Origin of the sequence: Pseudonocardia aurantiaca (genome assembly GCF_039526725.1) — a bacterium.
Classification (GTDB): Bacteria; Actinomycetota; Actinomycetes; order Mycobacteriales; family Pseudonocardiaceae; genus Pseudonocardia; species Pseudonocardia aurantiaca.
Genome location: NZ_BAAAJG010000005.1, coordinates 1 through 56268, shown reverse-complemented (window position 1 = coordinate 56268; position 56268 = coordinate 1). Strand labels below are relative to the sequence as shown.

The window sequence follows — 56268 nt, the reverse complement described above, 5'->3', positions numbered from 1 at the left end:
GTGCTCGGGTTCCTTCGCGGTGTGGACCCGTCCCTCGGAGCGGTACCGCCCCTCCGCATCGCGGTATTCGAGAACGGCGCGGCCACCCGGCTTTGGCTCGAGGACGCAGTCGGTGACCGTCATCGACGGCGGAGCCCACCAGGACGCGAGCAGGTCCGCGTCGACCCACTGGCGCCAGACGACGGCACGGGGCGCGGCCAGCACGCGCTCGAAGGAGAAGGTGCGCCCGTCCGCCCACCGTTCCCGGTCCGCGATCGCGGATTCCGCTTCGATGGCAGCGCGGTACCGCGCGATGACGTCTCGCTCGTCTGCGTGCGCCTCGATGGTCTCGACCAGTTCTCGCAGCCGACGCTCGAGAGCTGCCAGGGGAGCCGTCTCGACCGCATAGACGCGACGTTGCCCGAGCGGGGAGACGGTGACGAGGCCGGCGCGGGAGAGGGTCTGGAGGTGCTTGGTGGTCTGCGGCTGACGTAACCCGGTCAGCTCAGCCAGCTCACCGACAGACCGGGGCCGCTCGGCGAGGAGTTCCACGATGCGCCACCGCGCGCCGTCTCCAAGTGCTGAGGCGATCCAGTTCATGGACCGAAGTATTCATCCATACGAATATTCGTGTCAAGGAATATCTCGGATCGAGCTCGGACCCGCTGCAGCACGAGCAGCGGCGCGGTGCGCGCCCGCCGCGGTCAAGCTCAGAACGTCGCAGAACCAGCCCAGCCCCGTGCCCGGATGCAATCCGCGAGAGATCAAGAACTTCTCCAGCTCGGCGAGCGCAGGTGCGCGGCTGGGCGAACGTCGTCGCCATCCAGGTCGAGTACTCCCTGCTACAGCGCACCGTGGAGGGCGAGCTGTTCGGCGTCGCACGGGAACTCGGCCTCGGCGTCACCCCGTAGGCCCCGCTAGCCAGCGGCGTGCTGACCGGCAAGTACACCCGCGAGAACACCTCGCCCGAAGGCTCGGGACTGGGTTGGCACGCCACTGTGGATACCGGCTGGCGCGGTCGGAGCGCAGTCACCCGACGCCTGAACGAGGACACCTTCGTCCTCCTGGACGTGTTGCGGCGGGTTAGCGATGAGATGGGGGCATCCATGGCCGCAATCAACGGAGTCGAATCCCCTGAATTCCGCCGCTGACACCGACGCTCTACCCGACAGCGGGTCCTTCTCGCTCTTTAGTAGTCGGGTCGCCCGGGGGAATCTCACCCCCGGGCTCCGGCGTGGGCCCAGTCCAGCACCGCGACGCCGAGATCGACCGCAGCCAGCCGGCCTCGGGGAGATCCTCGGCGCGACTCTCACAGCATGCCCTGACCCCGGGCAACGCGATCCGTCACGACACGGCGTGGCCCTTTCGGGTGGTCGCCCGGGGGAGCGCCATCGCGGCCATGAGGCCGATGAGTCCGAGTGCCGCCAGCACGATCATCGCGAGGACGTATCCCTGATACGGGTTGTGGAGGCCGACGACGAGGATCGTGCCTGCGATCGCCGTGCCGAGCGACGAGCCTAGGTTCGATACGCAGCGCGACAGCCCGGAGATTTCGCCCTGCTGGTCCTCGGGAAAGGCGGACTGCACGACGTTGACCGACGGTGTCAGCATCGTTCCGAGCCCCAGCCCGATGAGCAGGAGTCCGGGGGCGAAGGCCCAGGCGCTCCGCGAGGTGTTCAACAGGGCGATCAATACCCCGATCCCGGCGATCATGATAAGGAACCCAGCCAGGATCAGCGTCCGCTGTGCGCGCTTTCTGGCCAGCCGTTCGGCAGCCAGCGACGAGACGAGGATGCCGGCCGTCGCGGACGTGAAGATCACGCCCGTCTGGATCGCGTTGTAGCCGCGGACGACCTGGAGGAAGGCCGAAACGACGAACGCGATGCCCATGAGCAGCAGCCATTGGACGTTCTGCGTGACGAGCGCGAGGTTCGACGTGCGGTTACGGAAGAGGCTGATGGACAGCAATGGCTCCTTCCCGGCTCGCTCCCGGGCCCGGACGTGGAGGACGAACCAGACGAGGAAGAGCGCGCCGATCGCGAGCAGGCCCGCCATCAGCACGGTGTTGCTCCCCGCCTGCAGGATCCCCATCACGAGGCACACCAGGCCGGCAGCCGAGAGGACCGCACCGAGGGTGTCGAAGGGCCTGGTCGGGTCCGGCTCCACCGGATCGACGATTCGGCGGCCGAGGGCGACGACGATCGCGACGATCAGGGCCTGGAAGACGAACGCGGCCCGCCAGCTGATCCCGGTGGTGATGAGACCTCCGATCAGCGGCCCTGCCGCGCCGCCGATGCCGGCCATCCCCGTGATCACGCCGAATGCCCGTGCCCGCGACGGCAGGTCGGTGAACAGCATCGTCGTGAGGATGTAGACGGGCGGGATCAGCAAGGCCGTCCCGACGCCTTCAAGGATCGAATAGCCCAGGATGAGGATGCCGAGGCCGGGCGCGACCGCGCTCATCAGGGCGCCGAGCCCGTAGATGGTGAGGCCGAGCACGAAGCAACGCTTGCGGCCCCAACGGTCCGTCAGCTTGCCGCCGGGAATCATGAGTGCGGCCATGACCAGCAAGAACGCCGTGATCGCGAGCTGTACGCCCTGAACCGTGGTGTTCAGATCGACGCTGAGGTCGTTGATCATCACGTTCATGTTCGAGCCCGCGAAGCTGCAGATGAACTGAGCGAGGGCGAGCGGGACAAGCATCCTCCGCAGGGACGCGGACGGCCGTGGGGGGCTGGTGCTCTCCGCCATGTCGCGCCCCGCCCGCCTAATCGCCGGCGCCCGGACGGGCGAGGTCGTGGAACAGCGGTCGAGCACGTAGGCAGATCCGCCGGCCCGGCCGCGTCCCGTTCATCGCTCCATCCTCCTCCGGTGCGGGGTCGCGCGTCCTGCCCGCATCGAGTCAGCTTGCAACGCGACCGGCTGCGGGCGCCTCGCCTACGTCGGGTGAACGGCCGAATGGGTCTTACGGGCGGGCGTTGCGGACCTCGTTCGTCCGATCCGGGTGGGGCCGTGGACGCAGGGACGGGGAACGTGCGTCTTGGGCTGACCGCCGCGCAGCTCGTCGTCTGCGACCCGAGCGTCGTCCGGACGACCACCTGAGCCGGGAGGTCCGCCACCTACGACCGGCCGAGCCGGAACCGCGAACGGCGGGACCATGATCGTTCGTGACGTTGCGCTCACCCTTTCCGGACGAGGCCGGTACCGCGTCTGGCGGAGCACGCTCTCGGTCGTCGTATCAGGGACGAGGACCGGTGGCTTGGGGGCGTCCGATCGGGGAGGGCCGGCTGACGATGACCGACAAGCGAGCCAAGCGAATTGCGAGGCTCATCGATCCGTTGCGCGTGGACCCGGGCGCGAAGGTGGACCTGGCGAACGACTTCGACCCCGGTTACCGATCCGACTTCCTCCGGAAGAAGGACGGCGTCGAGCTGCTCGACACGGGTATCGCGCTGTTGGCGGACTATCAAGCGCGCCTTGCCGCTGAGGGCACCCACGGCGTGCTCATGTGCCTGCAGGCCCTGGATGCGGGAGGCAAGGACGGGACGATTCGTCACGTCATGAGCGGGGTGAACCCGCAGGGCGTGCATGTCAGCGGCTTCAAGGTCCCGTCGGCGGAGGAGCTCGATCACGACTATCTGTGGCGTTACGCTTGCCGCTTGCCGGCCCGGGGGGAGATCGGGATATTCAACCGATCACATTACGAGGAGGTCCTCGTGGTGCGGGTTCACCCTGAGAATCTTGATCGCCAGAAGCTGCCGAAGGCGTCCAAGGGCAAGAACGTGTGGGACCGGCGATACGGGGAGATCAACGACTGGGAGCGCTACCTGTCGCACAACGGATTCAAGGTGGTGAAGATCTTCCTGAACCTGTCCAAGGAGGAGCAGCGGACCCGCTTCCTCAGGCGGATCGACGTTCCGGAGCGCAACTGGAAGTTCTCCGCGGCCGACGTCCGGGAGCGTCGGCGGTGGGGCGACTACCAGAAGGCGTTCTCGGAGATGCTGTCCGCGACCAGCACGAAGTGGGCGCCTTGGTACGTCGTCCCGGCCGACCGCAAGTGGTTTGCGCGCATCTGCGTTGGGGCGGTCCTAGCGCACACGCTGATCGAGATAGACCCCCGGTACCCGACGGTGAGTGACGAGGCCCGGCACAACCTGGGCGTGGTCAAGCGCGAGCTCGAGGCCGAGGCGCCCGAAGGGGCCGCCCCCGACCCGTACATCGCGGGCCGCAACGGGCACCAGCGACGGGGTTCGGGAAAGAAGGCGAAGAAGGCGCGGGTATAGCCGGGTCGGTTCGATCCAGATCGGAGAATGCGGTGCACGCCGGGCAATCGTCGCAGGTCGCGGCAACGACAGGTGAGGAATGGCACGCGCGCTCGCCGGATGAGGTGGCCGAGGCACTCGGCGTCGACCCCGCCGTCGGCCTGCCCTCGGCGACGGCGGCGGAACGGCTGCGCGCGAACGGGCCGAACGCGCTGCCCGAGGAACGACCGAAACCGGGTTGGCGACGCTTCCTGGACCAGTACCGCAGCTACATGCAGATCATCCTGCTCGCCGCCGCAGTGGTGTCGGTCCTGATCGGTGAATGGGGCACCGCCGTCCTCCTGCTGGGGTTGACCGTGCTGAACGCGGTCGTCGGGCTCCGGCAGGAGGGCAAGGCCGAAAGCGCGATGAACGCCCTCAAGTCGCTGATGAAGGCGACGGCCAGAACGCGGCGAGACGGGGACGCGGCGGATCTTCCCGCCGAACAACTGGTCGTCGGCGACGTCGTGCTCGTCTCCGCCGGGGACCAGGTCCCGGCGGACGGGCGCATCATCGAGGCCAGCGCCCTGCAGATCGACGAGTCGGCGCTCACCGGCGAGAGCGTGCCGGCAGCAAAGGACGCGCGCACCCTCGGCGGCGGCCGGTTCGGTCCGGGTGACCAGACGAACATGGCATTCATGAACACCCCGGTCACGCACGGCAGCGGAGTCTTGATCGTCACCGGAACAGGGGAGAACACCCAGCTCGGGAAGATCTCGGCGATGCTCTCGGCCACCGCCAGGGAGAAGTCACCACTCACCACAGAGCTCGACCGGCTGACCCTGTGGATCGCGGCGGCGGCCGGCCTCACGATGGTCGTGATGTTCGTTCTGGGCCGCAGCCGCGGCGAGGCTTGGGACGTGCTGTTCGTCAGCGCGGTCGCCCTCGCGATCGCGGCCATCCCCGAGGCGCTGCCCACCGTGACCCAGATGATCCTCTCCCTCGGTGGCGTGGACCTTGCCAAGCGCAACGCCATCGTGAAGGAACTCCCGTCGGTCGAGACGCTCGCGTTCACGTCGGCGATCAACTCCGACAAGACCGGCACGCTGACGATGAACCAGATGACGGCGGTGGAGGTCGTGACCGCGGGGAATCGCTTCACCGTCTCCGGCACCGGCTACGGCCTGGAAGGCAAGATCCACCACGCGGCGGGGACCTCGCCGTTGATCGAGGCCGCGATCCTGCCGTATCTCGTCGCGAGCGACGCCCAACTGGTCGACGGCCGAGTTGTCGGCGACCCAACGGAAGGCGCCCTGCTGGTGCTCGGGTACAAGGCCGGCCTCGACATCGAGGACACGCGCGAGAGCCTGCCCCGGCTCGCCACGTTGCCGTTCGACCCCACCTACAAGCTGATGGCCACGTTCAACGCCGCCACCGACGTGGACGGCCGACCGATCGTCCGATGCTTCGTGAAGGGCGCCGCACCGGCGGTGATGGGCCGCGCGGCCGCCGCGCTGTCCGCCGAGGGCCGGATCCCGTGGGACGCCGACCTCAAGGCGCGGGCGAACGCTCACATGGAACGCATGGAGCAGGCCGGGCGACGGGTGATGGCGGCAGCCGTGCGGGATCTCGACCCGGCCGAGTTCGACGGCGAGGGCGACCTGCTCGGGTACGTCGTCGACCTCGAGGTGACGAGCCTGGTCGGGATGGTCGATCCGCCTCGCGCCGAGTCGAAGGCGGCCGTGGCGAACGCGCAGGCCGCCAACATCCGGGTCCGGATGGTCACCGGCGACGACGTCACGACCGGGGTCGCCGTCGCCCAGCAGCTCGGGATTCCCGGCGAAGCCATCCTGGGCACCGACTTCGCCGCGTTGCCGGAACAGGTGCGGCTCGCTCGCATCGACGAGATCGGCGTCGTCGGCCGGGTCGCCCCGGAACACAAGGTCCTTCTCGTCGACACGCTGAAGAAGAATGGCGATGTCGTCGCGATGACCGGGGACGGCGTCAACGACGCACCGGCGATCAAGGCGGCGGACATCGGGATTGCCATGGGCTCTGGCACCGACGTGGCCAAGAACGCCGGCCGGATGATCCTCTCCGACGACAACTTCGCCACGATCGTCTTCGCGGTCGAACAGGGTCGGAAGATCTACGACAACCTGACGAAGTACATCCGCTTCGTGCTGATCCTGCTCGTCGTGTTCGTCCTGACGTTCCTCGGGGCCAGCCTGTTCAACATCGCCGCGGGTGAACCGTTCACCCCCGCTCAGGTCCTCTGGATCCACTTCTTCGTCAACGCGGCGTTCGGATTCGCGCTCGGCTTCGACCGGGAGACCCCCGGGCTGATGCGGCTGCGACCACGCCCGCGCGGTCAGTCGGTGCTGACGCCCGGCACGATCATCACCGTGGGTCTCACCGGCCTGTTCATCAGCATCAGCCTGCTCGCGCTGATCGTCATCGGTTCGACGCTCTTCGGTGACCTCGAGATCGGCCGGTCCATCGCGTTCACGTCCTTCGCGCTCTGTTTGATCGTCGCCGCGCTCGAATGCCGCAGCGCGACCGAGAGCGTGCTGACCACGACCACGTTCGACAGCAAGCAGATGAACATCGCGGTGCTCGTCGAGTTCGCACTCGCGGTGTTGGTCACGCAGATGGACGTCTTCCGGCGCCTCCTGGGCACGACGGAGATCAACCTGCGGCAGTTCATGTTGGCTCTCGTGCCTGCCGCGGGGCTCCTGATCCTCTGGGAGCTGGGGAAGCTGATCGCGCGACGCCTCGGTGAGCGAGAGGGCCGCACACCAGCCGATCGCGTCGCGAATGCCCGCACGGCCGGCTCGATCTCGGGGAAATGACCGGGGAACGGTCGCGAAGGGGCCGCGACCTTCCCGAGCCGTGGTTGCTAAGGACTCGGCGGTGCTTCCGTCGCGGAACAGGTTCTTGGTCGCGGCCACGTATCCGCGCCCTCAGGACTCTGTACTGCGACGTCTCGCTGATTCGGGTCTGACGAGTAGTCTGCCATGGTGAACCTGCACCAAGCAGGCGCGGCGGAGCCTCCGATGCGGCGCGGCGGATTCGTGCATTCCTTTGCTCCGGGACTGGCGACGCTGTTCTCCTACCGGGCCCGATGGCTCCCCAAAGACCTGGTAGCCGGGCTGGTCCTGACCGCCCTTCTGGTGCCACAGGGAATGGCCTACGCGGAGCTCGCCGGCCTGCCTGCGATCACCGGTCTGTATACGTCAATCCTTTGCCTCGTGGGCTACGCGCTGTTCGGCCCCTCCAGAATCCTCGTGCTGGGACCGGACTCGTCGCTCGGGCCCATGATCGCCGCCACGATCCTCCCGTTGGTCGTAGCGAATGGGGACCCGCAGCGCGCAATCGCGCTCGCGTCCGTGCTCGCGCTCATGACGGGAACGATCACGGTGCTCGCCGGCGTCGGCCGGCTCGGCTTCGTCGCGGACTTGATCTCGAAGCCGACGATGATCGGCTACATGAACGGCCTGGCCCTCACGATCCTGGTGGGGCAACTCCCCAAGCTCTTCGGCTTCTCAGCGGAGGGGGAAGGTTTCGTCGGCGAGGTCGTCGGGTTCGTGCACGGCGTTGCGATCGGCGAGACCGTCCCGGCTGCACTGGCGATCGGCGCCGGCGGGCTGATCCTGATCGTGACGTTCCAGCGAGTGCTCCCGAAGGTCCCCGCTGTGCTGGTCGTGGTGGTGCTGTCAATCGTCGCGGTGGGACTGTTCGACCTCGGGGAGCGCGGTGTCGCGCTGGTGGGCGTGTTACCGCAGGGGTTCCCGCCACTCACCATCCCGGACGTCGAGCTCTCCGACCTGGCGCTGCTGCTGGCAGGCGCCCTCGGCATCGCACTCGTGTCGCTCGCCGACACGATCTCGACCGCCTCCGCGTTCGCGGCCCGCACCGGACAGGTGGTCGACGGCAGCAAGGAGATGATCGGGATCGGGGCTGCGAACATCGCAGCTGGCCTCTTCCAGGGGTTTCCGGTCAGTACGAGCGGTTCACGGACCGCCGTGGCGGAGCAGTCCGGCGCAAAGTCCCAGGTCACAGGATTGGTCGGAGCGATTGCGATCACCCTGATCCTGCTGCTGGCCCCTGGGCTGCTTCGGAACCTGCCGCAACCGACCCTGGCGGCGGTGGTGATCGCCGCGTCGATCTCGCTGGCCGACATCCCGGGCACGCTGCGGCTCTACCGTGTTCGCCGGACCGAGTTCTCGCTGTCGGTCGCGGCTTTCGTCGGGGTCGTCGTGCTCGGTGTGCTGCCCGGCATCCTCGTGGCCGTTGCGCTCTCGATCGGCAACGTCTTCCGTCGGGCGTGGTGGCCGTATCAGACCGTTCTTGGCCGGGTTCCGGGAATTTCCGGGTTCCACGATGTGCGCAGCTACCCGAACGCCGAACGACTTCGCGGGTGCGTGATTTTCCGGTTCGATGGCCCGGTGTTCTTCGCGAACGCGCGAACGTTCCGCGAACAGATTCAGGAGCTCGCGCGGTCCGAGCCATCTCCGAAATGGATCGTCGTCGCGGCCGAGCCGATCACGGACGTCGACACCACCGCCGCGGACATGCTCCATGATCTCGACCTGGACCTCAATGCGAACGGTGTCAGCCTCGTGTTCGCGGAGATGAAGGACCCCGTGCGGCACAAGATCGATCGGTATGGGTTGACCCGGACGATTGATCCATCGCATTTCTTCCCCACGCTCGAGGTCGCGGTTGCGGCGTTCCTGAAGGAAACGGGCGCCGAGTGGGGCCAAGGTGCGGCCAAAGAGACGGACTGAAGATCTGTGGTCTTAAGAAGTGGATCGGGTCCAGGCCTGATCCATCGACCATGCCGGCCACCGAGTCTCGGCGCACCTCCCCGTGGGGCTGCGGTGGGTGGCGGTCAGTCCGCGGCGGTGCTCGGTCCAGGACGTGCTGCTGGACAGCGTCGTCCGCTACGACCGGCGCGACGAACGCGGGGTTGCGGGAACTGCTGGCCTGTGGAGTCGCTCACCGTGGAATCACCCGCTGCGGATGGGCCAGCGCGCTGCGCCCGGGGTCAGCCTGCACATGCGTTTCACGACGACGGGAGGGACCCCCGATGACCACGCGCCCCACGACCCCCACGACCCCCGCGGCCCCCGCGGCCCCGGCAAAGTGGCTGACCGGCTTCGCCATGTTCGCCGGCGTCCTGATGATGGTGGGCGGTGTGTGGGGCGTCCTGGCCGGCCTCTCGGCGATCCTGCACGACGAGGTTTACCTCAGTACGCCGCAATACCTCTACTCCTTCGACCTCACGAGCTGGGGCTGGGTGCACTTGATCCTCGGCGCGCTCGTCGCGGTCGCGGGTGTCGGAGTCCTGCAGGGTGTCACCTGGGCGCGGGTCGTCGGCGTCGTCGTCGCCGCGCTCAGCATGTTCGCGAACTTTGCGTTCATCCCCTACTTCCCGATCTGGTCGATCCTGCTCATCCTGGTCGACGCGATCGTCATCTGGGCGCTCATCACCTACCAGCGCGAGCCGCGGACCGAGTGACGGAGTCCGCTTCGCCTGCGTCGTACGCCGGACGCGGGTGAGGCCGCGGGCGGGAGGACGGGGGCCGTGAAGGCGCGCGGAACCCCCGCTCCGCACCGCACCGCACCGCACCGCACCGAATCTCATGGGAGATCGACATGGTGTTGGCGCGAGCGGAAAGTGGATACCCGCTCTTCGGCCTGATCTGGACGATGGTCGTCTTCTTCGGCTTCGTCCTCTGGTTCTGGCTTCTGTTCGTCGTGCTCTCCGACCTCAATGGCGCGCGATAACACTGCTGCGTCCGTGAGCGGGCTCCATCGAGGCGAAGGGAGGGGGATATATGGCCAAGGAGGATCTATATGTCAACATTGATCAGGACAGCGGTCATCGCGTTCGTCGGCGGGCTCATGCTCACCGCGACCTCCCCGGTAATCGTCCACAAAAGAGTAGTTGCCGCCGCGGCGATCGAGCTCGCCGACTGCCACCCGCGCACGTCGGGCCTCGGCGCGGTGGAGGACTATGTGCGCGCCGTGGCTGAATTCCTCGGCTGCCGGTTCGACGTTCGGACGATGCACGGTGTGGGGGGACGGGCGGGCCCCTCCGACCACCCGGATGGCCTGGCCGTCGACTTCATGGTCGATCCCGACACCGGTGATGACCTCGCCTCCTGCGCACTGGACAACATCGAGGATCTCGCCGTCAAATACGTGATCTGGGAGCAACGGATCAACCACGGCGACGAGTGGGAGCCGATGGAGGACCGCGGTGGGATCACTGTCAATCACTTCGATCACGTGCACATCTCCTTCGAGAGCGATGCCCCGGAGGATGTATCGATTGAGGACCTCTGCTCCTGAAGGAGATTCACACCCGTGGCCGGTGCTGCTGCCTCGTGATCCGGGCCGCATAGCCGCGGACGGGAGCCGGACCCGGTCCGCGTCCGTCATCGACTCCGATTGTCCCCCCGGGTTCTCAGTCGCGAGTTCGGTCGCTCGACGTCTTCGTCACCGCGCCTGCTCGGCCGCGGGCATCCCGAGCGCCTTCCGCTTCAGGGTCTCGTACTCGTCGCGGGTGATGTCGCCGTCGTCCAGGAGCTTCTTCGCCGTGGCGATCTGGTCGGCGGGGCCGGTCCGGCCGTCCGCGGCGATCGCGCGGACGTCGCTCTCGAAGCTCGCGCGGGCCGCCGCGGCTCCGTCCCGCCTGCGCTCGCCCATCCCTACGCCCTGCGCGATCAGGTAGGCGAGGGACTGCCAGCGCTGCGAACACGATCGTCAGGTGCGCCTCGATGGACTCGCGTTTGTGGTGGTAGATCGGCCGCGCGGCGAGGTCGTGTTAGGACACCGCGGTCGCCCCGGACGCGGTCTGCACCGTGCGCACGTACGCCACGATCCCCGACCCCTACGAGCCAGGCTTAGTGCACCAAACCGCGCACACCACGCACCGAACCTGCAGGTCAGCACGCTACCCCGGTTCGAGATCACAAAGGTTGGCAAGAGTCAGGACGGCGTCGCCTGCGCGCCTCCTCAGGGTCGCTGTAGCGGCGCAGCGCGGTTCGCACCCGCAACCCAGCCGCTACCGATTCGGTTGGTCGTCGTCCCTGAGTACGCAGATCGCGCACCGATTAGGTTTCCGCGCCGCGCCCGTCTGTACGTGTGAGATCGACTCACGGGAGGCTGGCACGATGCGGAAACTGATCTTCGGCATGAACGTGACCCTGGACGGCTACATCGCCGCGACCGGCGACGACATCGGCTGGGGCGGGCCGCCGAGCGACGAACTGTTCCAGTGGTGGCTCGACCAGGACCGGGCGAGCGGCCTGGCGCTGTACGGGCGCAAGCTGTGGGAGACGATGAGCTCCTACTGGCCCACCGGCGACCAGCTGCCCAACGCCACCCCGGCGGAGATCGAGTTCGCGCGGAACTGGCGGGACACGCCGAAGGTGGTGTTCTCCTCGACGATCGACAAGGTCGACTGGAATACCCGCCTGGTCACCGGCGACGCGGTCGCCGAGATCACCCGGCTCAAGGCCGAGGACGGCGGCCCGATGAGCATCGGCGGCGCAACTCTCGCCGGGGCTGCCATGCGGGCCGGGCTGATCGACGAGTACGCCCTGGCCACCTACCCGGTCCTGGGCGGCGGCGGCACGCCGTTCTTCACCGCGCTGGACAGCTGGGTGAACCTGAACCTGCTGGAGACGCGGACGTTTCCCGGCGGCGTGGTACTGACCCGATACGAGACGAGGCGATGAGCACGGGGCACATGCTCGGCTCGTGAGGCCCAGGTCGAAATCCTTCCTGACGCGCCCCGCCGGCAACGCCGGCGGGGCGGTGGTGTTCGCGTTGTTGCCTGATCCCGTTGTTGTTTGATCACAGTGTCGGGGGCAGGCCCAGCCATGGTTTGTCGGTGGCGGGGAATCCGGTGAGCTCGGCGACCTTCCCGTCGACGATGTGCAGAACATCGATGGCGAACAGCCGGTACACGGGGTGGTCGGGCGTGCGCAGGTACTCCACGACCGCAGGCATGCGGTTGACGGTCGTGACGATGCAGCGCCAGTCGTCGTATCCGGGCCCGCCGAACCCACCCGAGACCCAGGCGTCCATCGCGGACTTTGCGGTGACCCAGACGCCGGGGTCCGGAGGCATCGCGAAGCGCAGGTCCTCGCGCATGAGGGACAGGAGCCCATCGAGGTCGTTGCGCTCGTGGGCGTCCACCCACGCCTTCACCGTGGCACGTTCGTCGTCCGACAGCTCGTGCGTAGCGGGGGTGCGCCAGTCGAGTCGGCGGTCGGGCAACTGCTCGCGCATCGTCACGCGCGCCCGCTGCAGGGCGCTGGTCACGGATGCGACGCTGAGTTCGAGCGCATCGGCGGTCGTCGCCGCCGGCCAGCCGAGGACGTCACGAAGGATCAGCACCGCCCGCTGGCGCGGCGGCAGGTGCTGGACGGCGACGATGAACGCCAACTCGATCGTCTCCCGCGCCACCGCCGACTCATGCGGGTCCTCGGGAAGCATCCGGTCCGGGTAGGGCTGCAGGTACCGCACCTCCGAGCCACCGCCCGGCAGCCCGGCAGGCAGGGGCGTGCGATGGTTGCGCTTCTCCAGGAAGTCGAGGCAGGCGTTCGTCGCGATCCGATACAGCCAGGTCCGCAACGCAGCGCGTCCATCGAACGACTCCCGCTTGTTCCACGCTCGCAGGAACGTCTCCTGTGTCAGGTCCTGGGAGTCTTCGTAGTTCGCGAGCATCCGGTAGCAGTGCACCTGCAGCGCACGCCGATGGCGCTCGGTCAGGAGCGCGAACCGCGCGGTGTCCTCCGCGCGGACCGCCGCGATGAACGTGGCCTCGTCGGCGCCCTGCAGTCTGGCGTCGGTCATGGTCGTCAATCCTTCCACCGGTGCGAGGGGCTACCAGAACTGACGACGTGGCGGAGGATTTCTGATCGGTGAAGCCGCTGACACCGGGCCGTTCGTCAGGCCGGTGGGTCGGGTCGATCCAGGGGACGTGCTCCGGGTCGGGCACCCCCTCGATGTCTGAGGTGGGGTCCCGACTGGCGGGCTCGCGTGTTCAACTGTCGCGAGTTCGCCCCGTGAGGATGGCTCCATCCGCGGGGCCACGTGACCCTCCATGTACGAGAAAATCGCGTTGGCGAGACCATCACGTCTCTCCCACATTCCTCGGTCCAGAACTTCGAGTTGCAGAGTTGCCCAGAACGATTCGATCATTGCGTCGTAACGATCACCGACCGTGCCCCACGGCGGATGGTCGCACATGCCGAGGGGGTCGATGACCAGGTCGGCGCACATTTGGATTCGATCGACACCGGCCACTGTTCGACACCCTCGTCCTACTCGCCAGGGGCAACCCCAATCCCTGGATACCGAAGCCGTCTGAGGATGATCTCGAGGATTGGCTAGTTACTTATCAGCAAGCAACAAGTTATTGTGACGTTTGCGCTTATTGTCGCCGTTTGAGTTATTGTTTTGGGCCGTTTGCCTCTAGAACCCGGACATAACCCTACTATCGTGTGTTCGGCGCTACTGACGTTTCCGTGCGCCAGTTCATGATCGTTGCGGCCGCACGCCGTGCCCTGTCCAGGGTTCCGGGCTACCACATCTCGGAATGACCATGACGGGGATGACGAGGTATGGCGAAAGGTGCTCGGGGTCGAGCACACGGTGATCGAGTCGGTGGAGTTGGCGCCCGGGGCCGCGGCGGGGAGGTGCTGATCGCGGTGGTCCGCCCGAAAGCCGGCATTGGCCGGCGGTGCGCACGGTGCCGGCGTCGCTGTCCGGGCTATGACACCAGCCCGGCTGCCCGCCGGTGGCGAGCCTTTGATCTTGGGTCGACGCAGGTGCACCTGCAGGCCACGACCCAGCGGGTGTCGTGCGCTGAGCACGGGGTTGTGGTCGCCGCGGTGCCCTGGGCGCGGCCCGCGGGTCGAGGTTCACCAAATCTGCTGGTGGTGACCTGCCACGACACCGGCCGGCCGGCGCTGGGCCCATCAGCCGAAGAACGGAGCTGAAATCACCGACGAGCTGAAGCCGACAAGCCGACAGGTACAACTACGGATACTCCACCACGGAATCAACGAACGAATTGCAGGAGCCCGGATATGGTAACGCACAGCAAGGAAACCAAGCAATCGAAGCCGCTCCCGGCCCCGAATAGCGACTTCTACGACGTCAGGTCGACATTGAGCGCTGACGAACAAGACATTGTCAGACAGGTACGTGAGTTCGCGGAGACCAAGGTCGCGCCGGTCATCTCGAAGTACTGGCTCGAGGACACCTTTCCCTTTGAGCTGCTGCCGGAGTTGCAAAAGCTGAACGTGGGTGGTGTCGCGATCGAGGGTTACGGCGGCCGCGGTGGAAGCGTTGCGCTTTTCGGCTTCATCGCGATGGAGCTCGCGCGCGTCGACCCGTCGTTCGCGACCTTCTTCGGCGTCCACAACGGACTTGCGATGGGCAGCATCTATCTCGGCGGATCGGAGGAGCAGAAGCAGAAGTGGCTCCCGCCGATGATCCGCCTTGAAAAGATCGGCTGCTTCGGACTCACGGAGCCGCAGGTGGGTTCGGGTGCCTCCGGCGGACTGTTGACGACTGCGAAGCGCGAGGGTGACACCTGGGTCTTGAACGGTGAGAAGAAGTGGATCGGCAATTCGCCCTGGTGCGACATTTCGATCATCTGGGCGCGCGACGTCGAGGACAACCAGGTGAAGGGCTTCATCGTCGAGAACAAGACGACACCCGGCTTCAGCGTCGAAAAGATCACCGACAAGATGGCGCTAAAGGTCGTCCAGAACGGTCACATCACGCTGGCCGGCTGCCGTGTGCCGGAAGCCAACCGCCTCCAGCTGGACAGGTCGTTCCGCGACACGGCGCGAGTATTGAGGGTAACGCGCTACGGCGTTGCGTGGATGTCGACCGGCGCCCAGATGGGGGCGTACGAGCACGCGCTCAAGTACGCGCAGGAGCGGATGCAGTTCGGCAGGCCGATCGCCTCGTTCCAGATGATTCAGGACCTCCTCGCCAAGATGATCGAGAACATTACGGCCTGCCAGTGCCTGGCAACGCGCATGGCTCAATTGCACGATGAAGGCAAGCTGACGGACGCTCACGCGTCTGTCGCCAAGGCGTTTTGCACGGCCAGAAGCCGCGAGACGGTGGCGTGGGCCAGGGAGATCTGCGGCGGCAACGGCATCTCGGTTGACTACGGCGTCGGACGCTTCTTCGCAGACGTAGAAGCTCTCTACACCTACGAAGGCACCTACCAGATGCAGAACCTGATTGTCGGCAGAGCTGTCACGGGTTTGAGCGCTTTCGTGCATTAACGAACGCATGTCGGGACTGCTGGCCACCTTACGCACGCAGCACGGAAAGGAAAGAGATACACTCATGAACTCGCCAAGAACAGCACTAACGCTTGAAAATGTGCTGTACGAGAAGAGGGGCGCCATCGCTTATGTAACGGTCAACCGTCCCAAGGTGCTCAACGCCCTCGATCAACGGACGTGGCAGGACCTGAGAGCGGCTTTTGCGGATGCGCAGGATGACGCCGACGTGCGCGGTGTCATCCTGACCGGAGCAGGCGATAAAGCGTTCATCGCCGGAGCCGACGTTGGCGAACTCGCTCAGGCCACCGCTATAGAAGCGGAAGGGTCCAGCGCGTACGGACAAGAAGTCCTTAATCTCGTCGAGAATCTCGGCAAGCCGGTGATCGCAGCCGTCAACGGCTTTGCGCTTGGCGGCGGTTGCGAAACGGCGATGGCTTGCACCATTCGAATTGCCGCCCAGGACGCAAAGTTTGGCCAACCAGAAGTAAAACTGGGGGTCATTCCCGGCGGGGGCGGGACCCAACGTCTTCCCCGGCTGGTGGGACGGGGCCGCGCGCTGCAGCTCATTCTTTCCGGCGAGATGATCAGCGCCCAAGAGGCCTATCGCATCGGACTGGTGAATGAAGTCGTACCAGCCGCGGAGTTGATCGCGCGGGCTGAAGGAATTCTGAACCAGGTTCTTTCCAACGCTCCGCTCGCAGTGCAGTACGCACTTGCGGCGGTAACCAAGGGATCGGCGACAAGTCAGGCCGAAGGCTTGTCACTCGAAGCCGCGCTCTTCGGCCTCTGTGCTGGAACCGAAGATAAATACGAGGGTACGCAGGCCTTCCTGCAGAAGCGTCCCGCCCAGTTCCACGCACGCTGAACCTCGAAGCGCGAACAGGAGAACGAGGAACCACCTATGGCAACTGAAAACACAACAGATAACATCTTCTCGGGATTGCAGGTGGTGGACTTCGCGAGCTTCATCGCGGCGCCCAGCGCCGCGGTGATCTTGTCCGATTTCGGCGCGAAAGTCATCAAAGTGGAACCGCCATCCGGCGATCTCTGGAGACACGGGAACGAGATCCCCCCGCAGCCGCAGTCGGAGATTCCCTATCAGTTCCATCTGGCCAATCGCAACAAGCGCGGCATGGTGCTTGATCTGAAATCCCCGAGCTCTCAGCTGGTTCTCGAACGGCTCGTCAAATGGGCCGATGTGCTCATCGTCAATACGCCGCATCCGGCCCGCAGGAGATTGCAGCTCGAATACGACGACGTGGCACAGTGGAATCCGCGCCTGATCTATGCTGATGTCACAGGCTTCGGCGAAAAAGGGCCGGACGCCGCTCTGCCCGGCTTCGACATCACGGCATACTGGGCGCGCAGCGGTTTGCTGTCGATGACGCGCCAGGCCGGCGAGCCGCCGACCTGGCCGGTGGCCGGTAGCGGTGACCATGCGACCGCGGTCGGCCTCTATTCCGCGATCGTCACCGCGCTTTATCGTCGCGAGCGCACCGGCCAGGGAGCGTATGTCTCAACCTCGCTGCTAGCTGAAGGTATCTGGTCCGCGAGTGTTTCAATCCAGGCCGCGCTGACCGGGGCGAAGTTCTACGGACCTTTCGATCGAAAGAACCCGGCAAATGCGGCTTTGAACGTGTACCAGGCTTCCGACGGCACCTGGTTCGTTCTCATCATCACGCCGGACAAGTTGGCGGCCGTGGCGGCGGCCATCGGCCGCACCGACCTCTTGACGGATCCGCGATTCTCCGATCCGGCGAAGCTGATGGCGAACATGTCCCAGCTGACGGCCATTCTCGACGAAGTCTTCGGCGCGCAGCCGATGGCGCATTGGCACGACGTTTTCAGTGGCGTCCACGTCACGTTCGGCGCTGTGCGCGGGCCGGAAGACGTGATCAACGATCCGCAGCTGCGAGCGAATGACATCGTCGTTCCGCTGGATGGCGCTGGCGACCACTTACAATCCACGATCAGCAGTCCGATGCAGGTGCATGATGTCGAGAAGGTGCCGGCCAGGCGTGCCCCAGAACTTGGCGAACACAACGAAGAGATTCTCCAGGAGCTAGGCTTCGACTCGAAACAGATCGACGGCCTCCTCGCGAGCGGCGCCGTATCTGGGCATCGCTAAGAGCTAGGAGCGGGTCAGGCACCGCATACACGGCACCCGTCTGGGGAGGACTCCAACGTCACTTGGGCCAGCACGGGACTCTCTGACCAAGAAGGGACTCGTCCACGCCCCCGAGCATGGACGAGTCCCGTGCACAGTGCCGCGCATGGCGGACTTCATCAGCCGCCGGCCAAGCGATTGACGAGGGGTGTCAGTCGAGGGACAGCCCTGCGGCCGGGGTCACCCGGGCGGCCCGGCGGGCCGGGAGAACAGCGGCGAGGAGTCCGGCCAGGGCGGCGATGAGGACGACGGCGGCGAGTGATGGCCAGGGAATGTGCATGGTGGCGCGGGTGAGGGCCCGCTTCACGAATGTCTCGTAGCCGACCCAGGCGAACCCGACGCCGATCGTGGTGCCGAGCAGGGTGGCCACCACCGACAGCAGCGCCGCCTCGGCCGCCAGCATCCGCCGCAGTTGCCTGCGGGTGAGCCCGAGCGCGCGCAGCATCGCGTGTTCGCGGGCGCGTTCGAGGACGGACAGCCCCAGGGTGTTCGCGATCCCGATCAGGGCGATCGCCACGGAGATGCCGAGCAGGCCGAGCACCGACCACGTGAGGATGTCCAGCTCCCGGTTCCCCGCCGCCCGGGCCTGCAGCGCGTCCTCGACCTCCGCGCCGGCCGCATCGGCCAACCCGTCCAGATCGTCGACGAGCTGCAGCGAATCCACGCCGGGGGCGGCGCGGACCCAGATGACATGCGGTTCGGGGGTATCGGTGAGCTGTGCCAGGGTCTCGGGCGCGACCACGCCCGTCTGGCCCGAGCCGAGGGAGATGACCCGCAGCTGGGCTTGGCGGTCGCCGACGCTCACCGTGACCCGGTCACCGGGCCGGATGCTCGGGTCCACGAAGGATCCCAGGTCGAGCCTGATCGTCCCCGGCTCTACCCCCTGGGCGAACGCCCCGCCGTCGCGGGCCACCTGCGCCGCATCCGGCGCGGTGAGGACCGGGATCGGGTTGTCGAACCCGGTGACCCGGGCCACGGCGCCGTTCACGGCGATGGCCTGCTCGACACCGGGAGTGCGACGTACCTGGTCGAGGAGATCGGTGGTGAGCGGCTCGTCGAGCGAGATGAGCGCGGCATCGATGGGGAGGTGCCGGTCGCTTACCTCGTCCATCGCCGCACGCCAGGTGGCCATCCCGGTGAGCACGGCGGTCGTCAGGGTGACGCCGACCAGCAGGGCGGCGGTGGTGGTGGCGGTCCGGCGCGGGTTGCGCACGGCGTTCTCGGTCGCGAGTCTTCCCCCGGGCCCGAGCAGCGCACCGGTGACCCGGACCAGGCGGGGCACGAGCACCGGCCCGAACAGCAGGACGCCGGTGAACACCGATGCGCCGCCGGCCAGCATGACCACCGTGCTGTCGCCGATCATCGCCATCCCGAGCAGGGCCAGCCCGGCGACCAACAGCAGCGCGGCGAGCGCCAGCCGCGCCCGGCCGGTGGCCGTGTGCACGTCGACCGCGGCCTCCGGGCGCAGCGCCGCCAGCGGGCTCACCCGCACCACCCGCCGGGTCGGCAGCCAGGACGCGACCATGGTGACCAGCAGGCCGACGGCCAACCCGCCCAGCAGCCAGGGCACGGGCAGTGCGGGGACACCCATCGGGGTGGTGGGCGCGAGGGTGTTGATCAGGGGGAGCAGCCCGTAGCCGAGTCCGACGCCGACCAGTGTCCCGGTCAGCGACGCGAGCACCCCGACCGCGGCCGCCTCCCGGCGGACCGAACCCAGCACCTGCCGCCGGGTCGCGCCGACGCAGCGCAGCAGAGCGAAATCGCGCAGGCGTTGCGCGAACAGGATGGAGAACGTGTTCGCGACGACCAGAACCGAGACCACGAGCGCGACACCGGCGAACAGCAGCAGCATCAACGCGAACGCGTCCACATCGTTGTTGAGCCCGGCCAGGCCTTCCGAAACGTACTCCGCCACCGGCTGCACCGTCATGCCTTCCGGGAGCTGACCCACGTCCCCGCGCACCGCCACACTCCCCACGTGCCAGGTGGGGCTGTCGCGCCACTGCAGGTACTGCGGCCAGGTGACGTACACCGCGGCCTGGGTCCAGGTCGTGGGTGACTCCACGAGGCCGACCACTTCCAGGTCTGTCGCGGTGGCGCCCTCGCCGACCCGGATCCGGTCACCGACCGCGACCTCTTGGGCCTGGGCGTCCCACACGTGCATCACCGCCTCGCCCGTGCGTGCCGGGAAGCGGCCCGAGACGAGCTTCTGCCAGCGCAGGTCCTCCGCGGCGGCGATCGGCCCCACGGTCGTCTCGCCCCGGAAGTCGCCCGAGCCAAGTGGGGCGCCGCCTTCTCGGTGCGCCGGCAGGTCGACCCGGCCCAACCCGGATGCGTTCTCGCCGAGGCGCTCGACGAGCGCGATCGCGTCGGACGTGTCCAGGGTTCCGGGGCAACAGGACGGGCCCCGCTGAGGTCCGTCCACGGGGGCGTCGACCACGTAGTCGGCACCGCGGTACGGCGCCCCGGATTTCTCCATGAGTCCGGCGCGTGCCCCGGACGTGAGCACGCCGATCACGACGACGAAGGCGACCGAGGCGATCACCACGATCGCCGCCGCGACATACCTACGGGCATGGATGCGCAGCGACGCGCGGAGCACGGTGCGCATCAGGCGATCCGCCCGTCCTGCATAGTGACCACGTCGTCGGCGTAGGCCGCGGCGTTCCGGTCGTGGGTGACCATCACGACGGTCTGGCCCAGCTCGCGCACCGAGCGGCGCAGGTGCTCCAGCACCTCCGCCGACGTGGTGCTGTCCAGGTTCCCGGTGGGCTCGTCGGCGAACAGCAGGTCCGGGCTCGTGATCAGGGCCCGGGCGATCGCGACGCGCTGCTGCTGGCCGCCGGACAGCTCCGCGGGCCGGTGCCCGAGCCGGTCGGCCACGCCGAGGACATCGGCGAGCGTGTGCGCGCGCTCCCGTACCGCGTCGTCGACCCGGCGACCGCCCAGCTCGAGCGGGAGCACGATGTTCTGGAACGCGGTGAGCATCGGCAGCAGGTTGAACGACTGGAACACGAAGCCGACGTGCTCGCGGCGGAAGGTCGTGAGCGTGTCGTCGTCGAGTGATCCGAGGTCGGTGCCGGCCACGGTGACGGTGCCGCCGCTGGCCTGGTCGAGCCCGGCCAGGCAGTGCATCAGGGTGGACTTGCCCGACCCGCTCGGCCCCATGATCGCGGTGAACCGCCCGCGGGGCAGGTCGAGGTCGATGCCGCGCAGGGCGTGCACCTCGGTGTCGCCCCGGCCGTAGGTCTTGGTCAGCCCGCGTGCGCTGGCGGCCAGGATTTCCCGAGTGGCGTCCTGAGAGTTGCCGAGCATTCTGGTCACTGTTGCATCCTTGGATCGTGCGTGGGGTCGGCGTACATGGGCGGGCAACCGTCATTGACGGCGTCGGGGCGCAGTTCGTAGTGCCAGGGTTCGTTGCGGAAGATCTGGCACAGCCCGTACTCGGCGCCGTGCTTGGACAGCCACGCCGCGGCAGCGGTGGGCCCGATGTCGACCGCGTCTCCTGACACGTGCGGAGACGTGTCCGCGGTCGCCACCCATCGGGCGGCCTCCTCTTCCGAGCCGTACTTGGAGATGGCCTCGCGAAGAAGCTGATTCTGGTATTCCGGGGAACGCCAACCGCTGTTGACGGAGAACTCGACCCCATCGTCTGCGGCATCCGTTGCGGCCTGGCGGAGGGCCTTCAGTAGACCCGGATCGAGGTTGGCCACGGCCGGAATATCGTCGTCGAAGACCGTCACGCCGTCAGGGACGACACCGTCAGCCTCGCCAACAGCACCATTGCGGTCGCTGTCACGAACGTCGCCGCCTGGTGGAGGGTGCCGCCGCGGGACGTCATCTGCCTGCAGGGCCGCCGTTTCTGGCGTTTCCGAACCCGTTGCGGGAGCGGATCGCGCGGGGGCATCGGGTGCCGCCGAAGGGGACCAGGCCGCCCACGACTGGAGACCGAGGGCTCCGGTCACCGCGGCGATGCCCACCGCCGCAACGATGAGGATCGTCGATCGTGCAGGGCGGGCTGCTTTTCGTGCTGGTTCGCGGTGGGACACGCGTCCAGCTGAGGCAGGGTGGTGTTGCCAGGACGGAGGTGGTTCTCGGTACGCCGGCGACATGCGTCGGCTGGTGGCATCGGTAGCACGCATGTGCCGGCCGTCGAGGACGAGCCCTACCTGGTGGCGGCCGACCGCTATGGGTTGTGTCGGGAAGCGATCGCCGAACGCATCGTCGTTGCCGGTTGCGGCGACCAGGTCGGCGGCTCCGGCCGGCGCCCAGGTCGTCCGATTCACCGGCCCCGGCCCTCGGGCAGCAGGTCGTCGCACTTCTCGCTCGCGGACTTACGCTCGGCGGGATTGGGAGTGGCTCCCGCGGGGGCGTTCTGATCGCCACCGCTGCCGGTCTCGGCGAGTGCGTTCGAACAGCCCGTGCCGATCAGGGCGATGGCGGCCACACTGGGGGCCGAGGAGGACGAGGACGCCAGAGACCGGGCTGCTGTTCGTGCTGGTCCGCTGTAGGTCATGCCCGCAGTCAAGGCAGCGTGGTGTTGCCAGCACGTATGCGGTTTTTGATATGCCGACGATATGCGCCGGCTCGTAGCATCGAGAACTTGTGCGTGTGCTGATTGTCGAGGACGAGCCCTACCTGGCAGAGGCCATCCGCGACGGGCTGCGCCTGGAAGCGATCATCGCCACCGTGCCCGGCGTCGGCTACCGCATCGACACCGAGCGGAGCTTGTCGGAGCGAGCAGACGACACCGAGCGGAGCCTGTCGGAGCGAGCAGACGACACAACACCCGACACCGGGTGTCAGGGAGGAGACCGTGGATAGGGCGCACGGTTTGAGCGTTCGACTCAAACTCACCCTCAGCTATGCCGGGTTCCTCATGCTCGCCGGCGCCTTACTACTCGCAGCCGTGTGGGTGTTCCTTCTACGAGGCAGGCCCGGCGGTTCATTCGATCCCAACCTCTCCGACTTCCTGCGCGCCTTCGACCCACGCAACTTCGGCCCACGCGTCTTCGGCGCAGCGGCAGCCGCAGTGTTGGCGTTCCTTCTGGTGTTCGGTCTCGTGGGAGGATGGATCCTCGCCGGCCGCATGCTCGCCCCCCTGACCCGCATCACCGACGCCACCCGCATGGCCACGAACGGATCGCTCTCCCACCGGATCCGGCTACCGGGCCGCAACGACGAGTTCCGCGAACTCGCCGACGCCTTCGACACCATGCTCGCACGGCTCGAAACACACGTCGCCGAACAGCGGAGATTCGCCGCCAACGCCTCCCACGAACTGCGCACCCCACTCGCGATCACACAGACACTCCTCGACGTGGCCCGCACCGATCCCAACCACGACACCAGCGAACTCCTCGACCGCCTCCACACCGTCAACACCCGAGCGATCGACCTCACCGAAGCACTGCTCCTGCTCAGCCGCGCCGACCAGCGCTCCTTCACCCGAGAACCCGTCGACCTGTCCCTCATCGCGGAAGAAGCCACCGAAACACTCCTCCCCCTCGCAGAAAAGCGCGGCGTCACCATCGCAACCTCCGCCGACATCACCCCCACCATCGGCTCCCGAGCGCTCCTGCTGCAGCTGGCCACGAACCTCATACACAACGCGATCGTCCACAACCAGCCTGAACAGGGCACCGTGTGGGTCAGCACCAGCACCCACCCCAAGGGTGTGTTGCTCACCGTCGAAAACACCGGCGAAAAGCTCACACAGGAATTGGTTTCCACGCTCACCGAGCCGTTCCAGCGCGGCACCGAACGCATACGCACCGACCACGCAGGTGTCGGCCTCGGCCTGGCAATCGCCACAAGCATCACCCACGCACACGACGGAAACCTCACCCTCACCCCCCGCTCCGCTGGAGGGCTCTGCGTCACGGTTCAACTACCCGCCGCGCCACCGCACACCGGCAGATGACGATCAGGGCACGCGCCACATCTGTTCCGAGGCGTCAACATCGGCCTCGCTTCACTGCGGGCGCTCCACGCTGACATGTGGAAGACTGTTCGGCCCAACATCTCTGGGAATCCGAGTGCTTCGCTGGAGGCGATGAACATGGTGGTGAACGACCTTGCCGATCTCAAGGGGATCGGCCCCAAGTATGCGGCGATCCTCAAGGAGATCGGCGTAGATTCGATCAAGGAGCTGCGGCACCGCAACGCCGCCAACCTCAAGGAAATGATCGAGTCCAGGCACGGAGCAGTCGTCGGCCTGTCCGAGACGGAATGCCAGACGTGGATCGACGAGGCCAAAGCGGTCGAGCCTTGATTGCCTAATCCGGATCTTTCGCGAGGTGGCGGTTGCTGATCGTGACAGGTGCGCCGGCGGGTTGAAGGCTCCTGGCCGCCGCACGTATACGGCGCCGACACGGTCGAGTTCCGGCGAACCGGCGGGGCCGCGGAGCAGGCCGGCTCAGCGCGCTATCGAGCTGACGGCCTATCGCTCGACCGGACAGCGCTGAGGCAGCGCTAAGGCCGTGCAGCGCTCCGAGTCAGCCGTGCCGCCAGGCCGTCCAGGTGGCGGGCCAAGGCGTGAGTCAGAAGGCCGTCCAGGTCCTGCGCCCCCTCGCGGTGGACCGCGGCCAGTCGGGGGAAGCGGCCGGAGCTTATGAGGGCACGCATCTCGCCGTCGAGCGTGTCCCACCACTGGTCGTAGGCCACCCCGGTCTCCCGCTCGGCCCGCATCTCCGCTGCTGCGCTGATGGCGAGGCCGTGGACGAGGGCGGGCAGGGTGAGCGCCTCCCGCGTCTTCTCGATCGAGGTCAGGGGCAGCCCGTCCAGCGCCCGCAGCGTCCACTCGGTGTGGACCATCGTCTCCGGGGCGAGCAGCGGCCTGGTCAAGGAGACCAGCTCGGGCAGCCACGGGTGTCCACGAAAGGCCCGCCACTGCACCCGGCTCACCAGCTCCAGCTTCGCCCGCCAACCGGGCGGTCCGGGCTCGGGCAGCGAATGCGCCCGGAACACCGCCCGCACGAGCAGGTGCTCCAGCTCCTCGCGCCCGGACAGGTGCCGGTACAGCGACATCGGGCCGACGCCCAGCTCCGCGGCGAGCCGGCGCATCGACACCGCGTCCAGGCCCTCCGCGTCGGCGACCGCAATGCCGGCGGCCACGATCCGCTCGGTCGTGAGCGCCCGATTTCCGCCGATCTCCGCTTCGCGCGCTGCCGACGAACCGCGCTATCGCCAGCTGCCGTTGGCACCTGGAGACGAGGGGCAGGCATGGCCCAATCGGGCGCCGGGCCCCTCGTCTCTGGGTCACCGCCGCGGCCTGCGCTTCTTGAAGTCCTCCGCGATGCCGTCGAAGGTCGACCAGCGGACGCCCTCGTGCGTGTTGATGTGCTGGATGAGGCGCTCGAGCATCAGCAGCACCTGCGGTCGTCCCGAGACGTCTGGGTGGAGCGTGATCGCAAAGACCGCGTAGTCCAACTTGCGGTAGACCCAGTCGAACTGGTCGCGCCACAGCTCTTCAATGTGGCGAGGGTTCACGAACCCGTGACTGTTGGGGCTCGACTTGATGAACATCATCGGCGGCAGGTCGTCCAGGTACCAGCTCGCCGGGATCTCGATGAGATCGGTCTCCGCGCCCCGGACGAACGGCTTCATCCACTCCTGGGCGTCCTTGGAGTAGTCGATCTTCGTCCACGTATCGCCGACCCGCACGTAGTACGGCTCGAAATCGCGGTGCATCAACGAGTGGTCGTATTTGATACCGCGCTCGAGCAGCAGTTCGTTGGTCACCGGGGAGAACTCCCACCATGGTGCCACATAGCCGGTCGGCCGCTTTCCGGTGCGGTTCTCGATCAGCTCGATGCAGTAGTCGAGAATGGTCAACTCCTGCTCGCGCGTCATGGCGATCGGGTTCTCGTGGCTGTAGCCGTGCACGCCGATCTCATGGCCGGCGGCGATCACCTGGTCGAACTGCTCGGGAAACGTCTCGATCGAGTGGCCGGGCCAGAACCAGGTCGCCGGCAGGTTGTACTCCGCGAGCAGGTCGTTCAGGCGGGGCACGCCGACCTCACCGGCGAAGACGCCCCGCGAAATATCGTCCGGGGAGTTCTCGCCGCCGTAGGAGCCCAGCCATCCACCGACGGCGTCGACGTCGATTCCGAACGCAACGAAGATTTCCTTTGCCACAGCGCATCCTCCTCAGAGAGTGACGGACAATTTCGGGTCAGACATAGGGAGCGAGCGTGTCCTGCGTTACGGCGACGCCTGCGGACAGAAGCAGGGCCAGCAGGAGCCGCGCGTGGAACAGCGGCAGGTTCCCGAGGCACAACGCGCCGGCACCGACGAGGTCGGCACCGCCCCCGTTTCCATAAGTGGGAACCACCGGTCCTTCGGCGACGCGAGTGGACAGCCCGACCACCGTTCCTGCCCGTACGGCCTCGGAGACCCACTGCAGGATCGCCCGATTCGCGTTACCCACTCCGCTGCCGGCCAGGACGACGGCCTCGGCGTTCGCGTGCACCGCGGCCTGGGCAAGAGCCGCGTCGGCGCCCGGATGACAGGTGACGACGTCCACGCGGGTGGTGTCGAAGCGCGGCACCGGCCGCTGAAGGCGCACCGGACGCACCGGCCGGGCGGTGAACTGCACGCCTCGGGTGCCCACTCTCCCGAGCGCACCGCCGTCAAGGGCCTTGAACGGCTCCGCCGCGACGGTGTGGTACTTCCGGGTCCGCTGAGGGGAGAACAGCCGACCGGCGAACGAGATGAGGGCGCCGCAGTTCCTGGCCTCATCCGACGCTGCCACCGCGATCGCTTCGCGCAGGTTCTGCGGGCCGTCCGTATCGGGACGATCGGCCGGTCGCTGGGCGCCGGTGAGGACAACGGGCTTGTCGCTGTCGTGCACGAGGTCCAGGAGGAACGCCGTCTCCTCGAGCGTGTCCGTGCCGTGGGTCACCACGACTCCGGTCACGTGCGGGCGGGACAGCTCCTCGGCCACGGACTCCGCGACCATCCGCAGCTCACGGTGGCCGAGCAGGTAGGAACCGATGTTGAACAGGTCGCGGCCTGCCACCTCGACGTCGCCGTAGCCATGATCTCCCAAGATCTCGCCAATGCTTCGCTGCGCCACGGCTGTGCCGGAGGGATCGCTGGCCGAGGCGATGGTTCCTCCGGTCCCGAGGACGACGACGTGGGCCATTCAGCCGCCCGTCCACGCTGGGAATGTGCGGGTCGTCATGGCATCACGTCCCCGCTGTTGGGCCCGAGCGTCTGGCCGACATAGAGATCGCCATCGGGCGAGGACGCCAGCAGCAGCGCCGTCGGAGCCACCTCCTCGGGCCTACCGAACCGGCCCAGCGGCAACTCGGCGGCCTTGTTCTCCTTCCACTCGGGGGACAGGCCCTCGATGAGCGGCGTCACGATCGGGCCGGGGGCGATCGCGTTGACCAGGACGCCGCGCGGTGCGAGCTCCAGCGCAAGTGCCTTCGTCAGACCGATGACGCCGGCCTTGGCGGCGACGTAGTGAGCCAGGTTTGTGCCGCCCTTGATACCCAGCTGGGACGCGATTTTGATGATGCGGCCCTTGCCCGCCTCCACCATGTAGGGAGCGGCCCAGCGCGCAGCCAGGAACACGCCTCTGAGGTCGACCGCGAGGGTCTTGTCGAATCGTTCGGGCGTCAGCTCCAGGAACGGCGCCTCGTCGAGGATGCCGGCCGCGCTGACCAGGATGTCCAACTGACCGTGCCGACCCGCGACGGCGGCCATCGCGTCCTTGACCGAGTCGGAGTCGGTCACGTCCACGGCGTGGGTGCTGACCGTGTCCAGCGCTGCAAGGTCGGCGGGGATCGGGGCGACGTCCAGCAGTGCCAGCGTCGCCCCTTCCTTCGCGAAGGACCTCGCGATGGCCGCGCCGATCCCACTCGACGCCCCAGTGATGACGGCGACCTGACCGTCCAGCCTGCTCAACTCGATGACCTCCTCAGCTCGGCCAACGGACCGTGAGGCCGCCGTCGACGACAAGGCTCTGCCCGGTGACGTATCCGGCATCGTCGGAGGTGAGGAACCGGATCGCACGCGCTGCCTCGTCCACCGTGCCCACACGGCCGGCGGGAATGATCTTTCCCGCCTCCCGCAGCCCTTCCGGTCCGAGGGAGTTCACGCTGTCGAGCGACTGGGGGCTCTCGATGAGCCCCGGGATCATCGCATTGACCCGGATGTCCCGTGGCGCCAGTTCGACGGCGAGAGACCGGCAGAGCCCGAGGACACCGGCCTTGGCCGCGGCATAGTGGCTGTGGTCTTCCCAGCCGTAGACCCCGCCGGCAATGGACGAGGTTGCCACCATGGCCCCGCCGCGAGCCATCCTCGTGACACAGGACCGGAACACCCGCATCACGCCGCTCAGGTCAACGGCGAGCATGTCGTCCCAGGCCGAGTCGGTCATATCGTCGATGGACTGACGTCGCAGGATGCCTGCGGCGGCCACGACGATGTCGAGCCGGCCGAATGTGTCCAAAGCGACCTGTGCGATCCGCTCGGTCTCCTCGAAAGCGCCGCGACTCGACCGGACGCGCCTGAGGCTGTTCGACGAGACGCTACAGCGCAGCGACCCCGGTCCGGCGCCACCGACTGCTGCCGCGACGCATGGTGCTGCGCTTCGGGCAGCATTCGCTTGCCCGCCGACCGCCCTCATGCAAGGCGCTACTAGGGCGTGTCCGGCGGATCTTCGTCCGCGATAGCCGCGCCCAGGCGGCCCCTGTCGACACCGCCGGATCGCCCGGATACGCCCGGTATGAGGGCGATCCGGCGGCGCCGCCAGGAACCACCTGCATCACGGCTCTCATCGAACAAGATCCACCGGACACGCCCTAGGCAGGTTAGCAATCGGTACCGTATCGTTTGCTAAGTGATCGACACAGTACTCATCTCAGGAGCTGGCCCCACCGGGCTGGCGCTGGCCATCCATCTGGCCCTGCACGACATCCCCGTCCGAGTCATCGACGCCGCCGACGGCCCTGCCACCACGTCACGAGCGCTCGGCCTGCAACCGCGCGGCGTGGAGGTGTTGGAACGGATCGGCGCACTCGGGGACCTGCCGGAACGCTCGCAGTCGTTGCTGACCATGAACTACAACGAGGGGCCGCGCACCGTGCTGCGGCTCCAGGTGGGCCGGGCCGCGGCGGCCATGCCGAAACAGGCGTTGCTGATCTCGCAGGCCGAGGTGGAAGGTGCCCTGCGGCAACGGTTCCGCGAAGTCGGCGGCGAGGTCGAATGGTCCACGCGGCTGGTCGAAGCGCGACAGACCGCCGACCGCGTCACCGCCACGGTCCGCACCGCAGACAACACCGACCAGCGCCTGGAGACCGACTGGTTGATCGGCTCCGACGGCGCGCACAGCACGGTCCGCAAGATCGCCGGAATCGGCTTTCCCGGCCGCAAACTCATCGAACGTCTGCTGATGGTCGACGTGCACGCGCAGTGGCCGTACGACAAGAACGGCAGCACAACCTGGATGGACGCCGGCCGCATGCTGTCGGTGACCGCGTTGCCGGGCGACGTGTGGCGGGTGTTCAGTCAACCACCAGTCGGCATACCCGACGAACTGTCCGAACGCGAGATCATCGACCGGGTGCTGGGCGAGTTCGGCCGCCGCAGCGGACTGGACCTGGAAACGGTCACCGACGTCCGCTGGGCCTCGGAGTTCCGGATCCACCGTCGGCTCGCGGACACCTACCGCAGCGGCCGGATCCTGCTGGCCGGCGACGCCGCCCATATCCAAAGCCCGACCGGCGGGCAAGGCCAGAACACCGGCCTGGGCGACGCGGAGAACCTCGGCTGGAAACTGGTGCTAGTGGCCAGCGGCCGAGCCGACCAGCGGCTGCTGGACACCTATGAGGGCGAGCGGCGCCCGCTGGCGCGCACCGTGCTCACCGCGACCAGCACCGCAGTGGACATCATGCTGCCCGACAATCGCTGGAAACGACTCGTGCGCGACTGGCTGGTCATGCCAGCCGTACGCCTGCCCGCCGTGCAGCGTCGCCTGTGGCTGGTCGCATCCCAACTGGGCATCACCTACCGCGGCGGACCCCTGGCCCCCACATCGCACCGGTGGACCACCCGCCCGCGCCCCGGTGACCGGGTGCCGGACATGACGTGCCGACAGCCCGACGGGACCGAGGTCACGCTGCATGCGGCGATATCCGGATCCTGGGTGGTGCTCGCCGACGACAAGCACGAGGCCGCCCGGCACGCCGAGGTCGCTATCGCACGGCTCGGCGCCGACCTGGTCAGCACGCTCGTGCCGGTGCGGACGAAACTCCGTGACGTACTGCTGATCCGCCCCGACGGGCACCTTGCTTGGCGTGGCCACGCGGCACCGGAGAAGCTGTCGGCATGGCTGAACCAGGCGCTATGTCCCGCGTAGACCGCGGCGGCCGCCCACGCGACCCCGCCAACGACGCTTCGATCCTGGACGCCGCGCTGGACCTGCTGATCGAGCGCGGCGCCGCCGGCGCCAGCATCGAAGCGATCGCCCGACGTGCCGGCGTGGCCAAGCTGACCGTCTACCGGCGCTGGCAGTCCAAAGAAGACCTCCTGATGGCAGCACTCGAACACGCCCGGAGTACCGACACCGACACGCCCAAGACCGCACGCTCCATCGACGAACTGGTCGAGCTCATCGCCGAACTGCTGAGCCGACCCCGATTCCAGGCACTGATGGCACGAGTCATCGGCGCCTCGGTGGACTACCCGAAACTGGTGAACGCCTACACCACGCGATACCTCCAGCCGCGGCTTAGCGCACTTGCCGACACCGCCCAGCAGGCCATCGACGACGGCCGATTCCCACCGGACACCGACCCCAACGCGATCCAGGACATCCTCGCCAGCTCGATCGGAATCGTCCTTCTCCGAGGCGAAGACATGACCGCGGAACAGATCGAACACCGGCTGCGGACCCTTTTGCGCCAGATGGGGTACCGCTGACCCACCGCTCGAGGCTGCTCAGGGCGTCGAAGGAGAGAGTTCCCAGACAACTTGTCGGCTCAAGGGCCCGAAGACAGGCATTCAGAAGGTTCCAATATCTGACGTCACCATTTTGCTGTCACTGCCCGCCCAGTTGGCCCGCCACGCCCGCCAGATCCTGCTCCGCCTACCCGCGCACGTCCAGGGCGAAACAGAAACGAATGCGATCGGCACGGTGCGGCTCACGCGCGAAGTCCGGATGGTTGAAGTCCTCGCTCTCTCAGCGGCGCAGGCCGGACGAGGCTTCCCATCGGGCGCCGCCAACAGCGCCGGAGTGATGAGGCGACCGCAGATTGCCGGCAGCACACCGTTGTCGGCGCGAGCGGCATGCCCATCGGCCACATGGTGGGTCAGCTGGTCCGCGAACTGATCGGTGACCGGCGTCGTCCAGTGCCGACTCATCGTCTGGCAGGCCGGACATCGGCTGCTTCGCGTCCCAGCCTGAACGGCTGACGCTCGCGAGCCTTACGGGCGAGGACGCACCGAGCACGGCCACCGCGACCGGCCCGCCAGCTACCGGCCGATGTCTGGTGATCCGGAAACGGGCCCGGAGGAACCCCTGGCGGTGCGACGGTTTCTGCGAGACCGTGGGGGTGGCGGAGCCTCGCCGATAGTGCCGGCGGGCCTGGAAAGCGGGCCTGACAGCGGCGACGCATACCCAGGGTGGAACGTTCACCTCGCGGGAAGGCGGATTGTGATGAGCGATTCAGGTACGGGCGCCACGGGGTCGAGCCTGGGCGAGATGGCCCAACTCTCGGCGATCACGTTGAATGTGAACGATCAGGCGCGGCGTCTCGAAGTGGATCCGCGGACCTCGCTGCTCGACGCGCTGCGCGAACATCTGCACCTGATCGGGACCAAGAAGGGGTGTGATCACGGGCAGTGCGGCGCCTGCACCGTGCTGATCAACGGCCGGCGCGTCAACTCCTGTTTGACGCTCGCCGTGATGCACGAGGGCGACGACGTGGTGACGATCGAGGGGCTGGGCGATCCCGATGGCCTGCATCCTATGCAACGCGCCTTCGTTGAGCGTGACGGCTTCCAGTGTGGCTATTGCACACCCGGCCAGATCTGTTCGGCCGTCGGCATGCTCGCCGAGGTGGAGGCGGGTTGGCCCAGCCACGCTACAGCTGACGTGGCTTCGCCGCGGGTCGCATTGACCGATGAGGAGATCCGCGAGCGGATGAGCGGCAACATCTGTCGGTGCGCCGCCTATCCGAACATCGTCGCGGCCGTTCGGAGCGTGGCGGGAGGAGACCCGGGATGAGGCCTTTCACCTACGAACGCGCGACGGACGCACGCACCGCCGTGGGGGCGGTCTCCCGGCCCGGCGCGAAGTTCATCAGCGGCGGCACCAATCTGCTCGACCTCATGAAGCTCGACATCGAGCGGCCCGGCCATCTGGTCGACATCAGCCGGCTTCCGCTGCGGGACATCGAGGAGCTCCCGGACGGCGGACTGCGCATCGGCGCCCAGGCGGCGAATTCTGACGTGGCCGCTGATGCCCGCGTGCGCACCCGCTATCCGGTGCTGTCGCAAGCGCTGCTGTCCGGCGCCTCGGGCCAGCTGCGCAACAAGGCGTCCACCGGCGGGAACCTGTTGCAGCGCACGCGCTGCCCCTACTTCTACGACACGGCCGCGGGCTGCAACAAGCGGAATCCCGGATCCGGATGTTCGGCGATCGGCGGGTTCAACCGGATACACGCCATCCTCGGCGTCAGCGACTCCTGCATCGCTACCCACCCCTCGGACATGGCCGTCGCGATGACCGCGCTGGAGGCGGAGATCGAGCTGCTCGGCGCCGAGGGTTCGCTACGCCGCGTCGCCATCACGGACTTCTACCGGCTGCCCGGCGACACGCCGCACATCGAGACCGTGCTGCGGCCACGCGAGATGATCACGGGCGTCGACCTACCGCCGCCCCCGCCGGGCCGGCAGCTCTACCGGAAGGTGCGCGACCGGGCGTCCTATGAGTTCGCGCTGGTCTCCGTGGCTGCGATCGTCTCGACCGATCAGGGAACGATCAATCAGGCGCGGGTGGCGTTCGGTGGTGTGGCGCACAAGCCCTGGCGGTCCATTGAGGCGGAGGCCGCATTGACCGGCCGTCCCGCCACCATGGCGACCTATCGTGCCGCCGCTGTGGAGGCGATGCGCGACGCCGTGGGGCAGGGGCACAACAACTTCAAGATCGAGCTGGCCAAGCGCACGCTGTGCCGCACGCTGGCGCAACTGGCCCGGGAGAGTTGAGGAGGCGAGATGATCGGGCAAGCTTTGAACCGTGTTGACGGCCCGTTGAAGGTCGCCGGCCTGGCCCCCTACGCCTATGAGCACTGGGAGGCCGGCCAACCGCTCTACGGATTCATCGTCGGCGCGACCATCGGCAAAGGTCGCATCACCCGGATCGACACCGAGGACGCCGAACACGCACCCGGCGTTCGCATGGTGATGACCCATCACAATGCCCCGGCGCAAGGCATCCGCGATGAGTCCATCCCCTTCGAATACTGGCGCGCTCAGCCGGTGCTGACCAGCCCCGACATTCACCATTACGGTGAGCCCGTCGCGCTGGTCGTCGCCGAGACCTTCGAGCAGGCCCGAGGGGCGGCCAATCTCGTCGACGTGGAATACGCACGCGGGCCGGGACGCTTCGACTTTGCCGCGTTTGAGGACGAGGCGTACGTCCCGAAGGTAGTCAACGCCGGCCTCCCCACCGACACTGCAGTCGGTGATTTCGATACCGGGTTCAACACCGCCGCGGTGAAAGTCGACGAGCGCTACACCACGCCGTACGAGTTCTCCATGCCGATGGAACCGAACGCGTGCCTGGTGGTACCGCGTGGCGAGGACCTCACCGTCTACGTCAGCTCCCAGATCGTCGACGCGGCGCATGCTTCGATCGCCAACACGCTTCGGATCGACCCAGCGCGGATTCATATCATCGCCCCCTATGTCGGCGGGGGATTCGGCTCCAAGCTCGGTATCCATGCCGAAACGATCCTGGCGGCGCTCGCCGCCCGCGCGTTGAGCCAACCGGTCAAGGTCGCGCTGACCCGGCAGCAGATCTTCCAGATGGTCGGCATGCGCACCACATCAAGCCAGCGGGTTCGGCTGGGCGCGGGGCGGGACGGACGGCTGGCGGCGATTGCACATGACGTCACCATGCATACGAACCCCGACATGGAGTACGCCGAGCAGACCGCCGCGACCACCCGCAGCCTCTACGCCGCGCCCCACCGGTTGACGAGCCACCGGCTGACGCCGCTCGATCTGCCGCGCGGGGAAGACGTCCGCGCGCCGGGCGAAGCGCCGGGCATGCTGGCGGTGGAGTCGGCGATGGATCAGCTGGCCGATGAGCTCGGGATGGATCCGGTCGAGCTGCGGATCCGTAACGAACCCACCGTCGATCCCGAGCGAGGCGTGCCGTACAGCGACCGGCACCTGGTCGACTGCATGCGCGAAGGCGCGCGCCGGTTCGGCTGGGAGCGCCGCCCCGCCACGCCTGCAAGTGTGCGCGAGGGGCAGTGGTTGGTCGGCTACGGCATGGCCGCGGCCATCCGCGGACACTTCCAAGCACCGACAACGGTGCGGGTGCGGGTGGCGGCGGACGGCACCGCCGTCGTCCAGACGGACATGACCGACATCGGGACGGGCACCTACACCATCCTGACCCAGGTCGCGGCCGAGGGGCTCGGACTGCCGCCCGATCGGGTGCGGATCGAGCTCGGGCGGTCCGAACTTCCCGTCAGCTGGGGGTCCGGCGGCTCCTGGGGCGCCGCCAACTCGAGCACTGCCGTGCATCGGGCGTGCGCGTCGCTGCGGGAGAAGCTACTGGACGCGGCGGGCAGCGACACCCGCTCCCCGCTGCGCGGCCTGGACCTGGCAGACGCGGTGTTCTCCGACGGCAACGTGCGCGTCGATGGCGCGTCCGAGGCGCTGAGCGAGATCGTCGAACGTCATTATCCCGACGGCGTGGAGGCGGAGGGCGAGACCCGCTTCATGGGCGATGATCCGAACTACACGGACTATTCGATCCACACCTACGGGGCCCATTTCGCCGAAGTGGGGGTCGACGCCGACACCGCCGAGATCCGTCTGCGGAGGATGCTGGGCGTGTTCTCGGTGGGCCGCGTGCTCAACCCGAAGACGGCCCGCTCGCAGCTGATCGGCGGCATGATCTGGGGAGCCAGCGCGGCCCTCGAAGAGGAGGCCGTTGTCGACCCGCGATCCGGTGCCTTCGTCACCCGGGACCTCGCGCATTACCTGGTGCCGGTCCACGCCGACATCCCCGACGTCGACGCCGTCGTACTCGACGGGTACGACGACAAGGCCAACATCCTGGGCGCGAAGGGCGTCGGTGAGCTGGGCATCTGCGGGGCCGGTGCGGCGGTCGCGAACGCGGTGTTCAACGCGACCGGGGTGCGAGTGCGCGACTTCCCCATCACACTCGAGAAGGTGTTGCCCGGTCTACCACCCATGGGTATCTGAAATCTGAGACGGCGGTGCCGGTTCACCGGCCAGTAGGCACTTTCCAGGTGCGGGCTACAACCACCCGTTTAAAGATCGTGGTAGCGGATGGGGCCGAGGTGGTCTCGCATGTGGGGTCGCGCCTGCTGGCCGATGTCGCGGACCGGACCACGCTGACCAGCGAGTTGTCGCGTGCGCTGTCCGGGCTGCGGAAGGCGCGCTCCTGGCATGACCTGGGTCGGGTGCTGGCCGACCTGGCGATCGCGGTGGCCGATGGTGCGACCACGGTCTCCGAGGTCGCTGTCTTGGCCGATCAGGCGGCGTTGTTCAGGGTGGTGGCTGATCCAGCCACGTGTGGGCGCCGGCCAGACTCGGGTGGCCTGGATCGGCGTTCATCGATGCCCTCGTTGTCCTGGCCCTCACCTTGCCGAATACGCGCCTGCGTCGAGGTCCTCGATGAGGCTCGGTCCGGTGGGTGTCCAGCCGAGGATTTCCCGCGTCGCGATGCTGGTCGCTGAGAGGTCCATGCCGAAGAAGGTGCCGATCCACCCGAAGTGGTCGTGGACGTCGTCGGCGGCGATAGAGGCGACGGGGAGGTCGAACGCGAGGCCGATCGCCTGCGCGATCTCCCGGGTCGGGACGCCTTCTTCGGCGACGGCGTGCAGGCGTGCGCCTGCCGGCGCCTTGTGCAGGCCGAGGGTGACCAGGCGGGCGGCGTCGAATCGGTGCACGGCGGCCCAACGGTTAGTGCCGTCACCGGGGTAGCCGGAGACGCCCTTCTGGCGGGCGACCGCGGCGAGGACCGCGATGAACCCGTGGTCGCCGGTGCCGTGGACGGTCGGCGCGAAGCGCAGGCTCACGGTGTGCACGCCGCGATCGACGAACTCGAGCGCAAGGTTCTCGCTTCCGCCCCGCAGCGAGTCCGGGCCGTGGAACGGGGACGCGTCGTCCTCGGCGGCGGGCCGCCCCTGCGTCAGGGCGGCGACACCCGAGGCGAGCAGGAACGGGCGGTCAGTACCCACGAGCGTGTCGCCGATGGTTTGCACGGCCGCTCGCTCGGCCGCGTTCGAGGCGGCCGGGTTGGACCAGTCGTGTTTGTTCGCGAGATGGATGACGGCCTCAGCGTCCTGGGCGCCGAGGCGGATGCTGTCGAGGTCGTCGAGGTCGCCGCGGCGGACCCGGGCGCCCTTCGCCTCGAGGGCTGCGGCGGACGCGTCGGACCTGGCCAGGCCGGTGACCTCGTGGCTGGCGGCGAGCAGTTCGTCGACCACGGCGGAGCCGATCCATCCGGAGGCTCCAGTGACGAAAACGCGCATGACGTGATCTCCTTCGACGCCCCGCCACCGGGCGGAGCGATTGATCCAAGTGACCGATGTCCCTGACTGACGTCAGTCACGGACATCACCGTACAGCTTCAAGTCAGTCGCTGTCATCACTACACTTGACGGCATGGTGCGGTGGGAGCCGGGGGCTGCGGAGCGACTACAGAAGGCCGCGCTCGAGCTGTTCGCTACCCGGGGGTTCGAGCAGACGACCGCCACGGAGATCGCGCAGTCCGTCGGCCTGACCGAGCGCACCTTCTTCCGCCACTTCAGCGACAAGCGCGAGGTCCTCTTCTACGGGCAGCACCTGCTCGTGCAGGCGTTCCTTGCCGGCGTGGACACCGCACCACCGGGCGCATCCCCGATCGAGATCGTCGCCTCCGCGCTGCGGTCCGGGGCGTCCTTCTTCCCGGATGAGCGCCGGCCCTACTCCCGGACCCGACAATCCGTCATCGACCAGAATCCCGCGCTGAAAGAACGCGAACGGCACAAGCTCGCCGGCCTCGCCACGACCCTCGCCGACGCCCTGCGCGCGCGAGGCGTCGATGAACTCGCCGCCACCCTGGCGGCGCAGGCCGGCGTCACCGTGTTCGGAATCGCGTTCGCACAATGGATTCGCGAGGACGAACAGCGATCTCTCGCCGACATCGCAGCGGAGGTGCTGCGCGAACTGCTGACCCTGACCGCAAGGGCGACGGCTTCAGGGAGGGGCCCGCAATGACACGGACTGGTAACCACAAGAACCCATCCGCCCGTCGCCGGCACTGACCGGATCACCAGCCCAGGGAATCGACAAGGTCGATTGAGCTGCGTGTCGGCGGTCAGCGCCGTCACCAGCCATCCCGCTTCGGTAACGCACCGACGGCAGCCGCCGCACTCTCGTCGGCATGAGCGTGCGTCGGCCCCGGGAGCTGCGACGCGTCCTGGCGCAGCAGTGCGGCGTGTCGGCGTGATCACGCAGGACTGACAGCGCCACCATCGGCGACTCCCGTCCCGCCGTCTGGGGAGAGTTGCCGGTGATGCCGTGTGCCCCGCGACTGCCGATGTCCCTGACACTCGGTGCGCGCATGAGCACCCACGAGACTGAGATCGCCGCGATGCATTCGCCGCCGCGACCACTGCACCAACTGCTCCCGCTCCTGCTCCCACCCCGACGGCGGCCGTCTGACGATCGGGCTGACGCCAGCCGCCGCAGGTCGTACGGCCTGCAGGCCGCGCTTCCCAGCGCTGTAAGCGAGCCACTCGCCGACCACGAACCACTGCGTCTACGCACAAGCCAGGCCGTGTCAGCGCGGCCCACTCACGATGACCGACCGAGCGGTCTACATCACCCGTTCAGCCTATGGGCGTGTGACGAATCAGCCACAGAAGGCGACTGTGGGATTTCGCCGAGTCTCGAACGGGAACAGGTCTAAGACTGGGCCGAACGTCGGACCAGTCTTACGCTGGAGGAACTGTGACCGTCACTGGCATCATCACCGCGATCGTCATCGGGGCGATCATCGGGGCACTGGGCCGCCTGGTTGTTCCTGGCCGGCAGCCCATTCCCATCTGGCTCACCATCCTGGTCGGGATCGTAGCCGCGTTCATCGGCACCTTCATCGCCCGCGCGATCGGCATCCCGACTGCCACCAGCGGCATCGACTGGCTCGAGCTGCTCGTACAGGTCATCGTCGCCGCGGTCGGCGTCGTCCTCGTATCGAACCTCTACGGACGTCGTGCCGTACGGCGCTGACACTCGATCCAGTCACCGGGCCCACCTCGCAATGAGGTGAGCCCGGTGTCGCCCCAGGGCAACTCGTCATTTCAGGGAATTTCAGGATCCCATCCTCGGCAGGGAGACACCGCCCCACCTGCTGGTACCTCGAAGACACCGGGACCACAGCTGACGTGTGGGTGCCCGAAACTCGGCTTACGTCATGTACCTGGGTCACGCACGGATCACCATGATGGCGGTGTCGTCGGCGTGGTAACCCCGGTTGTGCTCCCCGACGGCCTGCAACACCCGGTCGAGGATGCCGTCGGCGTTCTGTCCGTGGTACCGCTGGGTGAGGACCTCGGCGAGTCGGTCGTCACCGAACAGTTCCTGGCCGCGGCCGGCCCGGGCCTCGGTGACACCGTCGGTGTGTAGCACCAGCGCATCGCCGTGGCCGAGGACGAAGTCGGCCTCCTCGAGTACGACGTCGTCGGTCAGGCCGAGGACGCAACCGCGGGTCGGCGGCACATCGATCCGACCGTCGGCGCGACGGATCAAGGGTGGCTCGTGTCCGGCGCTGCACAGACGCCCGGTGACACCGCCAGGGCCGGGGAACAGCGTGGCCAGCGCTGCAGTGAGCATCTTCGTGCGGCCGTGCTGGGCGATCAACGCGTCGTGCAGCCGGAGCAAGACGTCCCGGGTAGTCGCGCCGGGATGCGCGGCCTCGGTCCGCACGGTGTAGCGGGCAAGCGCGGTCAGCTTCGCGGCTTCGACGCCGTGCCCGCACACGTCGCCCATCACCGCCCACCAATGGCCACCGGCTTCGAAGAGGTCGTAGAAGTCACCGACGACCTCGACCCCGTGCCCGGCGGGCAGATATGCCGCGGCCGCTGAGATCCCGGGAATTGCGGGAAGCCGCGGTGGCAGCAGGCTCTCCTGCAGCGAGCCCGCCAGCGCGGCCTGCTCGTCCCGGGCGTCCCGCATGGCCTCGGCCTGTGCGCGGGAGTCGGACAGCGCGCGGCGCAGCTGAGCCTCGGCACTCACCGCCCGAGCCAACGTCGCCAGTGCGCGCTGCTGCTGTGCGGTCCACGAGCGTCGCACGTTGCTCATCACGCACAGCCCGCCGATCACGTGGCCTGCCTCGTCGCGCACCGGGAAGCCGATGCACGCCCCCACGCCCAGCTCGGTCACCACACCGAGGCGTCGGGTGCGGTCGTCACATCGAGTGTCCTCGATCACGAGTGCCCCGTCGGTGGCGATGATGATCTGGCTGACGCTGTCCTCGACCCGAATCTCGCGTCCTTCGCTCGCGTCGACACCCACGGCGCTCTTCCAGAACGAGCGATGCGCATCGACCACCGTGAAGTAGGCGCGCTCGCCGCCCGCAACCTCGAGCGCCAACTGCACGAGGTCGTCGAAACAGGTTTCGGGTTCGGTGTCGAGCAGCCCGCTCTGCACCACAGCCAGCAGCCGGTCTGGATGGATCACTGCCGTTGGCGCCTGCGCAGCGCCGGGTACGACGGGCGTCCTGATCAACGTCGCCACCGCTGGATCCTGGAGCGATGTCATGGCAGATCCGTCGTGACGTCGAGACGGTCCGGCCCGGGTACGGGCTTGATGCGCCGACATGGCAGATGTCTCCGGGGACGACGATGAGGGAGTCACCGGGGTCCGGGGCGACGAGCGCGAGTGTACCGGCTTCCGTGACGTCGCATGGCATGTCGCATGGCGCTCGTGGCGGCGATTTTGCTGTTCAGGCGTGGTGTGTTGGCCGTCGCCGGCGTTCGATCGCCCGTTCAGCCGTCCAGTACGCAGTCCCCGGTTGGCACCGTGACGCAGGTCTGGATCTTCTGGTGGTCCCCGTGGTGAGTGGTTCCGGTGCGGAGGTCGCGAACGCTCCCGGCAGTGAGGGGGATGACGCAGGTGTGGCAGATGCCCATGCGGCAGCCGAACGGCATCAGGATGCCGGCCTGCTCGCCCGCCTGCATGAGGGTGGTGGCGCCGTCGACGGTGGTCGAGATGCCGGATGCGGAGAACCGTACGGTGCCGCCCTCGGTCTCGGTGCCGGCGAAGGTGGCGCTGAAGCGTTCGAGGTGCAGGGCGTCGGACAGGCCGGCGTCGGCCCAGGTGGTGGCGACCTCGTCGAGCAGGGTGTTCGGACCGCACGCCCAGGTGTGTCGCTCGCGCCAGTCCGGGCAGATCCGGGCGATGCCGTGGGTCGGAGTCAGGCGCCCGTCGCGGCGGGTGAACTGCTCGTGCAGGACGAAGGCAGGTTTGCTGCTGGCGAGGTCGTGGAGTTCCTCATGGAACAGCATGTCGTCGCGGTCTCGAGCCGAGTGGGTCAGAACGACGTCGGGCATGGTGTCGCGGCGGTCCATCGTGCGCAGCATCGCCATCACCGGTGTGATGCCCGACCCGGCGGTGATGAACAGCAGCCTCGGGGGCGGTGGGTCGGGCAGGACGAACTGACCTTGCGGTGCTGCGAGTCGCACGACGGTGCCCGGGTCGAGCCCGCGCACGAGGTGTTCGGAGAGCAGCCCCTCGGGCATGGCCTTGACCGTGATGGTGATGAGCCCGTCGTGGTGTGCGGGCACCGAGGTCAGCGAGTACGAGCGCCACCGGAACCGGCCTGCAACCGCGACCGCGATACCCACGTACTGGCCGGGCTGGTGGTCGAACTGCCAGCCCCAGCCCGGCTTGATCACCAGTGTGGCGGCGTCGGCGGTCTCCGGAATCACCGTGACCACGCGGCCGCGCAACTCCCGGGCCGACCACAGCGGGTTGATCTTCGACAGGTAGTCGTCGGGCAGCAGCGGAGTGGTCAGGCGTGTCGCGGCGCTGCGCAGCTGCCGGATCGGTGACGCGGTCCAACTCATGATGCTCGCCGCGCGTGCGGAGCTCGGCTTGTCGGCTCGATGCGGGCCGGCGTCCGGTCGTCGGGTGTGCCGGCGCCGGGCAGGGCGAGTCGGGCGATCGTCGCCAGTACCTGGACGTATTGCCTGGGCAGCGGGCCGCTGGTGTAGGGCAGACCGTAGCGCTCGCACAGCTCGCGGACCTTCGGTGCCACCTCCGCGTACCGGTTGGAGGGCATGTCGGGGAACAGGTGGTGCTCGATCTGGTGGCTCAGGTTCCCGGCCATGAGGTGCATCAGCGGCGGCCCGTCGAGGTTGGCCGAGCCGAGGAGCTGGCGGACGTAGAAGTGCCCGCGGGTCTCGTTTTCGAGCTGGTCCTCGGTGAAGGAGTGGGTGCCGTCCGGGAAGTGCCCGCAGAAGATCACGGCGTGCGACCACACGTTGCGGGTGACGTTCGCGACGAGGTTGCCCGCCAACGTGGTCGGAGCGGCGAGCCCGGACAGCAGCGGGAACGCCACGTAGTCCTTGATCAGCTGCCCGCGGACCTTGCGCCACAGCCCGCTGAGCTCGGCCTTCGCCTGCGCCCACGGCTTGCGCCCGGCGACGACGTTCTCGAGTTCGATGTCGTAGATCGCGATGCCGTATTCGAAACCCAGCGCCAGCGCGACGTTGTAGAGAGGCTGGAGCAGGTAGATCGGCTTCCACGGCTGCGCGGGGTCCACCCGCATCGACGCGTAGCCGAGGTCGCGGTCCTTGCCGAGCACGTTGGTGAAGGTGTGGTGGACGTAGTTGTGGGAGTACTTCCACCCCTGTGCGCAGGAGGCGGAGTCCCATTCCCAGGTCGTGGAGTGGATCTCTGGGTCGCCCATCCAGTCCCATTGCCCGTGGAGCACGTTGTGGCCGATCTCCATGTTCTCCAGGATCTTCGCCACCGACAGCGCCGCTGTGCCGGCGGCCCATGCGGGCGGGAACAGCGAGACCATCAGCAGCGCGCGGCCGCTGGCCTCCAGCCCGCGCTGCACGGCGATCACGCGGTGGATGTAGCGGGCGTCGGCCTCGCCCAGGTCGTTCATCACCTCGGAGCGGATCGCGTCGAGCTCTACGCCGATGCGCATGAAGTCGGCGTCGGAGAGGTGAGCGGTGGTGGGGACGGTGCCTGTCGTCGTGCCGGTGCAGATGGTGCTCATCCAGAACTCCTCCCGGGCCGGACTCGGCCGCGGATGATCTGTGCGAGTTCGAGGGAGCAGGGTCTGGGCTACCACTCAGCGTGCACTTCCACCGCTACCAGAGGTTGGGCCGCGGCGAAAGCTTGGACCAGGCCTGAGTGAACGCGATCGCACTCTGTCGCACACATCTTGTCGCCAGCGCCTTGCCGGCGTGGCCTCGCGGACCTTCGCTCGGCTCGCAGGCGCTACCCGGTGCAGCGTCGCGGCCCGTCAACCAGCGCCTCGGGTCAGTCGCTCTGCAGCCGGCCTCACCCGATGGTTGGCACGGAAACGGTCCGGGTACTCCCTAACGAAGTTGATCTGCCTCAAGAAGGGGCCAGGGTCGACGGTTCGAAAGGTGGCAGGTATGACCTTCGCAGACAAGTTCACCCACAAGGCGCAAGAGCTACGCGGACGCATCAAGCGCAACACCGGCGAAGTTACCGGCGATAGACGGCTCCAGGCGGACGGCAGAGCCGACGAGGTGAAAGGCAAACTCAAGCAGGCCTTTGAGAAGATCAAGGACGCTTTCCGCAGATGGGGCGCCCGCCGCCGCCCTCGTCAACATTAACCCGGTGTCTGCCACCGAACCGACCTACCGACCCGGGGAGCCCTGCCCCTCGTCGCTCATCCTCGTTCGGGCTACCGGAGCTTGCTCGGTGGGCCGTTGGACCGCGCTGTGAACTGGCCGCGGGCGCATTTGGGTGACACGCGTGAGGAGAGGGATCGTCCCGCAGCATCGGACCGCGGCGGCGGCAACCGGCCCTCGCACTTCGAGCGGTTCGTCGAGCGTGCCTACCTGTGGGTCAGCCGCCCACCGTTCTTCTTCATCTGCGTGACGATCGTCGTGGCATGGTTGGTCAGCCTGCCGCTGTGGGTCGATCTGAAGGAATGGCAGGTGGCGATTCACACCGTCACGAGCGTCATCACACTGCTGCTGCTCGCGTTGCTTGAGAACGCCGCGCGGCGAAGTGAAGAGGCCTCGCAGGAGAAGCTCAGCATGATCGCGGAGGCGCTCGCGGCGCTGATGGCCTCGCGCGCCACCGAGGATCGCGACCTTCAGGAGGCGGCGACGAAACTGCGTGAGGCGATAGGCCTTGAAGAGCGCCATTGAGCTGGATAGGGAACTGCTCGCGCTGGACGCCGGCACCCCGGTGCAGGTCGACGTCGCGCCCCGGGCGCTGGCGACGGTCGGCTGATCCGGCTTTTCGCTCTCGGCTTGTCCCGTGTGCGTCGCTGCGCCGGCTCTCGGTTACATCCGGCGGTACCGCGCCTGGAGCATCGCGAACAGGCCGAAGGCCACAAACCCGATGGCTACCGCCGTGAGCAGGAATCTCCCGAATGGCTGCGCCAGTATCGTCTGTAGCGCGCCGTCGAGTCCCTGCCCCTGCTGTCGGTCGAAGGTCAGTGCCGCGTAGCTGAGCAGGCCTCCCCCCACGCCCAAGGCCAGGCCCTTGGCGATGATCACCGAGGCGACGCCGACGCTGATGATGATCAGGCCTGTGGCTACGACGATGATCTGTCCGCCAGGCCAAGCCAGTACACCTGTGGTGGCTTGCTCCTGGGACTGGGAGCTCGACGATCCCGAGCCGAGGGCGACCGATGCCGCGCTGATCCCGAGCGCTGCGCAGATCACCGCCTTGGCTCCCCTGGTGACCTGTATCCGGGCCCGTCTTACGCCATGGTGACGCCGGCACCCGCGCGTGGTTCGGCGTCGCCGGGCTGGTGTCGATCGCCTTCGGCATCGTGCTCATGGCCCGTCCCGACGTCGGTGCCCTCTGGCTGGCGGTGATCTTCGGGATCTTCAGCATCGCGTTCGGGATCTCGCAGATCGTGCTCGGCGTGCAGGCGCGCCGGGTCGACTCCGCCGCACCCGGGCTCGGCGGTGTGCCGGCCTAGGCCGCGTCCTGTAGACCGCCAGTCGCGCTCGCGTCCGGCGCGCTGGCATGTGGACTCTCAGGGCAGGTACTGCGGTAAATGCCCGAAACGGGACGGAAGGCCCCACGAACTCCGACCCTTTGACACGTCGCGCGAGCAGACGGAATCCGCTTCGCTACCAACGAGACCGCCAAGTCAGGAAGATCAGGAGGAATAATGGACTTTTCCGCGCGACTCGACGCGCTGCAGACCAGCGTCGCCGAGGCGAAGGCGGCGGTGCAGGCCGCTGCGACTGAGTCCCGTGACCAGCTCAGGCAGCGAATCGACCAGGCCCAGGGCGACATCAACCGGGGCGTCCGGGACGCCGAGCAGCAGGCTCGCGCGGCGGCCGACAGCGGACGGAGCAAGTGGGCCCAGATGAAGGCCGACGCCGCCACCAAGATGGACGACATCAAGGCGAAGATCGACAAAAGAAACGCGGAGGTCGACGCGAACATCGCCGCGAACGAGGCGGCGTGGGCGGAAGAGGATGCAGCCGGCGCGATCGACTACGCGGGGTGGGCCCTCGACAACGCGCGCCTGGCCATCCTGGACGCAATCGACGCGCGCACATACGCCGACGGTCTCGCCAAGACGGCGGGCAGCTAGCCCTCGCCGCTGCTCGTTCCGAAAAGGGGACGGCCGCCTTGACTCCGGCCGGCTCCCGTCAGAGACGGGAGCCGGCCGGAGTCGGCGGAGGCGCTACCCGTAGCGATGGTTGGCGGAAGGAGAAACCGTGCCGACCCCCGGGCGAGGCGGCCCGCTGAAGCACCCGGCCGTGCTCGAGCAGATCGAGGCCCGACACCACCACTTCCAGGTTCGATTGGCCGACGATATTACCGCCTTCGCCGGTTCCATGAACTTCGTCTACATCCACGCCGTCATCTTCGCCGTGTGGATGATCTTCTTGGAGCACGATCCATGGCCGAAATTGACGCTCTTCGTCTCACTGGAAGCGATCTTCCTGTCCACTTTCGTGATGATCGGCCAGAATCGGACGGCGGCATTCCAACAAGCCAAGGCGAATCACGACTTCGTCGAGCAGGAGCTGGAGCTCAAGACCAACACCGCACTGACCCGCGAGACCCAAGGGCTGATCAAAGAGATCCACGAACGCGTGCTCGGCGGTCCCGCGATCGCTTCGCCCGTCGACGACCCGCGATGAGCACAGCACCGATGGCACAGCTGGCCGACGGCAACCGTCACCGCATCATCAGACGCGGCACGGCCTTCGGTACGCCGTACGACCTGGAGGCGACGTCCGCGCATGCCGACGAGATCCCGCGCGGCCTCTACGCCAGGCCGTGTCCTGTAGGTCCTGGCCGATGGGCTTCGTGATCCAGGTGGTTCCTGGCAAGGCGGAGGCAACCGCTCTGAGCGGATGATCGGTGCGATGGCGCTCGTGGCCGTGCAGATGACGTCGGCGTCGGTGATCGCGTCCTGGATGGTGCACGCCCGTGCCTCGAGCCCATGGGCGGCGACGTCGGCGGCGAGTGCGGCTGTCTTGGCGGGGTCCCGGCCGGCGACCCGCACCTCCTGGAAACGGGCGCACTCGTGCGGTGAGAAGGGCGTGGGCGCCTGCTTGTGATCCGGTGCCGATGACGGCGTGGACCTGTGCGTCGGCGCGGGCGAGGAGACGTGCTGAGAGGGCGGAACCGGCTGCGGTGCCGAGCGCGGTGATCGCGTCGCCGTCCATCAGTGCTCTGAGCGGACCGGTCGCCGGGTCGAACGCCGCGATCGCCGCCTGGTGTACGGGGTGGCCGGTGGCCGGGTTGTCGCGGTACACGGTGAGCAGCTTGGCGGCGAGGATGACGAGGGTTGGGCAGTAGGCGGGCATGGTTGCCAGCAGTCCGGCCTGCCCGACGATCGCGGCGATGCGCGGTCACGGCGCAAGGAGAAGGTCCCCCGCAAGGGCTGGTGGACCTGCCCCGGCTGCCAGAACACCAGGTGCAAGTTCGACACGCACAAGCACCACCTCGTCGGACACCTCACCCCCCGCGGCCTGGTCTGCGCCTGGCACCGCTACCTGCCGGATCAGCCGCCGCCGGCGGACTGGCCCCACCCCTCCCCCACCTCACGCTCGCCGGTCTGACCGTGCGCGTCACCCTCACCGCGACGGCGCGCGGCCCCCGGCTCGACGTGCACCCGCAGAACTGCCGCGCCGAGGGCGACCAGCCCGGCACGTACCTGTTCAAGGCCACCGCCGAGGCCACCGCCGACTGATCGGCCCGCCCCACAGAGGGCGCCCGCCCCCGCTCTCCCGCGGGGCGGGCGCCTTCCGTCCCCCTACTGCGCGACGGGCTGGATACCGGGCTGGCCGACGACCTGGAGACGTGCGAGCAGTACGAACGGGCCGGCCACGGCCGCAAGCAGGTCACGTTCTCCCGCGGGCTCCGCCGCCGGTACCGACTCGCCGAGGAGGAGTCCGACGAGGAGATCGCGGACCACGACGCGACGAATCATGCCGACCTGTCCCGCCCCCTTCTCCCATCGATCCCCACCTCCTGGCGCCGCGTTCCTCCAGAGTTCCGCGCCATGGTGCGTCACCGTCTGGCTCATGCTGATCATCGGCGCCCTCGTCCTCGTGGGTCCGTGGCTGATCGCCGAAGTCGGCGGGCGCACCGCCCTGGTCGTCCTGGTCGATGACGTGCCCACGGTGGTACACGATTTGCAGCTCGCTTCTGAATGCCTTCGGGGATCACCGCTGCGGCTACCGGCCCGGCTCGCGCCGACCGCGTCGCCCAGGGGCATGGCCACCTGCAGCGTGGGCGATGCTCGCCATCGCGCACGGCCACCGCACCAGCGGCCGGCACGAGGTGCAGTACCCGTTCCGGCGGCACTGGTGGGCGCCGAGGGTCCGCTGCACCGCGCCGGGTTGCGCTGCCAGGAACCGGGCGGCGGCGTCGATGCAATGCATGTCGACTCCGATGGCTCGTGGTGGAAACCGGTCGGCGCGGAGGTGAGGGGGCCGTTCCGCGCCGACCGGAGCTCAGAAGGTCCGGAGGACTGTGGCCGGGTCGTCGAGCCAGACCCCGTGCTTCCGGTCCGGGGTGACGACGAGCCCGAGCCGCTCCCAGCCCGACGTCCCGCGTCGGCCCAGGCCGGTTTCTGCGAACGGTTCTTCACCGCCTACAACCACGAGCACCGGCACTCCGGGATCGGGCATGCACACCCCAGCCTCGGTCCATTTCGACACCGCGACCGAGGTCCGCGCCCACCGTCAGGCCACCCTCGACCGCGCTCACGCGCAGCCGCGGGCCTGGCTCGAGGCGTCATCTGCACCCGTCACGCCTCGTCATTTCCCAGGAGGCGCGCTGCCACGCCCGGATCGCGGCGTCGTAGGCGACCAAGGTTCCGACCGACGGGTTGGCCCGGTAGTCGCTGCACGCGTCGAGGTACGCGAGGTAGTCCTCGGCGTAGGTGCGTCCGTCGCTCGACGTGCGCTCCCAGAACTCGTCGTTGTAGCTCGGAATCCCGTTCGTCGTCATATCGCCTCCTGCGGGGCGTAGGGGTTGCGGCGGCACTCGGCCGCCTGGATCGCGGCCTTCGAGGGACTCCGTCGTCGCCAAAAGAGCGCCGCAGAGGGGCCAACCACCGCACGTCCCTGAACTCGTGGTGGCCGTCGCGCCAACTGTGGGTCTAGGGGCTGAACGAGGCGGGGGCGCCAGCCGGGAAGTGGCCGAGCCGTCGCGTGCTGAGATCCGCACAGGCGGGTGCTGACGACGTCGGCCTGTGTGACAGCGTGCTCCCGCCATGAGCGGGAGCGCTTCCTGCTCCGCGACGTGACCACGTCATGGCCACCAGGCGGGGCCGGGTGTTGCCGCCGGCGCGGCTGAGGCTGGCACAGCAGGCGGCCAACAGCCGCGCGGTGGCGGCGCTGCCGCCCTGGCCGCACTGCGGGCAGCGCATAGTCACCGTTCCCGCGAGCTCGTCCACGGCAACGGTCAGCTCCGCCGCGCAGTCGCGGCACCAGCGATGCCGCGTGACCGGGTTGACGTGCACCGGTGAAGACACGCATTGATGGATCCACCGGCCGTGCACGTGGCAGGTGAGCCGGTCATCGGGGTTGAGGAGGCCGGCGTCCTCCGCCCGGTCCTCCGCGGCCGACCATCGCGCCAAGACATGACCGGTCAAGCTCCGCACCTGACCCCGAGGTTCCCGCTCGTTCATGCCGCGCTCCCGACAATTACCGACCGACACCGCCACAGACGAGGAGCGTGATCGGCAATTTGCTTCATGGAACCAGCGTCGCGGTCATGCCCACGGTGCGCATCACCGCCAGCGGCTGTCATGCCCAGGGGGTGACTGGAGTCCTCGGACTCATGCTGGCAGGTATCGCGTGGGGCGATTCAAGGGCGATCGACATAGCTCTTCAACGGCAGGCGTTGTCCACCCCCGAACTCTGAATGACGGTGCAACAGACGTACCGAGCCGCGCTGCGTTGGCGGCGCCCCTACGCCGCCCGCCAACTCGCAGCCAAAGCCAAATACGCACTCTGGATCACCCCCGCCGAACACGACGCCATCTCCCGCGTCGACATCCTCCGCAGCTGCCCCGACCGGCCGCTCCCCTCATGACGACCAAACAGCAACCGACCCGCGAAGATTGAGACGCGGATCAGCCGGGCACGCCGTAGGAGGCCTGACGCTCGACAGGGACACGTGCAGACGGATGCAGTTCCCGTCGCCACGGCGCGAAACCTGCTGCTGCCGGAGGATCGGTGCGCTGCCGCCGGGCGATCGCCTTCGCCAGGGCACCGCTTCTCGGAGACCAGTCGATCACTGCGCTGAGCTTCGCGTGACGATGACATTGGAAGGTTCGTCGAGCCAGAAATGCGTCCGCCCCTGGGCAGCGGTCAGGCCGTAGCGCTCCCAGCGCGGCCGATCGGCCAGCTCCCACTCGTGGTGGGCGGCCTCGAGGACGTCCCAGATGTCACGCGGTCCCGCCTGGTCCACCCTGCGCTGCCCGGGTGCCCGAGCCGGGTCGACGCCGGCCCGGAACCACGACCGGTCCGCGGTGACGCCTTCGATTCCTGGGCCGAACGCGTCGTCGATCGGATATACGACGAGGTCGGGAAGGTGCATCTGGGCGACGAATCCCCAGGCGCGATCGTCGAGCAGCGCCGCCGCGTCGAGCGTTGTGGAGCGTGTCCGGACCGGACCGGGGTCCTTGTCGACGACAACGCGGTAGTCGAACGGCGCCGTCGGGTCGTGTCGCAGCGCCATGAAGCTGCCGTAGCCCGGCAGGAATTGCCCGGAGGCGCTGCCATCAGCGCGCATTGTGAGCCGCACCTGAGCGCCCTGCATCAGTCGCCCGCGCAGGTTCGTCAGAATGGTGCCACCCGGGTGTACCTGCTCGATCCACACCGGCGGAATCGCGGTCACCGAGCACGTGGCGATGAGGTGGTCGTATGGCGCCCGCCCCGGTAGACCCAGCTCACCATCGGCGGCCGCCAGGTGCGGCCGGTAGCCGTGCTCGGCCAGGCGCCCACGAGCCGCCTCGACGAGAGCCGCATCGATGTCGACGCTCGTGACGTACTCCTCGCCGAGCGCGTGGCACATGAGCGCGGTGGAGTAGCCGCTGCCGGTGCCGATCTCCAGAACGTGCTGCCCGGGCTCCGCGCCGAGGTCTTCGAGCATCTGCACCACGAGGCCAGGCAACGTGGACGAGCTGGTGACCACGTGGTGGGCAGGCGCACCGCCGCGAGCAGGCTGGACACGGAGGTCGGTGACGAGCGTGGTGTTGCTGTAGACGGCATCGAGCCACGCGCCGCGGTCGGCGAGATTGCTGCTGTCGACCCAGCGCCAGCCCGAGTCACCGTTCTCGACCCAGTAACCGGGGACAAAGACGTGCCGAGCCGTGCCGAGCACGGCCTCCCGCCACCGCTCGGTCTTCAGCGAGCCGCGACCCGTCAGCTCGTCGCCCAGCCGACCAAGCCGCTTGAGGATCTCGTCGACCGGGATGTCCGGTGCCGTGGAACGCGGCATGCTCATGTGAGTCCTTCGGTGAGGTAGTCCGCGATCGCCTCGGCGATCGGGGCGCCGGTCTCATAGGCCAGCCATTCCCACTGGCCTTCGGGGTTGCACTCCAGCGCCACCCATTCCTGCTCCGGGGTGACCACGAAGTCGAAAGCGCCATACGCCAGATCGGCGCTGCGCAGATAATTCAGCACGCCCGCCCGCACCTCGGGCGGAGTGTCGGTGAGCTCGTAGGACAGCGCCAGGTAGTCGGTGCGCCAGTCGACCCGCGAGCGCGGCGACCCGGCGTCGATGCGGACCGCGAAGAACTGCTCGCCGACGACGGTCAGGCGCACCTCGTACAGCTTCGGCACGTAGGCCTGGAACAGATGTGGCGCGTACTCCAGCCCGGACAGGTCCGCTAGGTCGGCCTCGGTGAGCAATCGCGTGTAGACGGCGACCGCTCCCCCGTCGGTGTGCAGCACGCCGACGGCCACCGGTTTGCAGACAATCGGCCCGTGCGCGGCGGCGAACTCGCGCACGCTCTCCGGATTGGTCGTGACGAGGGTCGGCGGCACCGCGAGGCCGCACGTGGCGAAGTCGGTGAGCTGGCGCGCCTTGTACGCGGCATCCGCAGAGGAGGCCGGCCGGTTGCACCAGCGCACCGGCAGACTCGCCAGCACACCGGCGATGCCGTAGCGGGACTCCATTGCGGCGTGCCAACGCTCGGCCTCGGTCAAGTGCACCGGCGGGACGAAGGCGCCCGGCCGCCGCATGTACACGGCGCCGACACGGTCGAGTTCCAGCGAACCGGCCGGGCCGCGGAGCAGCCCGGCCCAACGCTCGCCGTCGAGCTCCACGGAGAGCGCCGCGCGCTGCGGAAAATCGGCGGTGTCGAACCACCAGACGCGGCAGTGCAGCTTCTCGAGCGCCGCCGCCACCTGCCTCGCCGTGGTGTCGCTCGCGCCGGCCATCACGAGCACGGTGTCGGCGGTCGTGCTGCGCGGGTTGACCGTCTCTGTTGCGATCGGCACGGCGTGGTTCACGGCGCGAAGTCCGGCTGGTTGAAGTCCTCGCTCTCGTTGTCCTCCTGCCCGTCATAGCCGGTGGTCGTCTTGGGCGTCGACCCCCGCGTGCCGTACATCGACGCCATCACGGGCTCGGCGAAGCGCAGCAGGAAGCTCCGCCCGCCCGGTTCGGACAGGCCGGCCGGCGCGGGCGAGGCGGCGAGCTGCTCGATCGGAAATCGGCTTCCGGCCGCAATCATCGGGCTGACGGGCGGGAAGGTCAGACGGTCTGGCGTGGTGGTCATCGCAATTCCTCTCACTCGTTACGGTTGGCAAGGGCGACGGGTTGGTCAGCGGGCGAACAGTGCGCGCAGCCAACGGGAGCCGGGCCGGAATCCCAGTTGCACGGCCCTGCGGTACGGCTGCTGCGGAGAAGGTGGGGTCACCTCGGCGGCACAGGCCGGACAGGGCTTCCCATCGGGGGCTGCCAGCGGCGCCGGGGTGATGAGGCGACCGCAGATTGCGCGAAGCACACCGTTCTCGGTGCCTGCGGCGGGTCCGTCGGGCACCTGGTGGGTCAGCTGGTCGCCGAACTGATCGGTCAGAGGCGTCGTCCAGTGCCGGCTCATCGGCTACCCGACAGCCCAGTCGTGGACGGCTTCCCTTTCCGGCATGCCGGGCCCACGTACGCGAGCCTTACGGGCGACCGGCGCGGCGCACGTCGAGCCGGCGGGAGGGAAGCGGGAACTCGTCAAGGCGAGCAGGTCGAACGGAGCGGTCATCGGCGAGTCCTCTCTCATGCATTGACAGGAGCATCGGCCTCCGCGACCCGCAGGAGGAGGGCACGCCGCCGGGCATCGCGGGGCATTCTGTAGTTAGCGCCTCACGGACCACAGCCGATACTCTTCGGTACTGGAGGTGCCATGGACCCGAACTCCAGGTTGCGTGCGCTGCGCGAGTCACGTCCGTCGCCCAGTTTCCCGACCGAGCCGATGAGCCGGGCCGAACTGGCGGAGGCAGTGAATGCCGAACTATGGAGCAGCACTGGCCGTCGTTATGGCCTCGACGCCCACACGATCGCCCGCTACGAGCGGGGCGCGGTCAGATGGCCTAGCGCGGCGTACCGATCCGCAATGCGGAAGATTCTGGGCGTAGCGACCGATCAGGAACTCGGGTTCCGGCCAATCCCACGCGGCGCCAGCGCTCTAGCAGCACGACCTGTCGATGCCTCCCGGTTCGATCTCGCCGACCTCGAAGTGAGTGGCCTGCTTCCCAAACGGGTCGGTTGGCCGGAAGTGGAACAGATCCGTTGGGCAACTAGCTCGATCGCAGCGTCGGACAACCTGTATGGCGGCGGGCTGACCTGCGCGGCCGCCGTGTCGCAGCTTCGCTGGACCTCCGGGCTTCTGGCTGTGCCGGCGAACAAGCGAATCCGGGCGGAGCTGACTGAGGCCATTGGCAACATGGCAGGAGTTGTGGCGTTCGCGGCGTTCGACGTCGGCGACCACAAGGCAGCGCGACGGTGCTTCCGGTTCGCCCTGCAATGCGCCGAGGACGCGGGCTCGTGGTCGCTGCGCTCCAACACGCTTTCCGACATGGCCCGCGTAGCAGCGCACGCAGGGCAATTGGACGAGGCCCTCTCGCTCATCGAACTCGCCCAGGTGCGCTCGGACCGCGTCACACCGACCGGGCGCGCGATGATGTCCATGCTTCGCGGACGGCTTCTCGCACGTCTCGGACAACGGCTGGAGGCGGCCGAGGAGCTGGCGGCATCGGACGCATGGATGGAGCGGTCGGACCCTGCCATCGATCCACCGTGGCTCTGCTACTACGACCGCGCCGAACACCACGGCAGCACCGGCCGTGCGCTCGCCGTCCTTGCTCGTGGAGGCGATCCAGAGCCCGCAGCTCGCCGGCTGCGAGTGGCTGTCGAGTTGGCCGGCGAGCAGTACCCCAGATCGCGCACCTTCTCCCGGCTTCGGTTGGCGACACTCCTGATGGCGGAGGGCGACGCGGCCGAGGCCGCAGCTACCGGACGCCGGGCAGCCCGCGAGGCGCTGGAGTTCCGCTCGCACCGGATGGGCGTTGAGCTGCGGGAACTGGCACGCGCGTCACAGTCGCGGCAGACCCCCGAAGCACTTGAGTTGAGCCACGAGATCGACACTCTGACAGCCTGAGACTGGCACGATCGGCTCGTGCCCCTTCCCACGTGCAGACTCGAGGAACTCGTCGCGGAGGCTGCGAGCCTGGCCCGGCTCGACGGCAGCGCGGCCACACTGCTGCGGAACGGCAGCAACGCGATGTTCCAGCTGCCCGGCGATGTCGTGGCGCGAGTTGCCCCTGCTGGTCGCACCGCCACGGCTGAGCGCGAGGTACAGATCGCGCGCTGGCTCTCAAGCCAAGGGGTGCGGGTAACCCAACCGCTTGGCGATGTGCCCCAACCAACGGTGGTCGCGGACCGTGCCATCACCTGGTGGCACACGATTCCACCGCACCGCGCAGGGACTCCCGGTGAGCTCGGAAGCGTACTGCGGGTCGTGCACGCGCTGGAGCCACCAGACTTCAGCCTCCCGCGTTACGACCCGTTCGACGGCATCGAAATGCGGCTCATCCAGCAGACCGTGCTTGACCCGAGCGACACGGACTGGCTGATCAACCACTACCGCAGACTGCGGGAAGAGTACGAGCACCTCGCGCCCTTCCAGTCTCCGCGTCTGATCCACGGTGACGCATGGCAGGGCAATCTCGCAGTGGTGGACGGCGAAGCGCCGATCCTCCTCGACTTCGAGAAAGTCGCCGTTGCCGATCCCGCTTGGGATCTTGTCCAGATCGCTGTCGATCACACCGACTTCGGCCGAGTCAGCGCCGAAGAGTACGCCGACTTCGTTCACTCCTACGGCGGCAGAGACATCGTCCAGTGGCCCGGCTACCAGTGCCTTGCTGCCGTCCAGGTTCTCAGATGGGCCGCGTTCGCGCTGGGAAAGGCCGATGATGCGCGAGCTTTGCCAGAGATCCGCCACCGCGTCGCATGCATCCAGGGACGTGTGCCTAAGCCGTGGTCGTGGACGGCGTTCTAGTGAGGACCAGGGAAACTGCGTAATCGGCATTTGGCTGAGCGCGTGTTCATAGTTTCCCTACTTGTTCAAAGGCGGCACCTCCGTCGCCGCGCGGCGCTCTCTTGATGCAGCCGCAAGCGCTCGCCCGCGGCGTCCGGCCCCCGCGCGGCGCGCGGCTGCCTGTGTCGTGCCTCATAAGCAGCCGATCACGAAAAGATCTGCACCCATTCCTGTCATTGTCGGGCGACCGCCGTTAAGAATGTTCTCTAGGCGTCGGAGCCGCAAAAGATCTGCCGACGGCTTCTCGGCTCTCTTGGCGGCCAAGTAGAGATCTTCATATGTTTTCCTCCTGACGTGCGGCTGAACGATCACGACTTCGTACTTACTCCGCGCGTCGCGTTCAGCAATGGCTTCAATCAATCCGCTTCTGTCGTCCTCGCGTAAGCCATCAATCCACGTGGCCGGCGTGGGGACAGGGGCCGACTTGAGATGCTCGACGAGAGTTGAGTCTTTCATGAAGTAGGTGTTCTTTACTGCCTGACTCGTGACGACCTCATAGGAGGCTGCGGACACTCCGCGCCGGTCCGAGTCGTTAGCCGCTCCCTTGACATGTATAAAACTGATAGTGAAGTCATCGTCACTTACATGGATGAAATCGGCGAGTTCGCCTGATCCGTCGTCACATGTCAACCAGCCGTTAGGGTACACGCTCAGCACCCAGGCGAACAGTGAGTGATCATTATCCTTCCCAATCATTTCGTGAATCTCTGCAGGACTCGAATCTTTAGTACCGGGCTTCTCTTTCGAGATCGAGTATCCGACAAAATCTCCCCACCTCCAATTTGGAAACGGATAGGGAGTAATCTGCGGCTTGTATAGAGTTCCTTGAGTGAAGACGTGGCCGCTCGCGTAGTACACAGTTAATAGATCTGTATGGTCAAGCGCGTCTCGAACGGGAAGCGCGAGAGTGTGGTCCGTCGGATTACCTTTGAGGCCGAGACGTAGCTGCGCGCTGTCCTCGGAGACGAGTAGTCTCCCGCGCATCACACCGCCGACGCTCATGTTTCGACCAATGTCCAGCTCGAAGTCGCTCGAATCGTCCTTTCCATGGATGTTAAGGACCGCCGATTCCAGCGTTATGGCGGCGCTCACCTTGTCGTCGTTCGTATCATCCGGCAGGTTGACAGGGTTTGCGCATGAGATATCGTATGCCCCCCAGACGTTGTCGAAGTCGAAGACGGGTTGAGTAAGTAGTGGAAACGCAGGATCTCCGATAGCGCCTTCGGTGATCTTGGTAATTTCTTCCCAGAGTAACTCTAGTAGCTCCAGGGCGCACTGCGCGAACTCGTCGAAGTCTTCCGTAGCTTTGTTCCAGACGAGTGAGCGCGTGGGAGTGGTTCCAACCGTGCCCGTGAGTGCCACCCGAGATGGAGCGGATGGCAACAATGACCGGCCGGAACCGAGTGCATATGTCTGGTCTTCTACAGGTGACAGTGTTTGCCGAAGATCGGGTCCAACAATATTCTTGCTGTCAGGCTTGGTTTTCTGTGGTGAATGAGTCCCCCGAAGCCAGAGGCCCCGCGACTCTCCCTTTAGTAGCGCCCGCTCCAAGACCTCGCTTGCGAGTCTTCGCACCATCGGTCGCGGCGGCTTGTCGAGCCAGGTTTGGAATGCATCGCGGATGGATGCCGGCAGATGAACTGCAATGAGCCGATCCCGCCGAAAAGCGACCGTCAACTCATGGCGAACATCAGTCAATACGGTTTCCCTGAGCCAGCCCGGGCGAGATTCGACTCTGTGGACAGTGATCGCGAATTGATCGAATTCGCCCAGACTATCCAGCTGTCCGTCGCCAGTTGGGTCGAGCCCCTCAGCAACGACGCTTATGGTGGGGCGGGATTGGGAAACCTTTCGAATCTTCTGTAGCTTAGAATTTATCTGCCCGAAAGCACTCTCCGGGTCGATACCGTCCGGGCAGAGGAGAATGACGAGACTGGCGTACGGCTTCAGGATGTTTCGAGGCAGGGCTAGCCTCGGGCTTTCACACCAGTTGATCTTGTGCGCGACACGCGGCTCCTGGATGCGCGAAAGTGCCTGCTC

Annotated in this window: 54 protein-coding genes and 4 pseudogenes (1 of these 58 only partly in view); 31 read left to right on the top strand and 27 right to left on the bottom strand. The window is 67.5% G+C overall.

Annotated elements, in window-relative coordinates; translation table 11 throughout:
* Positions 1-579, bottom strand: the 5' portion of a protein-coding gene (locus ABD143_RS08815; RefSeq protein WP_343974020.1) for a metalloregulator ArsR/SmtB family transcription factor. It extends 255 nt beyond the left edge of the window; 579 of the gene's 834 nt are visible here — the first part of the coding sequence; it begins with the start codon at positions 577-579; its stop codon lies beyond the left edge, outside the window.
* Between the two features lie 329 nt (positions 580-908).
* Here ABD143_RS08815 and ABD143_RS08810 point away from each other — a divergent pair, with 329 nt between their 5' ends.
* Positions 909-1130, top strand: coding sequence for a hypothetical protein (locus ABD143_RS08810; protein ID WP_343974017.1), 222 nt, complete (start codon positions 909-911; stop codon positions 1128-1130).
* A gap of 193 nt (positions 1131-1323) precedes the next feature.
* Here the strand turns inward: ABD143_RS08810 and ABD143_RS08805 are convergent, their stop codons facing one another.
* Entirely contained in the window at positions 1324-2682 is a 1359-nt protein-coding gene (locus ABD143_RS08805; protein WP_343974014.1) for an MFS transporter, read from the bottom strand.
* A 590-nt stretch (positions 2683-3272) separates the two neighbouring features.
* On the opposite strand from ABD143_RS08805, the gene ABD143_RS08800 reads away from it, so the two are divergent.
* From ABD143_RS08800 to ABD143_RS08775, 6 genes are all read left to right on the top strand, one after another.
* Positions 3273-4262, top strand: a complete 990-nt coding sequence (locus ABD143_RS08800; RefSeq protein ID WP_343974011.1) for a polyphosphate kinase 2 family protein — start codon at positions 3273-3275, stop codon at positions 4260-4262.
* A 32-nt stretch (positions 4263-4294) separates the two neighbouring features.
* Positions 4295-7072, top strand: coding sequence for a cation-translocating P-type ATPase (locus tag ABD143_RS08795; RefSeq protein WP_343974008.1), 2778 nt, complete (start codon positions 4295-4297; stop codon positions 7070-7072).
* A gap of 204 nt (positions 7073-7276) precedes the next feature.
* Positions 7277-9010 (top strand): SulP family inorganic anion transporter, encoded by a 1734-nt coding sequence (locus ABD143_RS08790; RefSeq protein ID WP_343974006.1) that lies wholly within the window; start codon positions 7277-7279, stop codon positions 9008-9010.
* Between the two features lie 302 nt (positions 9011-9312).
* Positions 9313-9744 (top strand): DUF7144 family membrane protein, encoded by a 432-nt coding sequence (locus tag ABD143_RS08785; protein WP_343974003.1) that lies wholly within the window; start codon positions 9313-9315, stop codon positions 9742-9744.
* A 137-nt stretch (positions 9745-9881) separates the two neighbouring features.
* Positions 9882-10013, top strand: a complete 132-nt coding sequence (locus ABD143_RS08780; protein WP_343974000.1) for a hypothetical protein — start codon at positions 9882-9884, stop codon at positions 10011-10013.
* Positions 10014-10130: 117 nt separating this feature from the next.
* Positions 10131-10580, top strand: a complete 450-nt coding sequence (locus ABD143_RS08775) for a VldE C-terminal domain-containing protein (RefSeq protein ID WP_343973997.1) — start codon at positions 10131-10133, stop codon at positions 10578-10580.
* A gap of 147 nt (positions 10581-10727) precedes the next feature.
* Here the strand turns inward: ABD143_RS08775 and ABD143_RS08770 are convergent, their stop codons facing one another.
* Entirely contained in the window at positions 10728-10937 is a 210-nt protein-coding gene (locus ABD143_RS08770) for an SHOCT domain-containing protein (protein WP_343973994.1), read from the bottom strand.
* A gap of 467 nt (positions 10938-11404) precedes the next feature.
* Here ABD143_RS08770 and ABD143_RS08765 point away from each other — a divergent pair, with 467 nt between their 5' ends.
* Positions 11405-11971 (top strand): dihydrofolate reductase family protein, encoded by a 567-nt coding sequence (locus ABD143_RS08765; RefSeq protein ID WP_343973991.1) that lies wholly within the window; start codon positions 11405-11407, stop codon positions 11969-11971.
* A gap of 118 nt (positions 11972-12089) precedes the next feature.
* On the opposite strand, the gene ABD143_RS08760 is transcribed toward ABD143_RS08765, so the two are convergent.
* On the bottom strand, positions 12090-13094 hold the full coding sequence (locus tag ABD143_RS08760) for an RNA polymerase subunit sigma-70 (protein ID WP_343973988.1): 1005 nt from the start codon (positions 13092-13094) through the stop codon (positions 12090-12092).
* 770 nt (positions 13095-13864) lie between these two features.
* Between ABD143_RS08760 and ABD143_RS38160 the strand changes: the two genes are divergently transcribed.
* The 4 genes from ABD143_RS38160 to ABD143_RS08740 all read left to right on the top strand — a co-directional run bounded on the left by ABD143_RS38160 (position 13865) and on the right by ABD143_RS08740 (position 17681).
* A complete protein-coding gene (locus ABD143_RS38160) occupies positions 13865-14242 on the top strand; it encodes a transposase family protein (RefSeq protein WP_379660001.1) in 378 nt (125 codons plus the stop codon).
* A 90-nt stretch (positions 14243-14332) separates the two neighbouring features.
* Positions 14333-15550 (top strand): acyl-CoA dehydrogenase family protein, encoded by a 1218-nt coding sequence (locus ABD143_RS08750; protein ID WP_343973985.1) that lies wholly within the window; start codon positions 14333-14335, stop codon positions 15548-15550.
* 100 nt (positions 15551-15650) lie between these two features.
* Complete coding sequence (locus ABD143_RS08745) at positions 15651-16418, top strand: enoyl-CoA hydratase-related protein (protein ID WP_343973982.1); 768 nt, start codon at positions 15651-15653, stop codon at positions 16416-16418.
* Positions 16419-16454: 36 nt separating this feature from the next.
* Positions 16455-17681 (top strand): CaiB/BaiF CoA transferase family protein, encoded by a 1227-nt coding sequence (locus tag ABD143_RS08740; RefSeq protein WP_343973979.1) that lies wholly within the window; start codon positions 16455-16457, stop codon positions 17679-17681.
* A gap of 190 nt (positions 17682-17871) precedes the next feature.
* Here the strand turns inward: ABD143_RS08740 and ABD143_RS08730 are convergent, their stop codons facing one another.
* The 4 genes from ABD143_RS08730 to ABD143_RS08715 all read right to left on the bottom strand — a co-directional run bounded on the left by ABD143_RS08730 (position 17872) and on the right by ABD143_RS08715 (position 22167).
* The gene (locus tag ABD143_RS08730; RefSeq protein ID WP_343973976.1) at positions 17872-20331 is read right to left on the bottom strand and encodes an FtsX-like permease family protein; all 2460 of its coding nucleotides are present in this window, start codon (positions 20329-20331) and stop codon (positions 17872-17874) included.
* Positions 20331-21035, bottom strand: coding sequence for an ABC transporter ATP-binding protein (locus ABD143_RS08725; RefSeq protein ID WP_343974189.1), 705 nt, complete (start codon positions 21033-21035; stop codon positions 20331-20333). The genes ABD143_RS08730 and ABD143_RS08725 overlap by 1 nt, the downstream gene beginning before the upstream one ends.
* A gap of 5 nt (positions 21036-21040) precedes the next feature.
* Positions 21041-21700, bottom strand: a complete 660-nt coding sequence (locus ABD143_RS08720; RefSeq protein WP_343973973.1) for a M15 family metallopeptidase — start codon at positions 21698-21700, stop codon at positions 21041-21043.
* A 302-nt stretch (positions 21701-22002) separates the two neighbouring features.
* Positions 22003-22167, bottom strand: coding sequence for a hypothetical protein (locus tag ABD143_RS08715; protein ID WP_343973970.1), 165 nt, complete (start codon positions 22165-22167; stop codon positions 22003-22005).
* 158 nt (positions 22168-22325) lie between these two features.
* Here ABD143_RS08715 and ABD143_RS08710 point away from each other — a divergent pair.
* The 3 genes and pseudogenes from ABD143_RS08710 to ABD143_RS08700 all read left to right on the top strand — a co-directional run.
* Positions 22326-22424 (top strand): annotated as a pseudogene (locus ABD143_RS08710) (response regulator transcription factor); the annotation flags it as partial.
* Positions 22425-22554: 130 nt separating this feature from the next.
* A complete protein-coding gene (locus tag ABD143_RS08705; RefSeq protein ID WP_379660000.1) occupies positions 22555-23643 on the top strand; it encodes a sensor histidine kinase in 1089 nt (362 codons plus the stop codon).
* Between the two features lie 132 nt (positions 23644-23775).
* Positions 23776-23994, top strand: a complete 219-nt coding sequence (locus ABD143_RS08700) for a DUF4332 domain-containing protein (RefSeq protein WP_343973964.1) — start codon at positions 23776-23778, stop codon at positions 23992-23994.
* A gap of 200 nt (positions 23995-24194) precedes the next feature.
* On the opposite strand, the gene ABD143_RS08695 is transcribed toward ABD143_RS08700, so the two are convergent.
* The 5 genes from ABD143_RS08695 to ABD143_RS08675 all read right to left on the bottom strand — a co-directional run bounded on the left by ABD143_RS08695 (position 24195) and on the right by ABD143_RS08675 (position 28359).
* Positions 24195-24836 carry a TetR/AcrR family transcriptional regulator gene (locus tag ABD143_RS08695; RefSeq protein WP_343973961.1) on the bottom strand — a complete coding sequence of 214 codons (642 nt, stop codon included), beginning with the start codon at positions 24834-24836 and terminating at the stop codon, positions 24195-24197.
* A gap of 144 nt (positions 24837-24980) precedes the next feature.
* Positions 24981-25859 (bottom strand): polysaccharide deacetylase family protein, encoded by an 879-nt coding sequence (locus ABD143_RS08690; RefSeq protein WP_343973959.1) that lies wholly within the window; start codon positions 25857-25859, stop codon positions 24981-24983.
* 37 nt (positions 25860-25896) lie between these two features.
* Positions 25897-26868: an asparaginase gene (locus ABD143_RS08685; RefSeq protein WP_343973957.1), complete on the bottom strand. Its 972-nt coding sequence runs from the start codon at positions 26866-26868 to the stop codon at positions 25897-25899.
* Positions 26869-26903: 35 nt separating this feature from the next.
* On the bottom strand, positions 26904-27635 hold the full coding sequence (locus ABD143_RS08680) for an SDR family NAD(P)-dependent oxidoreductase (RefSeq protein WP_343973954.1): 732 nt from the start codon (positions 27633-27635) through the stop codon (positions 26904-26906).
* Between the two features lie 13 nt (positions 27636-27648).
* Positions 27649-28359, bottom strand: a complete 711-nt coding sequence (locus ABD143_RS08675) for an SDR family NAD(P)-dependent oxidoreductase (RefSeq protein ID WP_343973951.1) — start codon at positions 28357-28359, stop codon at positions 27649-27651.
* A 213-nt stretch (positions 28360-28572) separates the two neighbouring features.
* On the opposite strand from ABD143_RS08675, the gene ABD143_RS08670 reads away from it, so the two are divergent.
* The 6 genes and pseudogenes from ABD143_RS08670 to ABD143_RS38155 form a co-directional block, all read left to right on the top strand.
* Positions 28573-30090 carry an FAD-dependent monooxygenase gene (locus tag ABD143_RS08670; protein WP_343973948.1) on the top strand — a complete coding sequence of 506 codons (1518 nt, stop codon included), beginning with the start codon at positions 28573-28575 and terminating at the stop codon, positions 30088-30090.
* Positions 30078-30653 (top strand): TetR/AcrR family transcriptional regulator, encoded by a 576-nt coding sequence (locus tag ABD143_RS08665; protein ID WP_343973945.1) that lies wholly within the window; start codon positions 30078-30080, stop codon positions 30651-30653. The genes ABD143_RS08670 and ABD143_RS08665 overlap by 13 nt, the downstream gene beginning before the upstream one ends.
* A 781-nt stretch (positions 30654-31434) precedes the next feature.
* Positions 31435-31959, top strand: a complete 525-nt coding sequence (locus ABD143_RS08660) for a 2Fe-2S iron-sulfur cluster-binding protein (RefSeq protein ID WP_343973943.1) — start codon at positions 31435-31437, stop codon at positions 31957-31959.
* Positions 31956-32939 carry an FAD binding domain-containing protein gene (locus ABD143_RS08655; protein WP_343973940.1) on the top strand — a complete coding sequence of 328 codons (984 nt, stop codon included), beginning with the start codon at positions 31956-31958 and terminating at the stop codon, positions 32937-32939. Before ABD143_RS08660 ends, ABD143_RS08655 begins: the two co-directional genes overlap by 4 nt.
* A gap of 9 nt (positions 32940-32948) precedes the next feature.
* Complete coding sequence (locus ABD143_RS08650) at positions 32949-35177, top strand: xanthine dehydrogenase family protein molybdopterin-binding subunit (RefSeq protein WP_343973937.1); 2229 nt, start codon at positions 32949-32951, stop codon at positions 35175-35177.
* A gap of 47 nt (positions 35178-35224) precedes the next feature.
* A pseudogene (locus ABD143_RS38155) lies at positions 35225-35527 on the top strand (IS1380 family transposase); the annotation flags it as partial.
* 48 nt (positions 35528-35575) lie between these two features.
* Here the strand turns inward: ABD143_RS38155 and ABD143_RS08645 are convergent.
* Positions 35576-36472, bottom strand: coding sequence for an SDR family oxidoreductase (locus ABD143_RS08645; RefSeq protein WP_343973934.1), 897 nt, complete (start codon positions 36470-36472; stop codon positions 35576-35578).
* 133 nt (positions 36473-36605) lie between these two features.
* On the opposite strand from ABD143_RS08645, the gene ABD143_RS08640 reads away from it, so the two are divergent.
* Both ABD143_RS08640 and ABD143_RS08635 read left to right on the top strand, forming a co-directional pair.
* The gene (locus tag ABD143_RS08640) at positions 36606-37199 is read left to right on the top strand and encodes a TetR family transcriptional regulator (protein ID WP_343973931.1); all 594 of its coding nucleotides are present in this window, start codon (positions 36606-36608) and stop codon (positions 37197-37199) included.
* Between the two features lie 735 nt (positions 37200-37934).
* Entirely contained in the window at positions 37935-38213 is a 279-nt protein-coding gene (locus tag ABD143_RS08635; protein ID WP_343973928.1) for a GlsB/YeaQ/YmgE family stress response membrane protein, read from the top strand.
* A gap of 195 nt (positions 38214-38408) precedes the next feature.
* Here the strand turns inward: ABD143_RS08635 and ABD143_RS08630 are convergent, their stop codons facing one another.
* The 3 genes from ABD143_RS08630 to ABD143_RS08620 form a co-directional block, all read right to left on the bottom strand.
* A complete protein-coding gene (locus tag ABD143_RS08630; RefSeq protein ID WP_343973924.1) occupies positions 38409-39743 on the bottom strand; it encodes a PP2C family protein-serine/threonine phosphatase in 1335 nt (444 codons plus the stop codon).
* A gap of 227 nt (positions 39744-39970) precedes the next feature.
* The gene (locus tag ABD143_RS08625) at positions 39971-41050 is read right to left on the bottom strand and encodes a ferredoxin reductase (protein ID WP_343973921.1); all 1080 of its coding nucleotides are present in this window, start codon (positions 41048-41050) and stop codon (positions 39971-39973) included.
* Positions 41047-42141: a fatty acid desaturase family protein gene (locus ABD143_RS08620; RefSeq protein ID WP_343974186.1), complete on the bottom strand. Its 1095-nt coding sequence runs from the start codon at positions 42139-42141 to the stop codon at positions 41047-41049. The genes ABD143_RS08625 and ABD143_RS08620 overlap by 4 nt, the downstream gene beginning before the upstream one ends.
* Positions 42142-42598: 457 nt before the next feature.
* Between ABD143_RS08620 and ABD143_RS08615 the strand changes: the two genes are divergently transcribed.
* Positions 42599-42802, top strand: a complete 204-nt coding sequence (locus ABD143_RS08615) for a CsbD family protein (RefSeq protein ID WP_343973918.1) — start codon at positions 42599-42601, stop codon at positions 42800-42802.
* Between the two features lie 96 nt (positions 42803-42898).
* Positions 42899-43345: a low affinity iron permease family protein gene (locus ABD143_RS08610; RefSeq protein ID WP_343973916.1), complete on the top strand. Its 447-nt coding sequence runs from the start codon at positions 42899-42901 to the stop codon at positions 43343-43345.
* Positions 43346-43483: 138 nt separating this feature from the next.
* Here the strand turns inward: ABD143_RS08610 and ABD143_RS08605 are convergent, their stop codons facing one another.
* Positions 43484-43867, bottom strand: a complete 384-nt coding sequence (locus ABD143_RS08605; RefSeq protein ID WP_343973914.1) for a DUF1206 domain-containing protein — start codon at positions 43865-43867, stop codon at positions 43484-43486.
* A gap of 89 nt (positions 43868-43956) precedes the next feature.
* Between ABD143_RS08605 and ABD143_RS08600 the strand changes: the two genes are divergently transcribed.
* The 3 genes from ABD143_RS08600 (at position 43957) to ABD143_RS08590 (ending at position 45313) form a co-directional block, all read left to right on the top strand.
* Positions 43957-44130, top strand: coding sequence for a DUF308 domain-containing protein (locus ABD143_RS08600; RefSeq protein ID WP_343973911.1), 174 nt, complete (start codon positions 43957-43959; stop codon positions 44128-44130).
* Positions 44131-44325: 195 nt separating this feature from the next.
* Positions 44326-44757, top strand: a complete 432-nt coding sequence (locus ABD143_RS08595; protein ID WP_343973908.1) for a hypothetical protein — start codon at positions 44326-44328, stop codon at positions 44755-44757.
* 127 nt (positions 44758-44884) lie between these two features.
* A complete protein-coding gene (locus tag ABD143_RS08590; protein ID WP_343973905.1) occupies positions 44885-45313 on the top strand; it encodes a DUF1003 domain-containing protein in 429 nt (142 codons plus the stop codon).
* Between the two features lie 212 nt (positions 45314-45525).
* Here the strand turns inward: ABD143_RS08590 and ABD143_RS38150 are convergent.
* Together ABD143_RS38150 and ABD143_RS38145 are read right to left on the bottom strand one after the other, a co-directional pair.
* Positions 45526-45684 (bottom strand): annotated as a pseudogene (locus tag ABD143_RS38150) (hypothetical protein); the annotation flags it as partial.
* A gap of 25 nt (positions 45685-45709) precedes the next feature.
* A pseudogene (locus ABD143_RS38145) lies at positions 45710-46024 on the bottom strand (hypothetical protein); the annotation flags it as partial.
* 218 nt (positions 46025-46242) lie between these two features.
* On the opposite strand from ABD143_RS38145, the gene ABD143_RS08585 reads away from it, so the two are divergent.
* On the top strand, positions 46243-46371 hold the full coding sequence (locus tag ABD143_RS08585) for a hypothetical protein (RefSeq protein WP_343973902.1): 129 nt from the start codon (positions 46243-46245) through the stop codon (positions 46369-46371).
* Between the two features lie 63 nt (positions 46372-46434).
* On the opposite strand, the gene ABD143_RS08580 is transcribed toward ABD143_RS08585, so the two are convergent.
* From ABD143_RS08580 to ABD143_RS08555, 6 genes are all read right to left on the bottom strand, one after another.
* Entirely contained in the window at positions 46435-46596 is a 162-nt protein-coding gene (locus ABD143_RS08580) for a hypothetical protein (protein WP_343973900.1), read from the bottom strand.
* A 541-nt stretch (positions 46597-47137) separates the two neighbouring features.
* A complete protein-coding gene (locus tag ABD143_RS08575) occupies positions 47138-47314 on the bottom strand; it encodes a hypothetical protein (RefSeq protein ID WP_343973897.1) in 177 nt (58 codons plus the stop codon).
* Positions 47315-47420: 106 nt separating this feature from the next.
* The gene (locus tag ABD143_RS08570; RefSeq protein WP_343973894.1) at positions 47421-47636 is read right to left on the bottom strand and encodes a hypothetical protein; all 216 of its coding nucleotides are present in this window, start codon (positions 47634-47636) and stop codon (positions 47421-47423) included.
* A 1290-nt stretch (positions 47637-48926) separates the two neighbouring features.
* Positions 48927-50141, bottom strand: coding sequence for a methyltransferase domain-containing protein (locus ABD143_RS08565; RefSeq protein WP_343973891.1), 1215 nt, complete (start codon positions 50139-50141; stop codon positions 48927-48929).
* Positions 50138-51139 (bottom strand): MvdC/MvdD family ATP grasp protein, encoded by a 1002-nt coding sequence (locus tag ABD143_RS08560; protein ID WP_343973889.1) that lies wholly within the window; start codon positions 51137-51139, stop codon positions 50138-50140. Before ABD143_RS08560 ends, ABD143_RS08565 begins: the two co-directional genes overlap by 4 nt.
* 8 nt (positions 51140-51147) lie before the next feature.
* A complete protein-coding gene (locus ABD143_RS08555; RefSeq protein WP_343973887.1) occupies positions 51148-51417 on the bottom strand; it encodes a hypothetical protein in 270 nt (89 codons plus the stop codon).
* A 618-nt stretch (positions 51418-52035) separates the two neighbouring features.
* Between ABD143_RS08555 and ABD143_RS08550 the strand changes: the two genes are divergently transcribed.
* On the top strand, positions 52036-53289 hold the full coding sequence (locus tag ABD143_RS08550) for an NsdA family TPR-like regulatory protein (protein WP_343973884.1): 1254 nt from the start codon (positions 52036-52038) through the stop codon (positions 53287-53289).
* A gap of 18 nt (positions 53290-53307) precedes the next feature.
* Entirely contained in the window at positions 53308-54189 is an 882-nt protein-coding gene (locus ABD143_RS08545) for a phosphotransferase family protein (protein ID WP_343973881.1), read from the top strand.
* Positions 54190-54360: 171 nt separating this feature from the next.
* On the opposite strand, the gene ABD143_RS08540 is transcribed toward ABD143_RS08545, so the two are convergent.
* The coding region (locus ABD143_RS08540; protein ID WP_343973878.1) for a hypothetical protein at positions 54361-56268 on the bottom strand (1908 nt) is incomplete at its 5' end.

Bases quoted from the DNA above. Each gene is read 5' to 3' on its own strand.
- ABD143_RS08805 (WP_343974014.1), bottom strand. From the start codon at position 2,682: ATGCTTGTCCCGCTCGCCCTCGCTCAGTTCATCTGCAGCTTCGCGGGC.
- ABD143_RS08800 (WP_343974011.1), top strand. From the start codon at position 3,273: ATGACCGACAAGCGAGCCAAGCGAATTGCGAGGCTCATCGATCCGTTG.
- ABD143_RS08790 (WP_343974006.1), top strand. From the start codon at position 7,277: ATGCGGCGCGGCGGATTCGTGCATTCCTTTGCTCCGGGACTGGCGACG.
- ABD143_RS08785 (WP_343974003.1), top strand. From the start codon at position 9,313: ATGACCACGCGCCCCACGACCCCCACGACCCCCGCGGCCCCCGCGGCC.
- ABD143_RS08780 (WP_343974000.1), top strand. From the start codon at position 9,882: ATGGTGTTGGCGCGAGCGGAAAGTGGATACCCGCTCTTCGGCCTGATC.
- ABD143_RS08775 (WP_343973997.1), top strand. From the start codon at position 10,131: ATGCTCACCGCGACCTCCCCGGTAATCGTCCACAAAAGAGTAGTTGCC.
- ABD143_RS08770 (WP_343973994.1), bottom strand. From the start codon at position 10,937: ATGGGCGAGCGCAGGCGGGACGGAGCCGCGGCGGCCCGCGCGAGCTTC.
- ABD143_RS08765 (WP_343973991.1), top strand. From the start codon at position 11,405: ATGCGGAAACTGATCTTCGGCATGAACGTGACCCTGGACGGCTACATC.
- ABD143_RS08760 (WP_343973988.1), bottom strand. From the start codon at position 13,094: ATGACCGACGCCAGACTGCAGGGCGCCGACGAGGCCACGTTCATCGCG.
- ABD143_RS38160 (WP_379660001.1), top strand. From the start codon at position 13,865: ATGGCGAAAGGTGCTCGGGGTCGAGCACACGGTGATCGAGTCGGTGGA.
- ABD143_RS08750 (WP_343973985.1), top strand. From the start codon at position 14,333: ATGGTAACGCACAGCAAGGAAACCAAGCAATCGAAGCCGCTCCCGGCC.
- ABD143_RS08740 (WP_343973979.1), top strand. From the start codon at position 16,455: ATGGCAACTGAAAACACAACAGATAACATCTTCTCGGGATTGCAGGTG.
- ABD143_RS08730 (WP_343973976.1), bottom strand. From the start codon at position 20,331: ATGCGCACCGTGCTCCGCGCGTCGCTGCGCATCCATGCCCGTAGGTAT.
- ABD143_RS08725 (WP_343974189.1), bottom strand. From the start codon at position 21,035: ATGCTCGGCAACTCTCAGGACGCCACTCGGGAAATCCTGGCCGCCAGC.
- ABD143_RS08700 (WP_343973964.1), top strand. From the start codon at position 23,776: ATGAACATGGTGGTGAACGACCTTGCCGATCTCAAGGGGATCGGCCCC.
- ABD143_RS08685 (WP_343973957.1), bottom strand. From the start codon at position 26,868: ATGGCCCACGTCGTCGTCCTCGGGACCGGAGGAACCATCGCCTCGGCC.
- ABD143_RS08675 (WP_343973951.1), bottom strand. From the start codon at position 28,359: ATGAGGGCGGTCGGCGGGCAAGCGAATGCTGCCCGAAGCGCAGCACCA.
- ABD143_RS08665 (WP_343973945.1), top strand. From the start codon at position 30,078: ATGTCCCGCGTAGACCGCGGCGGCCGCCCACGCGACCCCGCCAACGAC.
- ABD143_RS08660 (WP_343973943.1), top strand. From the start codon at position 31,435: ATGGCCCAACTCTCGGCGATCACGTTGAATGTGAACGATCAGGCGCGG.
- ABD143_RS08655 (WP_343973940.1), top strand. From the start codon at position 31,956: ATGAGGCCTTTCACCTACGAACGCGCGACGGACGCACGCACCGCCGTG.
- ABD143_RS08650 (WP_343973937.1), top strand. From the start codon at position 32,949: ATGATCGGGCAAGCTTTGAACCGTGTTGACGGCCCGTTGAAGGTCGCC.
- ABD143_RS08645 (WP_343973934.1), bottom strand. From the start codon at position 36,472: ATGCGCGTTTTCGTCACTGGAGCCTCCGGATGGATCGGCTCCGCCGTG.
- ABD143_RS08640 (WP_343973931.1), top strand. From the start codon at position 36,606: ATGGTGCGGTGGGAGCCGGGGGCTGCGGAGCGACTACAGAAGGCCGCG.
- ABD143_RS08630 (WP_343973924.1), bottom strand. From the start codon at position 39,743: ATGACATCGCTCCAGGATCCAGCGGTGGCGACGTTGATCAGGACGCCC.
- ABD143_RS08625 (WP_343973921.1), bottom strand. From the start codon at position 41,050: ATGAGTTGGACCGCGTCACCGATCCGGCAGCTGCGCAGCGCCGCGACA.
- ABD143_RS08620 (WP_343974186.1), bottom strand. From the start codon at position 42,141: ATGCGCATCGGCGTAGAGCTCGACGCGATCCGCTCCGAGGTGATGAAC.
- ABD143_RS08615 (WP_343973918.1), top strand. From the start codon at position 42,599: ATGACCTTCGCAGACAAGTTCACCCACAAGGCGCAAGAGCTACGCGGA.
- ABD143_RS08595 (WP_343973908.1), top strand. From the start codon at position 44,326: ATGGACTTTTCCGCGCGACTCGACGCGCTGCAGACCAGCGTCGCCGAG.
- ABD143_RS08575 (WP_343973897.1), bottom strand. From the start codon at position 47,314: ATGCCCGATCCCGGAGTGCCGGTGCTCGTGGTTGTAGGCGGTGAAGAA.
- ABD143_RS08570 (WP_343973894.1), bottom strand. From the start codon at position 47,636: ATGACGACGAACGGGATTCCGAGCTACAACGACGAGTTCTGGGAGCGC.
- ABD143_RS08565 (WP_343973891.1), bottom strand. From the start codon at position 50,141: ATGAGCATGCCGCGTTCCACGGCACCGGACATCCCGGTCGACGAGATC.
- ABD143_RS08555 (WP_343973887.1), bottom strand. From the start codon at position 51,417: ATGACCACCACGCCAGACCGTCTGACCTTCCCGCCCGTCAGCCCGATG.
- ABD143_RS08550 (WP_343973884.1), top strand. From the start codon at position 52,036: ATGGACCCGAACTCCAGGTTGCGTGCGCTGCGCGAGTCACGTCCGTCG.